General features: G+C 69.5%; 55 protein-coding genes and 1 pseudogene (1 of these 56 running past the window's edge). 30 read left to right on the forward strand and 26 right to left on the reverse strand.

Translation table 11 applies throughout. From position 1 onward, the window contains the following. Positions 1-24 precede the first annotated feature (24 nt). Positions 25-300 carry a DUF808 family protein gene (locus G6039_RS31025; protein ID WP_338148576.1) on the forward strand — a complete coding sequence of 92 codons (276 nt, stop codon included), beginning with the start codon at positions 25-27 and terminating at the stop codon, positions 298-300. Between the two features lie 8 nt (positions 301-308). Here G6039_RS31025 and G6039_RS31580 read toward each other — a convergent pair. After that, positions 309-734: pseudogene (locus G6039_RS31580) on the reverse strand (hypothetical protein); the annotation flags it as partial. A gap of 156 nt (positions 735-890) precedes the next feature. After that, positions 891-2426, reverse strand: coding sequence for a membrane protein (locus G6039_RS09225; RefSeq protein WP_043800059.1), 1536 nt, complete (start codon positions 2424-2426; stop codon positions 891-893). A 123-nt stretch (positions 2427-2549) separates the two neighbouring features. On the opposite strand from G6039_RS09225, the gene G6039_RS09230 reads away from it, so the two are divergent. Together G6039_RS09230 and G6039_RS09235 are read left to right on the forward strand one after the other, a co-directional pair. Further along, positions 2550-3407: a ParA family protein gene (locus tag G6039_RS09230; protein WP_043800061.1), complete on the forward strand. Its 858-nt coding sequence runs from the start codon at positions 2550-2552 to the stop codon at positions 3405-3407. Then, positions 3404-3886: a hypothetical protein gene (locus G6039_RS09235; RefSeq protein ID WP_043800064.1), complete on the forward strand. Its 483-nt coding sequence runs from the start codon at positions 3404-3406 to the stop codon at positions 3884-3886. Before G6039_RS09230 ends, G6039_RS09235 begins: the two co-directional genes overlap by 4 nt. Positions 3887-3916: 30 nt before the next feature. Here G6039_RS09235 and G6039_RS09240 read toward each other — a convergent pair whose 3' ends face one another. Beyond that, a complete protein-coding gene (locus G6039_RS09240) occupies positions 3917-4075 on the reverse strand; it encodes a hypothetical protein (protein ID WP_006944786.1) in 159 nt (52 codons plus the stop codon). A gap of 206 nt (positions 4076-4281) precedes the next feature. Between G6039_RS09240 and G6039_RS09245 the strand changes: the two genes are divergently transcribed. From G6039_RS09245 to G6039_RS09320, 16 genes are all read left to right on the forward strand, one after another. Then, positions 4282-5022, forward strand: a complete 741-nt coding sequence (locus G6039_RS09245; protein ID WP_006944788.1) for a DUF429 domain-containing protein — start codon at positions 4282-4284, stop codon at positions 5020-5022. A gap of 64 nt (positions 5023-5086) precedes the next feature. After that, the gene (locus G6039_RS09250; protein WP_152103791.1) at positions 5087-6004 is read left to right on the forward strand and encodes a pseudouridine-5'-phosphate glycosidase; all 918 of its coding nucleotides are present in this window, start codon (positions 5087-5089) and stop codon (positions 6002-6004) included. Positions 6005-6379: 375 nt separating this feature from the next. After that, complete coding sequence (locus G6039_RS09255) at positions 6380-7663, forward strand: aromatic ring-hydroxylating oxygenase subunit alpha (RefSeq protein WP_006944801.1); 1284 nt, start codon at positions 6380-6382, stop codon at positions 7661-7663. A 13-nt stretch (positions 7664-7676) separates the two neighbouring features. Beyond that, positions 7677-8267 (forward strand): aromatic-ring-hydroxylating dioxygenase subunit beta, encoded by a 591-nt coding sequence (locus G6039_RS09260; protein ID WP_043800069.1) that lies wholly within the window; start codon positions 7677-7679, stop codon positions 8265-8267. A gap of 10 nt (positions 8268-8277) precedes the next feature. Then, the gene (locus tag G6039_RS09265) at positions 8278-8553 is read left to right on the forward strand and encodes a hypothetical protein (protein ID WP_029542639.1); all 276 of its coding nucleotides are present in this window, start codon (positions 8278-8280) and stop codon (positions 8551-8553) included. Beyond that, positions 8550-9257, forward strand: coding sequence for a type 1 glutamine amidotransferase (locus G6039_RS09270; RefSeq protein ID WP_051446071.1), 708 nt, complete (start codon positions 8550-8552; stop codon positions 9255-9257). The genes G6039_RS09265 and G6039_RS09270 overlap by 4 nt, the downstream gene beginning before the upstream one ends. Then, complete coding sequence (locus tag G6039_RS09275; RefSeq protein ID WP_043800071.1) at positions 9247-10230, forward strand: NAD(P)/FAD-dependent oxidoreductase; 984 nt, start codon at positions 9247-9249, stop codon at positions 10228-10230. The genes G6039_RS09270 and G6039_RS09275 overlap by 11 nt, the downstream gene beginning before the upstream one ends. Positions 10231-10250: 20 nt before the next feature. After that, positions 10251-10583 (forward strand): ferredoxin, encoded by a 333-nt coding sequence (gene fdxA / locus G6039_RS09280; protein WP_043800072.1) that lies wholly within the window; start codon positions 10251-10253, stop codon positions 10581-10583. A gap of 31 nt (positions 10584-10614) precedes the next feature. Further along, positions 10615-12108 (forward strand): glutamine synthetase family protein, encoded by a 1494-nt coding sequence (locus tag G6039_RS09285; RefSeq protein ID WP_043800073.1) that lies wholly within the window; start codon positions 10615-10617, stop codon positions 12106-12108. Positions 12109-12144: 36 nt separating this feature from the next. Beyond that, the gene (locus G6039_RS09290; RefSeq protein WP_152103792.1) at positions 12145-13512 is read left to right on the forward strand and encodes a styrene monooxygenase/indole monooxygenase family protein; all 1368 of its coding nucleotides are present in this window, start codon (positions 12145-12147) and stop codon (positions 13510-13512) included. Continuing rightward, positions 13509-14666 (forward strand): M24 family metallopeptidase, encoded by a 1158-nt coding sequence (locus G6039_RS09295; RefSeq protein ID WP_043800076.1) that lies wholly within the window; start codon positions 13509-13511, stop codon positions 14664-14666. Before G6039_RS09290 ends, G6039_RS09295 begins: the two co-directional genes overlap by 4 nt. 16 nt (positions 14667-14682) lie before the next feature. Next, positions 14683-16482 carry a hydantoinase B/oxoprolinase family protein gene (locus G6039_RS09300; RefSeq protein WP_051446073.1) on the forward strand — a complete coding sequence of 600 codons (1800 nt, stop codon included), beginning with the start codon at positions 14683-14685 and terminating at the stop codon, positions 16480-16482. A gap of 2 nt (positions 16483-16484) precedes the next feature. Further along, positions 16485-18569, forward strand: coding sequence for a hydantoinase/oxoprolinase family protein (locus tag G6039_RS09305; protein WP_037200721.1), 2085 nt, complete (start codon positions 16485-16487; stop codon positions 18567-18569). Between the two features lie 68 nt (positions 18570-18637). Continuing rightward, entirely contained in the window at positions 18638-19780 is a 1143-nt protein-coding gene (locus tag G6039_RS09310; RefSeq protein ID WP_139310991.1) for a LuxR C-terminal-related transcriptional regulator, read from the forward strand. Continuing rightward, on the forward strand, positions 19777-20565 hold the full coding sequence (locus G6039_RS09315) for an SDR family oxidoreductase (protein ID WP_043800079.1): 789 nt from the start codon (positions 19777-19779) through the stop codon (positions 20563-20565). The genes G6039_RS09310 and G6039_RS09315 overlap by 4 nt, the downstream gene beginning before the upstream one ends. Positions 20566-20569: 4 nt before the next feature. Continuing rightward, entirely contained in the window at positions 20570-21100 is a 531-nt protein-coding gene (locus G6039_RS09320; protein ID WP_006933107.1) for a flavin reductase family protein, read from the forward strand. 70 nt (positions 21101-21170) lie between these two features. Here G6039_RS09320 and G6039_RS09325 read toward each other — a convergent pair whose 3' ends face one another. The 5 genes from G6039_RS09325 to G6039_RS09345 form a co-directional block, all read right to left on the reverse strand. Then, positions 21171-22583: an MFS transporter gene (locus G6039_RS09325; protein ID WP_029542658.1), complete on the reverse strand. Its 1413-nt coding sequence runs from the start codon at positions 22581-22583 to the stop codon at positions 21171-21173. A gap of 112 nt (positions 22584-22695) precedes the next feature. Then, complete coding sequence (locus tag G6039_RS09330) at positions 22696-24474, reverse strand: glycoside hydrolase family 15 protein (protein WP_029542660.1); 1779 nt, start codon at positions 24472-24474, stop codon at positions 22696-22698. A gap of 95 nt (positions 24475-24569) precedes the next feature. After that, complete coding sequence (locus G6039_RS09335; RefSeq protein ID WP_029542662.1) at positions 24570-24767, reverse strand: DUF4177 domain-containing protein; 198 nt, start codon at positions 24765-24767, stop codon at positions 24570-24572. Between the two features lie 407 nt (positions 24768-25174). After that, entirely contained in the window at positions 25175-26959 is a 1785-nt protein-coding gene (locus tag G6039_RS09340) for an alpha/beta hydrolase (RefSeq protein ID WP_231385878.1), read from the reverse strand. Positions 26960-27075: 116 nt separating this feature from the next. Then, positions 27076-27501 (reverse strand): DUF7144 family membrane protein, encoded by a 426-nt coding sequence (locus tag G6039_RS09345; RefSeq protein ID WP_006933103.1) that lies wholly within the window; start codon positions 27499-27501, stop codon positions 27076-27078. Between the two features lie 248 nt (positions 27502-27749). On the opposite strand from G6039_RS09345, the gene G6039_RS09350 reads away from it, so the two are divergent. Continuing rightward, the gene (locus tag G6039_RS09350; RefSeq protein WP_029542667.1) at positions 27750-28199 is read left to right on the forward strand and encodes a DUF6325 family protein; all 450 of its coding nucleotides are present in this window, start codon (positions 27750-27752) and stop codon (positions 28197-28199) included. A gap of 55 nt (positions 28200-28254) precedes the next feature. Then, positions 28255-28548: an SHOCT domain-containing protein gene (locus G6039_RS09355; protein ID WP_029542669.1), complete on the forward strand. Its 294-nt coding sequence runs from the start codon at positions 28255-28257 to the stop codon at positions 28546-28548. 85 nt (positions 28549-28633) lie between these two features. Here the strand turns inward: G6039_RS09355 and G6039_RS09360 are convergent, their stop codons facing one another. Beyond that, the gene (locus G6039_RS09360) at positions 28634-29050 is read right to left on the reverse strand and encodes a CoA-binding protein (RefSeq protein WP_029542672.1); all 417 of its coding nucleotides are present in this window, start codon (positions 29048-29050) and stop codon (positions 28634-28636) included. 202 nt (positions 29051-29252) lie between these two features. Here G6039_RS09360 and G6039_RS09365 point away from each other — a divergent pair, with 202 nt between their 5' ends. Both G6039_RS09365 and G6039_RS09370 read left to right on the forward strand, forming a co-directional pair. Then, entirely contained in the window at positions 29253-30047 is a 795-nt protein-coding gene (locus G6039_RS09365) for a hypothetical protein (protein ID WP_029542674.1), read from the forward strand. Between the two features lie 132 nt (positions 30048-30179). Further along, positions 30180-31100, forward strand: coding sequence for a phosphodiesterase (locus G6039_RS09370; RefSeq protein WP_043800081.1), 921 nt, complete (start codon positions 30180-30182; stop codon positions 31098-31100). Here the strand turns inward: G6039_RS09370 and dmpG are convergent. Genes dmpG through G6039_RS09385 form a run of 3 tightly spaced genes read right to left on the reverse strand, consistent with a single transcriptional unit; the run spans position 31097 to position 33920 of the window. Then, positions 31097-32119, reverse strand: coding sequence for a 4-hydroxy-2-oxovalerate aldolase (gene dmpG / locus G6039_RS09375; RefSeq protein WP_043800083.1), 1023 nt, complete (start codon positions 32117-32119; stop codon positions 31097-31099). The genes G6039_RS09370 and dmpG overlap by 4 nt on opposite strands. After that, positions 32116-33093, reverse strand: a complete 978-nt coding sequence (locus G6039_RS09380; RefSeq protein ID WP_043800085.1) for an acetaldehyde dehydrogenase (acetylating) — start codon at positions 33091-33093, stop codon at positions 32116-32118. The genes dmpG and G6039_RS09380 overlap by 4 nt, the downstream gene beginning before the upstream one ends. Next, positions 33090-33920, reverse strand: a complete 831-nt coding sequence (locus G6039_RS09385; RefSeq protein ID WP_043800087.1) for a 2-keto-4-pentenoate hydratase — start codon at positions 33918-33920, stop codon at positions 33090-33092. Before G6039_RS09385 ends, G6039_RS09380 begins: the two co-directional genes overlap by 4 nt. A 162-nt stretch (positions 33921-34082) precedes the next feature. Between G6039_RS09385 and G6039_RS09390 the strand changes: the two genes are divergently transcribed. Then, on the forward strand, positions 34083-34874 hold the full coding sequence (locus G6039_RS09390) for an IclR family transcriptional regulator (protein ID WP_006933059.1): 792 nt from the start codon (positions 34083-34085) through the stop codon (positions 34872-34874). Positions 34875-34992: 118 nt separating this feature from the next. Then, positions 34993-35952, forward strand: a complete 960-nt coding sequence (locus G6039_RS09395; RefSeq protein ID WP_043800090.1) for a DUF1214 domain-containing protein — start codon at positions 34993-34995, stop codon at positions 35950-35952. 98 nt (positions 35953-36050) lie between these two features. Here G6039_RS09395 and G6039_RS09400 read toward each other — a convergent pair whose 3' ends face one another. From G6039_RS09400 to G6039_RS09435, 8 genes are all read right to left on the reverse strand, one after another. Further along, complete coding sequence (locus G6039_RS09400) at positions 36051-37541, reverse strand: stealth family protein (RefSeq protein WP_043800092.1); 1491 nt, start codon at positions 37539-37541, stop codon at positions 36051-36053. A 275-nt stretch (positions 37542-37816) separates the two neighbouring features. Further along, the gene (locus tag G6039_RS09405) at positions 37817-38953 is read right to left on the reverse strand and encodes a DUF3322 domain-containing protein (protein ID WP_043800093.1); all 1137 of its coding nucleotides are present in this window, start codon (positions 38951-38953) and stop codon (positions 37817-37819) included. Next, the gene (locus tag G6039_RS09410) at positions 38950-42249 is read right to left on the reverse strand and encodes an ATP-binding protein (RefSeq protein ID WP_043800096.1); all 3300 of its coding nucleotides are present in this window, start codon (positions 42247-42249) and stop codon (positions 38950-38952) included. Before G6039_RS09410 ends, G6039_RS09405 begins: the two co-directional genes overlap by 4 nt. Next, positions 42246-42851 carry a DUF4194 domain-containing protein gene (locus G6039_RS09415; RefSeq protein WP_043800098.1) on the reverse strand — a complete coding sequence of 202 codons (606 nt, stop codon included), beginning with the start codon at positions 42849-42851 and terminating at the stop codon, positions 42246-42248. Before G6039_RS09415 ends, G6039_RS09410 begins: the two co-directional genes overlap by 4 nt. Next, a complete protein-coding gene (locus tag G6039_RS09420; RefSeq protein ID WP_174824743.1) occupies positions 42848-44359 on the reverse strand; it encodes a DUF3375 domain-containing protein in 1512 nt (503 codons plus the stop codon). The genes G6039_RS09415 and G6039_RS09420 overlap by 4 nt, the downstream gene beginning before the upstream one ends. 97 nt (positions 44360-44456) lie before the next feature. Then, positions 44457-45089: a DUF3558 domain-containing protein gene (locus tag G6039_RS09425; protein WP_051446075.1), complete on the reverse strand. Its 633-nt coding sequence runs from the start codon at positions 45087-45089 to the stop codon at positions 44457-44459. After that, positions 45086-45418 (reverse strand): hypothetical protein, encoded by a 333-nt coding sequence (locus G6039_RS09430; protein WP_043800101.1) that lies wholly within the window; start codon positions 45416-45418, stop codon positions 45086-45088. Before G6039_RS09430 ends, G6039_RS09425 begins: the two co-directional genes overlap by 4 nt. Positions 45419-45579: 161 nt before the next feature. Beyond that, positions 45580-45783: a hypothetical protein gene (locus G6039_RS09435; protein ID WP_029542703.1), complete on the reverse strand. Its 204-nt coding sequence runs from the start codon at positions 45781-45783 to the stop codon at positions 45580-45582. A 246-nt stretch (positions 45784-46029) separates the two neighbouring features. Between G6039_RS09435 and G6039_RS09440 the strand changes: the two genes are divergently transcribed. Then, on the forward strand, positions 46030-46167 hold the full coding sequence (locus tag G6039_RS09440) for a DEAD/DEAH box helicase family protein (protein WP_155951769.1): 138 nt from the start codon (positions 46030-46032) through the stop codon (positions 46165-46167). Between the two features lie 123 nt (positions 46168-46290). Here G6039_RS09440 and G6039_RS09445 read toward each other — a convergent pair whose 3' ends face one another. Both G6039_RS09445 and G6039_RS09450 read right to left on the reverse strand, forming a co-directional pair. Continuing rightward, positions 46291-47082, reverse strand: a complete 792-nt coding sequence (locus G6039_RS09445) for an HpcH/HpaI aldolase/citrate lyase family protein (RefSeq protein ID WP_029542705.1) — start codon at positions 47080-47082, stop codon at positions 46291-46293. Further along, the gene (locus G6039_RS09450) at positions 47082-48347 is read right to left on the reverse strand and encodes a CaiB/BaiF CoA transferase family protein (protein ID WP_043800103.1); all 1266 of its coding nucleotides are present in this window, start codon (positions 48345-48347) and stop codon (positions 47082-47084) included. The genes G6039_RS09445 and G6039_RS09450 overlap by 1 nt, the downstream gene beginning before the upstream one ends. A gap of 220 nt (positions 48348-48567) precedes the next feature. Between G6039_RS09450 and G6039_RS09455 the strand changes: the two genes are divergently transcribed. Beyond that, positions 48568-49488, forward strand: a complete 921-nt coding sequence (locus G6039_RS09455) for a LysR family transcriptional regulator (protein WP_029542709.1) — start codon at positions 48568-48570, stop codon at positions 49486-49488. Positions 49489-49517: 29 nt separating this feature from the next. Here G6039_RS09455 and G6039_RS09460 read toward each other — a convergent pair whose 3' ends face one another. The 3 genes from G6039_RS09460 to G6039_RS09470 form a co-directional block, all read right to left on the reverse strand. Beyond that, positions 49518-50363, reverse strand: a complete 846-nt coding sequence (locus G6039_RS09460) for an HpcH/HpaI aldolase/citrate lyase family protein (protein WP_043800105.1) — start codon at positions 50361-50363, stop codon at positions 49518-49520. Positions 50364-50371: 8 nt separating this feature from the next. Further along, positions 50372-51484 carry a PrpF domain-containing protein gene (locus G6039_RS09465; RefSeq protein WP_080688559.1) on the reverse strand — a complete coding sequence of 371 codons (1113 nt, stop codon included), beginning with the start codon at positions 51482-51484 and terminating at the stop codon, positions 50372-50374. Positions 51485-51692: 208 nt separating this feature from the next. Next, positions 51693-53087, reverse strand: a complete 1395-nt coding sequence (locus G6039_RS09470; protein WP_043800107.1) for an SLC13 family permease — start codon at positions 53085-53087, stop codon at positions 51693-51695. A gap of 441 nt (positions 53088-53528) precedes the next feature. Between G6039_RS09470 and G6039_RS31030 the strand changes: the two genes are divergently transcribed. Continuing rightward, positions 53529-53651, forward strand: a complete 123-nt coding sequence (locus G6039_RS31030; protein WP_255326693.1) for a hypothetical protein — start codon at positions 53529-53531, stop codon at positions 53649-53651. A 183-nt stretch (positions 53652-53834) separates the two neighbouring features. Next, the gene (locus G6039_RS30510; protein ID WP_051446076.1) at positions 53835-54365 is read left to right on the forward strand and encodes an HNH endonuclease; all 531 of its coding nucleotides are present in this window, start codon (positions 53835-53837) and stop codon (positions 54363-54365) included. Positions 54366-54373: 8 nt separating this feature from the next. Here G6039_RS30510 and G6039_RS09480 read toward each other — a convergent pair whose 3' ends face one another. Then, entirely contained in the window at positions 54374-56092 is a 1719-nt protein-coding gene (locus G6039_RS09480) for a plasmid pRiA4b ORF-3 family protein (protein WP_235194067.1), read from the reverse strand. Between the two features lie 632 nt (positions 56093-56724). Here G6039_RS09480 and G6039_RS09490 point away from each other — a divergent pair. Beyond that, positions 56725-57671: the 5' portion of an IS200/IS605 family element transposase accessory protein TnpB gene (locus G6039_RS09490; protein WP_051446078.1), read on the forward strand. The gene runs 649 nt beyond the window's last position; only the first 947 of its 1596 coding nucleotides appear in the window; the start codon lies at positions 56725-56727; its stop codon lies beyond the right edge, outside the window.

Below are 57671 nucleotides of genomic sequence, written 5' to 3' on the forward strand. Positions count from 1 at the left end.
ACAGCCGAACTGTGGGAGGTTCCCGTGGCTGGTGGTCTCGTCGCCCTGTTGGACGACGTCGCGGCACTGACAAAGGCGGCCGCGGCGTCCATCGACGATATCGGCGCCGCGGCCGGCAAGGCCGGGGGAGCGGGTGGACCGCTCGGGCAGCCGTCGAGGCCGTTCGCCGGGGTCAGCTCGAAGAACCCGGTGTGTAGACCGGCCGGAAGAGCGGCGGGATCGCACGTCGGGAAGAGCGGGGCGAGCCCCGGTGCCCGATCCGTGCCGACGGCCAGCTCGACCCAGTTCGAATGGGAGTAGAAGTCGGCGAGTGCGTGGGTCAGGCCGCCGAAGGCGCTGCGGGCCGCGAAGCCGTTCGCGGAGGTGCGGAACTCCGGCGGGCCGGTGGGTTGCGCACCGGCGATCACGGCGGGCACGAAGAAGTTCCACGCGTCCCGGGCACGGTCGCAGACGTCCGCCGGTCGCGCGGCGTTGTCGAAGTGCCGGAAGGCGTCGCCCTGGAACAGGTCGCTGCCTTCGTTGCCGGTGCCGGTGAGGAGGCTTCCGGTGATCTCGGCGAGCGCCGGGTCGTCGACACCCCCGTCGAGGGTGGCCGGGGGCAGCGCTGCACGCAGGATCGCGCCGTGGATGTCGGGCGCGAAGGCCAGCGCGTTCGGCGGCATCGACACGGACAGTAGTGCAGCGGCGGCAACCGTCACGATCGTCGACAGACCGGGGCGGGGAAGCAGTGTCATGGGTACTCCGCAGTCGTTGGGTCGTGGCAGTCGTGGCGGTCGTGGCGGTCGTGGGTCGTGAGCACCGCGCTGCTTCCGGCGATGCCGCGTTCGTTACCGGTGGTGGCCTCCTCCGAATATCCCCCTCGGCGGCGATCGTCGCCGGGGAATTCGGGATCATCGCAGAGCCTGCCCGGCCGGCACCCCGAACGGCCGCACGAGTACGGCACCCCAGTCCCGCCACGGCGGGCACGGTGGGGGAGGCCGCCCGTTCAGGAAGCGGATCGCCGCGTCCTCGAACGCCGCCGATTTGGGCAGGTACGGGTGGGCGACGCGGGCCGGGCACCCGTTTCGCTCGACGTCGAGCTGCCAGTCGTCCGGCATCAGGGGCAGATCGGTGGCCGCGGGGAGGCTCGTTGCTCGTACCGTTGCGGGAAGTGGCTGAGCGAGGATGGATTCCGCGGCTCCCGCCGTGCCGAGCAGTTCCCGCGCGGCGGGGGTGTCCGGGTCGAAGTGGAACCGGACCAGGTCGGTGGCCGGAGCGGCGGCACGCAGCAGGTCGCCGAAGACGCGGCCGGGCGCGTTCACGTGCGGTGGGGGATAGCCGGTCGGGGTGCTCGGGAACGGGCCGACCAGCAGTAGCGCATCGACGTCGACCCGTCCGGTGGCGACGGCCTCCCACACCACCCACACGGCGTGCGAATGCGCGGCCACCACCAGCGGACGAGGCAGCGCGGACGCCTGCTCGACGAACAGATCGACCTGCTCGTCGAACGGACGCTGGGTGTCGCTCGGCTCGTAGGGGGCACCCGTGCGGATCGTGCAGGTCGCGTCCCGCTGCGGCTGCCCGTCGCCCGGTCCGGCATACGAGAAGTAGTACACCTGCTCGCAGCGGTAACCGAGGCGGTGCACGTCCGTCGCGTGGATCGCGCCCCGCCCCGACGCCGAGTTGATCCCCGACAGGATCAACAGCGAACCCGGCTGCGGCGGGCCGGGTTCAGGCTCGTCGTACCCGCGGGTCGCGACGAACACGAGCGACGCGGCGGCGAGCACCGCGACGAGCGCGGTCAGGACCGCCCCCGGCCGGCGCAGCGCCGGGCGGCCCATCGCCCGGATCGCCAGGGCGGTCGCGACGGCCGAGACCGGGACGAGCGGCACGGTCAGGACCGGGACCCGTTCGGCCACGGCACCCAGCGCCAGGATCACCGCGCAGTACGGCAGCATCACCTCGACCCGCAGCCCCCGCCGCCAGGTCAGCACGACGGCCGCGCGCAACCGGGATCCGCCCTGCCACGGCACCGGGCCGAGCGTGAGCACCAGCACCCCGATCAGGGCGACGGCGGGCCAGAACAGCCGGGAGTACAGGACCGCGTAGGCGGTGGCGTCGGCGAACGCCGCCAGCAGCACCGGCCCGAACGCGACCGTGTAGAACAGGGCCGCGAAGCGCAGCCGGCGGGCGTCGAGGCCGCCCAGGAGCCACGCCATGAGCGCCACCCGGGCTGCGGCCACCCCGGCGAGCAACACCAGGAACGCCGGCCACGACGATGCCCGCGACAGCAGGATCCGCAGGTCGGTGAATTGATCCAGTGGCGGCAGCGCCACCAGGTGGATGAGCCCCGGCCAGGTCGGGACCGCGTTCGTCGCGGCGAGCAGCACGACGAGCGCCGCGGTGGCCGCGAGCGGCCACCAGCGCCTCCACCGTCCCTCTCGCACTCGCGGGCTCCCGTCGCCGACTGCCTCGAATCTAGGGGGTGCGCCGGTGCCCGGCGCCGGATTCGTCCGGGTCCCGGTGTACTTTGCTGAGCGAACGAGTAGCGAGTGTGCTGGGGGTGTGGTGTGGCGCGGGTGATCGCGACGATCAATCTGAAGGGCGGCGTCGGCAAGACCACGACGACGGCCGCCCTCGCGGAGTTCATGGCCGCCGAGTTCGGGCAGCGGGTGCTGCTGATCGACCTGGACCCGCAGACCAACCTCACCACGATGATGATCGGGGAGGAGCGCTGGCAGGAGCTCAACCAGCTCGACCGCACCCTCGCCACGCTGTTCCGCGGCGCCGTCGATCCCGACGCCCCCGCCTTCGACATCGAGAAGGCGCTCCAGCGCGACGTCTCACCCGTGCGCGCCGTCAAGAACGTCGACCTGCTCGCCTCGTCGCTGGATCTGATGGACATCCAGGAGGGACTGAGCCACCAGCAGTACGCCGACCCGAAGTCCACCCGGCCCCTCGAGGTGCTGCTGCACGCGATCACCCCGATCGCCGACCGGTACGACTACATCCTCGTCGACTGCCCGCCCAACCTCGGCATGCTCACCCAGAACGGCCTGCGGCTGGCGAACGGCTACCTCATTCCGACCATCCCCGACATCCTCTCGACCTACGGCATTCCCCAGCTGCAGACCCGGGTGCGGGCGTTCGCCGAGCGGACGGGACATCCCATCCGCGAGATCGGCCTCGTCATCACCAAGTACCGGAGTGCGTCGAACCTGCACCGCAGCATCATCGAACAGCTGCAGCGCGACGAGCGGATCGCGAACGTCGTGCCGGCGTGGATCCCCGAGGCCAACCAGATCGCGCAGTCCGCGGAGTTCGTCCCGTACGGCACCCTCAAGCGCAAGTACGGCAACTCCGGGCAGTTCGACGCCCTGCGCATGCTGACCGAGGACGTCCTGATGAACGCGCAGGTGCTGCTGTGACCGGCACCGTCGACCGCGACGAGGCCCGCCTCCGAGTGCAGATCGGGGAGGCGAGCGCCGCGCTGCTGCGGCTGCAGGGATCGAGCCCCGCCGCCGCGACCGCCCTGGTGCGGCTGGTGCACGTGATCGCCGACGAGGCCGCCCGCACCCCGCGGTTCGCGCACGCCCTCGCCTCGGCACTCACCGCGCCGGGGGAGGCGCCGTCGCCCGCCCCGGCACCGCGGAAGGCCCCCGCCGCTCGGCGCGGCACACGCGCCCCGGGGCCGTTCGACCCGTTCGCCGCGTTCCGCGACGGCGGCGAGGCCGGCCTGCGCGCGAAGCTGGCGCCGCTGGACGTCGAGCAGCTCAAGGACATCGTCGCCGAGCACGCGATGGACTACGACCGCCTCGCCATGCGCTGGCGCACGCCGAAGAAGTTGCAGGACAGGATCGTCGAGCGGGTCAAGGCACTCACGACGAAGGGCGACGCCTTCCGCTGACGGCGCAACCGGATCGCGGAGCGGCGCCGGTCAGGGTGTCCGTGTCCGTCGATCCACTTCCTTCTCGACGGCGACGGCGAGGTCGTGGACGACCCTGGAGTGCCATTGCTTGTGAGCCGCGAGGTCCGCGGCGAGGGCATGGCAGTCCGGGCATTCCTGTGCGGCGCTGTTCTGCTGGGTGTGCTCCATGGTGTTGCACCTCCTGGAAGAGATATCCGCCTCCACCGTGGCACGGATGCGGAACGTAGTCCACGATTGTGTGCCCGCCGATCGTGTGCGTGCCGGCGGCTTGCCCCCTCCAGGGCGTGCCTGCCCCCGTTGTGGCGGGACCGGGGGTGCACGGTGCACAGTACGAGTGCAGGCTCCGGGGCCGGGCAGCGGATACCGTGACGTCCGTGAAGACGGTAGGGGTCGACCTCGCGGCGGAGCCGGCGAAGACGGCGGTCGCCACCGTCGCCTGGGAGCACGGCACCGCGACGGTGCAGGAGCTACGGCTCGGCGCGACCGACCCGGACGTCGTCAACGCGGTGGCCGCCGCGGACCGGACCGGCATCGACGCGCCGTTCGGGTGGCCCGACGCGTTCGTGGACTTCGTCGGCGCGCACCATCGCCTCGAGTACTCGCGCGAGCGCGCCCTGAGCAGCCGAGCCGGACGGCTCCCGCTGGTGCGGCGGTTGACCGACCGCGTGGTGCATGCCGGGACGGGTATCGTCCCGTTGAGCGTATCCGCGGATCTCATCGCCCATGTGGCGCTGCGGTGTGCGGGTCTGCTCGCGGAACTCGATGCCGTCGGGGTGGATGTCGACCGCGTCGACGGAACGGTGGTCGAGGTGTATCCCGCTGCTGCGCTGCAGGGCTGGGGCCTGCCGTTCAAGGGATACAAGAGCGCGAAGAACCGCGAGGCGCGGGCCGCATCGGTGGCCGCACTGGAACGCGCCCTTCCGGGACTGAGGCTCGGCGGCTTCCGGGACCTCTGTGTGGCCTCCGACGACGCGTTCGATGCGGTGGTCGCCGGCCTCGTCGCCCGAGCGGCAGCGCTCGGAAGAACCGTCCGGCCCGATGCGGCGCAGCGCGCCGTCGCGGTCCGGGAGGGGTGGATCCATCTGCCGCTGTGCGGAATCCGTGAGCTGCTCTGAATTTCCGAGATGATCGGCGACGCTCGCCCTCCGCCGCTACCCTGCACGCAAGGAGAGGAGCCGCATGGACCCGGTGATCCGGATATCGGACGAGGTGCGCGACGCCGTCGCAGCCCGCCGGCCGCTGGTGGCCCTGGAATCGACGATCTTCACCCACGGCCTGCCGCGCCCCCGCAACCTCGAGGTGGCGCTCGAGGCGGAGGCGCGGTTGCGGGAGGCGGACGTCGTCCCCGCCACCGTCGGCGTGCTTCGCGGCGTCCCGACCGTCGGGCTGTCCACCGACGAGATCACCGACCTCGCGACGGCGGAGACGGTGACGAAGCTGAGTGTGCGCGACCTGCCGATCGCCGTGGCGCGACGACTGTCCGGCGGCACCACCGTTGCCGCCACGGCGCTGCTCGCACACCGCGGCGGGGTCGAGGTCTTCGCGACGGGCGGGCTGGGCGGCGTGCACCGCGGCGCGCAGAGCACCTTCGACGAGTCCGCCGACCTGGTCGCCCTGTCCACCGTGCCGATCCTCGTCGTCAGCGCCGGCGTCAAGTCGATCCTCGACATCCCGGCCACGCTGGAGCGGCTCGAGACCCTGAGCATTCCGGTCGTCGGCTACCGCACGACCAGCTTCCCCGGCTTCTACATCCGCGACAGCGGCTGCCCGCTCGAACATTCCGTCGGGTCGCCGGCCGAGGTCGCCGCCCTTGTCCGTGCCCGGGACGCACTCGGCCTGAAAGCCGGTGTCCTGCTTGCGAATCCGGTATCGGAAGACGCCCAGCTCGACCCCGCGCTGCATGCGCGGGTGCTGCACGAGGCCGAGGAGCGGGCCGCGGCGGCCGGAGTGGTCGGCAAGGACACCACGCCGTTCCTGCTCGACCACTTCCACCGCGCGACCGGCGGCCGCAGCCTCGACGTCAATGTCGAGGTCTATCGGGGCAATGTCGCGCTCGGCGGTGCCGTCGCCACGGCGCTCGCCGCCGAACCGGGATAGCCGCCGGTCGGGGGTTCCCGCCCGCCGCCTCAAGGGTGGCCGTGCCCGGTGCGCCACCGCGCGTTGACAGCGACTGTGACCTGGGGCACAATCATGCCCACGTCCGGCGGGTGTCGTAACCCCGCCGTAATCGGCCGTCGTGCCGCGACCCGTCATGGGTCCGTTCTGTAAATCTCTTGTTACACACGGGATTTCTGGTGTCGTTCGACCCTTGCGGGCCGGTGAATACCCCTCCTGGGAGGGATACCGAGCCCCGTGCGGCCCGGCCAGGATTAACCCGACGCGAACGCAATCCGACGCGATCGGAAACCGCCCGAACCTCGGGCGACGACGAACGATCCCGCCACGTGACGCCTCGGCGAAAGGGCAAGAGCCATGACCGTGAGTTCCACCCACTCGTACGACGAGCTGGTGCAGCACGACCGGGTGCACCGCACGCTGTACACCGACCCGTCGATCTTCGACGACGAGATGCGCCGCGTCTTCGGCCGCACCTGGGTGTACCTCGCGCACGAGAGTCAGGTCCCCACTCCCAACAGCTACCGCACCGGCTACCTGGGTCTGCGCCCCATCATCGTCACCCGAGACCGGGCCGGCGAGCTGCACGCCCTGTTCAACCGCTGCACCCACCGGGCCGCCACCGTCTGCCGCGACGAGAGCGGCACCGCCAAGAACTTCCAATGCCCGTATCACGGATGGACTTTCAAGAACACCGGGCAGCTCGTGGGGGTGCCGTGGCCCGACGCGTACGGACCGGACTTCGAGCGCACCGACCTGAACCTCGGCGTGGTGCCGAGGGTGGAGAGCTACCGCGGCTTCGTCTTCGGCACCCTCAACGCCGATGCGCCGCCGCTCGCCGAGCATCTCGGCCCGGTCCGCGAACCTCTCGACTACTGGATCGACCGCGCCCCGGGTGGCGAGGTGTTCCTCCGCAACTCCGCGCACCGCATGGTCTACCGCGGCAACTGGAAGCTGGCGTACGACAACGCCGGCGACGGATACCACCCGGCGTTCTCGCACCGCTCCCTGCTGCAGATGGCCGAACGGCTCGGCGAGTCCAAGGACATGACGTACTTCGGCCGCACCCCCGACCGCGGCCCCATGTACGTGCAGTACCTCGGCAACGGACACACCTTCATCGACCAGCGCCCCAGCTACGACGGTCCCGGCGCGTTCTGGGCCAACCAGCGCCCGCAACCCGGGCGGGAGGTGTTCGAGGAGCTGATCCGCAGCGAGTACCCCGACGACGCGCTGCGCTACCTCGACCTGACCGTCGGCGCCCAGATCAACCTCAACATCTTCCCGAACCTGCTCATCATCGGGAACCAGGTGCAGGTGATCGAGCCGCTCGCCGTGGACCGTACCCAGCTCACCTGGTACGCCACCACCGTCGGCGGTGTCCCGGACGAGGTCAACGTCCTGCGCATGCGCACCCAGGAGGACTTCCCGGCCTTCGGCGAACCCGACGACCAGGCCAACTTCGAGGAGGCCCAGCGCGGCCTGAGCATCCCGGAGGTCGCATGGGTGCAGATGAACCGCGGATTCGGTGTGGAGGGCCGGCAGAAGGTCGACGCCGACGGCGTCGTGACCGGGCCGGTGACCGACGAGCTGCACATGCGCGGCTACTACCAGGAATGGCTCCGGCTGATGAGCCGGTGAAGGGACACGACAGATGACCGTGCAGAGCAACGAACGCCACGACACTTCCCGGTACTCGTACTACCTGGACTCCGCCTACTACGACCACCTGGCCGAGCTGATGGGGGCCTGGCAGGAGGACTGGAGCGAACCCGATCCGCGGGTGCGCTCCGAGGTCGAGAACCTGCTCTACCGGGAGGCGCGCCTGATCGACGACGGCCGCTTCAACGACTGGGTGGAGCTGTTCACCGACGAATGCCTCTACTGGGTGCCCACCACCCCCGGCGGCGGCGACCCCCGGCGCGAGGTGTCCCACGCCTTCGACGACCGTCGCCGGCTGATGGACCGGATCTACTGGCTGCGCACCGGACTCGCGTTCTGCCAGATCCCGTCGTCGCGCACCCGGCGGCTCGTCACCAACGTCGAGGTCCTCGACGCACCCGACCGCCGGCTCGTGCGATCGAACTTCCTGATCACCGAGTTCCGGGCGGGCACGACCAAGACGTACGCCGGCTGGTGCGGGCACGAACTCGTCCGCCGGGACGAGCAGTGGCGGATCGCGGTCAAGCAGGTCAACCTCGTCGACTGCGAACACGGCCACGAGAACCTGACCCTCGTCCTCTGACGGGCCCGCCATGACCGACAACACCGAACTCGACCGCCTGCGCGCCGAGGTGGACCGGCTCACGCGGCGCGTCGACCGCCTCGACCGCGAGCTCGCCGCCCACCGGCAGGTCGCCGACGCGATCCGGCGCGCGCAGTTCTGGGACTTCACCCCCTACGAACTCGTCCCGGACGGCAGCTGGATCGCCGTCGACCGCGCCGACGCCGTCGCCCTGCTGCGCGCCCTCGCCGCCACCGACCACTGGCGACCGTGGACACACACTCTGGAACCCCGAGGTGCCGTATGAAACCCCTGCTCGTCGTCGCCCACGTCGACGACCCCGACCTGACCGTCCTCGGCGACGTCGTGCGCGATCACGGCGTCCCGATCCGGATCGTCCGCCCCTTCCGCGGCGACGTGCTGCCCGCGCCGGACGAGGCCGCCGCGGTGATCTGCCTGGGCGGTAAGGAGTCCGCCGACGACCCGCACGACTACCTGCTGCGCGAACGGGACTTCCTGCGCACCGCCGCGGCCGGCGACGTGCCCACGCTCGGGATCTGCCTCGGCTCCCAACTGCTCGCCCTCGCGCTCGGCGGCACGGCGGTGCGCGGCAGCGACCGTGCCGAGGTCGGCTTCGTCGACGTCACCGCCTGCGGGGCGGGGCTGGATCACCCCGTCGATTTCACCGGCACCCGGTTCTCCTTCCACTGGGACACATTCCAGCTGCCGCCCGACGTGACCGTCCTGGCCCGGTCCCGGGACTTCGTGCAGGCCTTCGCGTTCCGCTCCGCCATCGGGGTGCAGTACCACCCCGAGAGCTCCGTCGACGGCATCGCCGGGCTCATGGCCGGCGAGCCGGACAAGGTCCGCGCCGCCGGCGCCGACCCCGACGAAATCCGTTACAAGGCACTGGAGTTCGCCGATCCCTCCCGTGATCACCTCGCCGACCTCGTCGAGCACCTGCTCGCCCCGGCGCTGTGCCCGAGTCCCGGAGCCGGTCATGAACACTGACACCGACCTGCTCATCCTCGGTGCCGGCCCCACCGGCCTGTACGCCGCCTACTACGCCCGCATCCGCGGCCTGCGCACCGTCGTCGTCGACGCGCTCCCCGAGCTCGGCGGCCAGGTCGCCGCGCTCTACCCGGAGAAGGAGATCTACGACGTCGCCGGCCTGCCCGCGGTGAAGGGCAAGGACCTCGTCCGGCAGCTCGTCGAGCAGGCCGGCGACGACGTCGAGTACTTCCTCGGCCGGCAGGCCGTGGACCTCGATCGCGACGGCGACGTGCTCACCGTCCGCACCGACGACGACGAGCGCATCCGCACCCGCGCCGTCCTCGTCGCCGGTGGCATCGGGTCCTTCCGGCCCCGGCCCCTCGACGCCGCCGACAGGTACGCCGGGCGCGGCGCCGCGTACTTCGTCACCGACCTCGGCGACTACCGCGACCGCGACGTCGTGGTCGTCGGCGGCGGGGACTCGGCCCTCGACTGGGCGCTCGCCCTCCATCCGATCGCCGGGTCCGTCACCCTCGTGCACCGCCGCGACCGCTTCCGCGCGCACGCCGCGTCGGTGGACGAACTACGCCGCCGCGGTGCGACCATCCACACCAACGCCGAGGTCACCGCCGCACACGGCACCGACAGTCTCGAACTCGTCGAGGTCCTGCGCCACGAGCACGGCGACACCGTGCGGCTGCCGGCGCAGAAGCTGATCGCCGCGCTCGGCTTCACCGCCCAGCTCGGGCCGCTGCGCACCTGGGGCCTCGAACTCCACGGTCAGCACATCGTGGTCGGCCGCGACATGGCCACCAACGTCCCCGGCGTCTACGCCGCCGGCGACATCGCCGAGTACCCCGGCAAGGTGCGGCTGATGTCCGTCGGCTTCGGTGAGGCCGCGACCGCCGTCAACCACATCGCGCACCGCATCGACGACGATGCGCCGCTGTTCCCCGGCCACTCCACCGACGCCGGCCCCGTCCCGAGCTGACGCACCCCCCAGGAGGAACCGTGCCGTACTTCATCGGAGAACCCTGCACCGACGTCATGGACAAGTCGTGCATGGAGGAATGCCCCGTCGACGCCATCTACGAGGGCGCCCGCAAGCTCTACATCCACCCGTTCGAATGCGTCGACTGCGGTGCCTGCCAATCGGTCTGCCCGATGGAGGCCATCTCGAACGACCGCCGGGTGGACGAGACCACCCGCATCCATCTCGAGGACAACGCCGTCTTCTTCAGTTCGGTGCTGCCCGGGCGCGACGTCCCGCTCGGCTCCCCGGGCGGGGCGGTGCACACCGGCCCGATCGGGGTCGACACCCCGCTCGTCGCGGCACGCGACTGACCCCACGAACCCACCCCTCACGGAGGACCGCATGTCCACTTCAGCCAAGTTCGTCGCCCGCCACGCCCTGTACGACGCCGCGCAGCAGGAGGCCGCCGACCGCGCCCGGAACCTTCTCGCGGAGAAGGGCATCGAGATGGTCCGCCTGGCCTGGCCGGATCAGCACGGCCTGATCCGCGGCAAGACGATGACCGTCGACAGCTACCTGGCGGCGCTCGAGTCCGGCACCGAGATCACCATGGCGCCGTTCTTCTTCGACACCGCCAACGCCATCGTCTTCAACCCGTTCAGCCCCGGCGGCGGGTTCGACATGCCCGAGCTGTCCGGCAGCCCGAACCTCACCATGGTTCCGGACCCCACCACCTTCCGGGTGCTTCCGTGGGCGCCGGACACCGGCTGGGTGCTGTGCGACCTGTACTTCCGCGACGGCAGCCCCTTCCCGTTCTCCCCCCGCAGCATCCTGCGCAACACCCTCGCCCAGCTCGAAAGCGCCGGCTACCACCTGATCACCGGCCTCGAGGTCGAGTGGTATCTCACCCGCGTCCTCGACGACAAGCTCGTCACCGGCTCCCTCGGTGCCCCCGGGATGCCCGCCGACCCGCCGGAGGTCGCGGCCGTCGCCCGCGGCTACAACTACCTCCTCGAATCGCATCTCGACGAGATCGACGACGTGCTGCGCCCGGTGCGACAGGCCGTCACCGCGCTCGGGCTGCCGCTGCGCTCGATCGACGACGAGTGGGCGCCGAGCCAGGTCGAGACCACCTTCGACGTGCTCGAGGGCATGGCCGCCGCGGATTCGATGCTGCTGTTCCGCTCCGCCGTCAAGCAGATCTGCCGCCGCGGTGGCTACCTCGCCTCCTTCATGTCCACCCCGGGCATCCCCGGCTTCTACGCCAGCGGCTGGCACCTGCACACCTCCCTGGTCGACACCGTCACCGGCGAGAACGTCATGGTGCCGGGGGAGGGGGAGCTGCTGTCCGACATCGGCCGGCACTACGTCGGCGGCACCCTGGCCCACGCCGCCGCCGCGTCGCCGTTCATGACGCCCACGATCAACGGGTACCGCCGCCGTCGCCCGTACTCCCTGGCCCCGGACCGGCTGACGTGGGGCCTGGACAACCGGGCCGCGATGATGCGCGTCATCAGCGCCCCCGGTGACAAGGCCTCACATGTCGAGAACCGCGTCGGCGAGCCCGCCGCCAACCCGTACCTGTACATCGCGGCGCAGGCCGCCGCGGGGCTCGACGGCATCAAGAACAAGACCGAGCCGGGTGCCCCGTCGGTGGATCCGTACGCCGCCGACGTTCCGCACCTGCCCACGAGCCTGAAGGAAGGGCTCGCGGCCCTGGGGGCGAGCCGGTTCTACCGGGAGGCGTTCGGCGACCGGTTCGTCGACTACCTCGTCACCATGAAGTCCAGCGAGGTCTCGCGCTACGAAGCGCACCTGGCCGAGCAGCCCGACCCGCAGGGCTACGCCGAGACCGTCACCGAGTGGGAACACCGCGAGTACTTCGAACTCTTCTGACCACCGCTCCACCCACCGGCACAAGGGATGACCGCCATGAGAAGAATCTCCGTGATCGGGGCCGGCCAGGCCGGAACCCTCCTGTCGATGGCCCTGCAGGCCAACGGCTTCCAAGTAGACCTCTACACCGACAAGACCGCCGAGGAGATCCTGCACGAGACCTCCCCGACCGGCACCGCGGCCCTGTTCCACCGCTCGGTCGCCACCGAGCTGCGGCTCGGCTGCCCCGGCTACGACGACAAGGGCGTGCCGATGGACGCCCTGCACGTGTGCTTCAGTCCGAAGATCGGGCAGGAGCTGGTGCACTTCGGCTCCGCGCTCGGCGACGCCGCCGGCGGTGCCGTGGACGTGCGCCGCAAGTCGTACGACCGGATGGTGCGCCTGGCCGAACTCGGCGGCAACATCGTCGTGACATCGGTGCAGCCCGACGACCTCGACGACATCGCCGCCGGCAGCGACCTGACCGTCGTCTCCACCGGCAAGTACGGATTGTCGTCGCTGTTCGCCCGCGACGCGCGGCGCAGCGTCTACGACACCCCGCAGCGCAACCTCGCCATGGTGCTCGTGCGCGGCATCCCCACCGACGGCACCGCCTTCCCCAACCGTGTCGAGGGCTCGACGGGCGTGTGCTTCAACCTCTTCGGCGACGCCGGGGAGATCTTCTGGGTGCCGTTCCTGCACAAGTCCGGCGAGAACGTCTGGTGCCTGGTGTTCGAGGCCAAGCCCGGCGGCCCGTTCGACTGCTGGGCCGACGTCACCACCGTCGAGCAGGCCTTCGCGACCGCCTCGCGCCTGGCCCGCGACTACGCCCCGTGGGACTGGCCGTCGATGCGGAACATGGAGCCGATGCTCGACGACCCGCACTCGTGGCTCAAGGGCCGGGTCACCCCGTCCGTGCGCTCCGGGCTGGGCACCACCCCGGGCGGCCGGCCGATGATGAGCCTCGGCGACACGTCCGTCGCCTACGACCCCGTCGCCGGTCAGGGCGCCGGCTCCGGCATCCGGCAGGCCGGGCACTACTTCGACGCCCTCCTCGCCCGCGGCGACGGACCCTTCGACGCCGATTGGATCACCCGCACCTTCGAAGGCGTCTACGAGGAGCACATCGCCGGCACCTACCGGTTCACCAACCTGCTCCTCGAACCGCTCGGCAAGACACCGCAGCGGGTGCTCACCGCGTGCTTCGCCGACCAGCGCCTCGCCACCCGCTTCGCGCAGGTCTTCGACGCACCTCCCACCGCCTTCCCGTGGCTCACCGAGCGCGCGGCCGCCGACCGGTGGATCGGCGAGCACACCGGTCGCCGCCCCGGCGCGGTCGCCGCCGCCGGCACCGCGAAGATCCTCGCCGGGCAGGTCCGGAACACGCTGCGCGGCAGCCACTTCCCGCGGGCGGTGAGCGCGTGATCGCCACCCTCGCCGAGCGCGACCGGCGCTGGCGGCTGCTGCACGAGCGGATGGAGCGCGACGGTTACGACGCGTTGCTGTTCGCCGCCGCCGACTACCGCGGCCACAAGGGCGCCCTGCGCTACCTCGCCGACTACAACCTCTCGCACCGCTTCGGCTACGCCGTCCTGCACCCCGGCGCCGCGCCCACCCTCGTGCTGCCGAAGAACCTCGAGGGCGGCCGCCGGCCCCGCACCGGCTGGATCGACGACTACGTCTACGCCGAGAAGCTCTCCGAGGCGCTCGTCAAGACCCTCACCCGGGGTGCGGCACCGGCCCGCGTCGGCATCGTCGGCATGGGGCAGGTCATGAAGGTCGAGGACTACCTGCACCTCACCGAGGAACTGCCCGGCACCGTGTTCGAGGACGCGAGTGCGATGTTCGAGCAGGTCCGCGCCGTGAAGACGGCCGCCGAGATCCGTGGCGCCGAGGAGTCCGCGTACATCTCCGACCGCTGCTTCGAACGGCTGCTCGAGATCGCCCGCCCCGGCACGACCGAACGCGCCGTCGCCGCCGAGATGTACCGCGTCGCCTACTCGCTCGGCGCCGAGGACCCGCTGTTCCTCACCATGTACGCCGACGACGAGCCGACCGGCCCGTGCCCGACGTTCGGGGCCCCCGGCGGCCGGGAACTCACCGCCCACGACGTGTTCATCTTCAGCTACGAACTCGTCGGGCCCGCCGGCTACTGGATGGAACTGTCCCGCATGGTCACCTTCGCCCCGCCCACGCCGGAGGTGCAGCGCCTCGCCGACGCGGTGTGCTCCGGCCTGGCCGCCGGAAGCGCCGCCCTGCGCCCCGGCACCACGATGTCCGGCGTGCAGCGCGACGTCATCGCCGCGATCGAGCAGCACGGGGTCAGGTCGTCCTACTGGTCCGGCCACGGCCTCGGCCTCGACGTGCTCGAGGAGCCGTGGGTGGGCCTGGAGATGGTGCAGGACAACGAGAACCACGAGGCCGTCACCGCCACCGCCGAGGGCATGGTGATCGCCCTGCACCCCATGCTGTGGGACGCCGACTCCGGCGCCATGGGCTACATGGCCGACACCTGCGTCGTCGAGGCCGGGCGCACCCGCACCCTGTCCAAGTTTCCGACCGAGCTGTACCGGGTCTGAGAGAGGTAGAGCAATCATGACCACCCTGGAACGCCCCACCGCCGGCACGGCGGGCGGCACCGCCATCGACCCGATCCTCGCGTCGGTGCTGCAGCGGCGCGTCGACGCCATCGCCAAGGAGATGGCGACGATGCTGATGCGCTCGTCCCGCTCGCCGATCTTCAACGAGATCGGCGACCTGGTGACGGTGCTGTTCGACAAGCACGGCCGCACCCTCGCCCAGGCCGAGTTCGCCGCCATCATCGCCTTCGGCGCCCAGCCGCCACTCGAATACATCATCGACTACTTCGGCGACGACATCGCCGAGGGCGACGTCATCCTCCACAACGACGTCTACACCGGCGGCAACCAGAACGCCGACACCGGCGTCTACCTGCCCATCTTCCACGAGGGCGAACTCGTCGGCTGGGCCGCCGCCAAGGGCCACATGGCCGACATCGGCGGCATGACCATCGGCGGCTACAACCCCAGCGCCACCGAGATCTGGCAGGAGGCCCTGCGCATCCCGCCCGTGAAGATCATGGCCGGGGGAGTGCTGCGCAAGGACGTGTGGGACTTCGTCGGCGCCAACATCCGCATCGACTTCGTCATGGAGGACATCAAGTCCATGGTCGGCGCGTGCACCGTGGGCTCGCGCCGCCTCGTCGAACTGCTCGGCCGCTACGGCCGCGGCACCTTCGACGCCCACATGGACTACATCCTCGACAGCTCCGAGAAGCAGGTCCGTGCCGAGATCGGCCGCTGGCCCGACGGGGTGTACCACGGCGAGAGCTGGATGATCTCCGACGGCCTCGACCCCACTCGCCGCTACGAGGTCGCCTGCGACATCACCGTCTCCGGCGACGAGGTCACCTTCGACTTCTCCCGCACCGACGATCAGGCCCCCGGCATCACCAACATGCCGCCCGCCTCCGCGATGGGCGCCGTGCGCATCGCGTTCCTCATGCTCGTCGCCGCCGGCGGCATCAACATCCCCACCAACGACGGCCTGTTCCGGCCCGTGCACACCGTGTTCCGGCCCGGCTCGCTGCTCAACCCGCACTTCCCGGCCGCGACCATCTTCGGCAACCAGATGTGCGACGAGGTCGTCGACGCCATCATGTCGGCCCTCGCCGACGCCCTGCCGGACCGCGTCACCGCCGGGTGGAACAAATTCATCTGCACCGCCCTCAACGGCACCGACCCGCGCACCGAACAGCCGTTCGTGACCCTCACCGTGTTCCAGCGCAACGGCCCCGGCGCCATGAAGGGCACCGACGGGTGGGACGCGCTCGGCTTCACCGGCACCGCCGGGCAGATGCGCTCCCCGGACCCGGAGATGTTCGAGCTGTCGAGCCCGCACTTCCTCGAATATCACGAGTACCTACCGGATTCGGCCGGCGCCGGCCAGTGGCGCGGCGGCCTCGGCACCCGCTCGGCGTGGCGCTGCTACGGCGACTCCGAAATCGGCGTCACCATCGGCGAATCCGTCGAATCCGAGGGCGGCGCCCCCGGAGCCGGCCTGTTCGGCGGCGGCCCCTCCGGCATGAACCGCATGACCGTCGAATACCCCGACGGCACCACCCACGAGTGGGGGTCGAAGGAACTCGTCGAGCTCCCGTCCGGCTCGGTGGTCCGCTCCGTCAGCGGCGGCGGCGCCGGCTACGGCGACCCGCTGCTGCGGCCCGCCGACCTCGTCGCCGACGAGGTCCGCAACGAACTGCTCTCCGCGGAACAGGCCCGCATCCGCTACGGCGTCGTCGTCGACGCCGCCACCCGCACCCTCGACGCCGAGGCAACCGCTCAGCTGCGCAACACCCGGAAAGGCGGACAGTGACCATGTCGGCAACACCCAGCATCCGCATCGGAGTCGACGTCGGTGGCACCTTCACCGACTTCCTCGTCGTCCACGAGGACGGCACCCGGCTCGTGCACAAGACCAGCTCCATCCCCTCCGACCCGTCCACCGCGGTCGTCAAGGGCCTGACCGAGATCGCCGAGCGGCGCGGGGAGACCCTCACCGGCCTGCTCGCGCAGGTCCACACCATCGTGCACGGCACCACCGTCACCACCAACGCCCTGCTCACCCGCACCGGCGCCAAGACCGGCCTGCTCACCACCGAGGGCTTCCGCGACGTGCTGCAGATGCGCGACGGCACCCGCGAGGACGCCTACGACAACCGGCTCACGCCGCCGGCGCCGCTCGTGCCCCGGGCGCTGCGCCGGCCCGTCGGCGGCCGCCTCGACCACGAGGGCACCGAGGTCACCCCGCTCGCCACCGACGACGTGCGTGCCGCCGCCGAACTGTTCCGGCGCGAGGGCGTCGAGGCCGTGGCGGTGTCGTTCATGCACTCGCACGCCGGCGACGAGCACGAACGACAGGCCGCCGACATCCTCGCCGCCGAGCTGCCCGGCGTGTACCTGACCCGCTCGAGCGAGCTGCTGCCGCAGGTGCGCTACTACGACCGCACCAGCACCGCCGTGCTCAATTCCTATGCGGGACCGATCATCACGCGCTACCTTCGGGTGCTCACCGAGGCGCTCGACGCGGCGGGATTCACCGGCATCCTGCTGCTCATGCAGTCCAACGGCGGCGTCGCCACCCCCGACGAGCTGGCCCGCCGTGCCGCCCTGTCGCTGCTGTCCGGCCCGGCGTCCGGGCCCACCGCCGGCCTGCTCGAGGTCGCCCCGCACGGCTGGGACCGCTGCCTGACCGTCGACATGGGCGGCACCAGCTTCGACGCCGCCGTCGTCAACGACGGCCGGCCGCTCGTGATGACCGACGGGCAGATCGACCGCGGCCGCATCGCCCTGCCCATGGTCGACATCCACACCATCGGCGCCGGCGGCGGCAGCATCGCCTACGTCGACGAGGGCGGCCTGCTGCGCGTCGGCCCCGAGAGCGCCGGCGCCGTCCCCGGACCCGCCTGCTACGGCCGCGGCGGCACCCGCGCTACCGTCACCGACGCCGACGTCGTCCTCGGCTACGTCGACCCCGCGAGCTTCCTCGGCGGCGACATCCCCCTCGACCGGGAGGCCTCGATCGAGGCGATCCGCCGCGACGTCGCCGAACCCCTCGGCATCTCCGTCGAGGAGGCCGCCGCCGGCATCTACGACGTCGTCAACGTCGGCATGGCCGCCGGTGTCCGGGAGATCACCGTCCGCCGCGGTCTCGACGCCCGCGACTTCCCGATCGTCGTCGCCGGGGGAGCCGGGCCCGTCCACGCCGCCGCCATCGCCCGCGAACTCGAGATCCCCGTGCTCGTCACCCCGCGCGAGTCGTCGATCTTCTGCGCCGCCGGCATGCTCGTGTGCGACTTCCAGCACGACTTCGTGCAGAGCCACAAGGCCGAACTCGCCGCCCTCGACACCGGAGAACTCCTCGGGATCTGGCACGACATGGCCATGCGCGGCCGCAAGATCCTCGCCGAGGAAGGTGTCGCCGACACCGAGGTGACCCTGCAACCTTCGCTGGACATGCGCTACCGCGGCCAGTGGTACGAGATCAACGTGCCGCTCGACCCGTCGTCCCTCGACGGCGTCGACCTCGCCGACGTCGCCGAGCGGTTCCACGCCATGCACGACACCCTGTTCGGCTACCGCTCCCCGGACATGCCGATCGACGTGCTCAACATCCGGCTCAGCGTCGTCGGCACCACCCCCAAGCCGCGCCTCGACAGCGCCGTCGTGCCCACCGGCGACGGCACCGGGCGGATCGGCACCCGCCCGATCTGGTCGGTGCTGCACCGGACGATGGTCGAGGCCGCGGTGTACGACGGGCACGGCCTCGGCGTGGGCGCACACTTGGAGGGGCCGGCGATCATCGAACTGGGCACCAGCAGCGTCGTGGTGCCCGACGAGTTCGCCGTCGAGGTCGACGACCGCGGGTCGTTCGTCCTCCGCTACCGGCCGGCGGCGTCCTGAACGCCGGGCGGGTTGCCGATACGAGGGTGGAGGCCGCCGCACGGGCGGCCGAGGAGGTGCAGGGGGCCATGGACATCGAGTTCCCGTTCGACGGTGACGACGACGATCGCACCGTCGCGACCGATCTCGCCGACGTCGCCGAGTCCCTCCTCGCCGTCGACACGGTCGAGGCGATCCAGGACCTGTGCATGGACCTCGTCCCGCGGGTGCTGCCGTCCCGTGCCTTCGGCATCTACCTGTTCGGCGACTCGCCCGGCCGCACCCCGCTGGCCGCCGCGGAGGGCGTCAGCGAACGCTTCCTGACGCTGTACGAGGAACTCGGCCGCCACCAGGACCCCGTGCTGCGCACGCTCGAGCAGCGCCGCCGCCCCACCCACAGCAGCCGGCTGATGAGCGAGAACACGTGGACCGAGTCCCCGTTCTTCCGCGACGTGGCCCGCCTGCACGACATGCGGATGGTGCTCGAGGCGCCCATCATCGAACGCGGCCACGTCGTCGGCACCCTCAACTTCGCCGACAACGACCGGCTCGCGCTGGCGTCGCCCGCGGAGATCGCCGTCGCCGGCGCCCTGGGCCGGCTCGTGGGTGTCGCGGTCACCGAGGTGGCCCGGCGGGAGGCGGCCCGCGCCGTGCAGGACGACCTGTGGGCCGCGCTCGACCTGTCGAGCGAGGCCACGGTCATCCTCGATCTCGCCACCGGGCAACGCCAGGTCAACGCCGCCGCGCGGGCCCTGCTCGGCCGGGTCGGCATCAGCGAGCCCACGCTCTGGCTGACCGGGCTCATCGAAGCCGGCGGGCCCGGCCGCGACGCCGACGCCGGCATGCGACAGACGTTCGTCCTGGACGTGCGCCTCGACGGGGTGTCCCGGCACCTGCAGGTGCAGAGCTGCGTCACCGACCGGGGCGGCGCCCGCCGCGTCGTGGCACTGCTCGAGCTGTTGCCCGCCGCACCGGGCGTCGCCGCGCTGCCCGACCACCTCGCCTCGCAGCTCTCCGCCCGCGAACGCGAGATCGCCGCCCTCGCCGTCGCGGGCCTGCAGGACCAGCAGATCGCCGAGAAGCTCTTCCTCAGCCGCTACACCGTCAAGCAGTACCTCAAGACCACCTACCGCAAGCTCGGGATCCGATCCCGGCTCGAGCTCACCCGCGCCGCCCTCACCGGCGAACCCGCCGACGACGGACCGCGCCCCACGACCCCGGAGCAGCCATGACCACCACCGACCCCACTGCCGTCGTCACCGGCGGCGCCACCATGATCGGCGCGGCCGTCGCCGAAGCCCTCGCCAAGGACGGCTGGTCCGTCGCGATCGTCGACGTCGATCCCGCCGGCGGAGCCGTCGCCGACCGGCTGGGCGAGCAGGCGAGCTTCCACCGCACCGACCTCACCGACGACGAAGCCCTCGCCGGCACCGTCGCCGCGATCGCCGACCGTCACGGCGGCATCGACCACCTCGTCAACCTCGCCTGCGTCTACCGTGACAACGGGCCCGCCTCCACCCGCTCCGACTGGCTCGCCACCCTCGACGTCAACGTCGTCAGCGCCGCCGTCCTCACCGGGCTCGCGCTGCCGTGGCTGCGCCGCTCCGACCGGGCCGCCGTCGTCAACTTCACCTCCACCTCCGCGCGCGTCGCGCAGGCCGGGCGCTGGACGTACCCCGTCAGCAAGGCCGCCATGGTCCAGCTCACCCGCAACATGGCCCTCGACCTCGCCGCCGACGGCATCCGCGTCAACTCCGTCTCGCCCGGCTGGACCTGGTCCAACGCCATCGACCAGCTCTCCGGCGGGGATCGCGTCAAGGCCGACCGGGTGGCCGCGCCGCTGCACCTGCTCGGCCGCACCGGCGACCCGGCGGAGGTGGCCGCCGTGGTGCGGTTCCTGCTCTCGCCCGAGGCGTCGTTCGTCACCGGAGCCGACTACGCCGTCGACGGCGGTTACACCGCCATGGGCCCCGAACGGGCCGATCAGCTCATGGCCGAACTCGCCGGACAGGAGTGACGCCATGACCACCCACGGACTCGATCTCCGCGACCTGCGCAACGCCTTCGGTCAGTTCGCCACCGGCGTCACCGTCATTACCGCGCGCGGTGCCGGCGCCCGGCGGGCCGGCATCACCGCGAACTCGTTGACCTCCCTGTCGCTCGATCCGCCCCTGCTGCTGTTTTGCCTCGCCAACCGGGCGCCCAGCTATGAAACGTTCTGCACCGCTGAGTATTTCGCCGTCCACGTGCTGGGGGTCGAGCAGCAGGGGCTGTCGCAGCGGTTCTCCCGGCCCGCCGAGGACAAGTTCGCCGGGCTGCCGGTCGACGAGGGGCCCGGCGGGGTGCCGCTGCTCGGCGGATGCCTCGCCCGGTTCGTGTGCACCCGCGAAAATGCTTACGTGGAGGGCGATCACACCATCTTCGTCGGCCGGGTGCGGGAGTACGAACGGGGAGAGGACGAGCCGCTGCTGTTCCACGCCGGCAGCTACCGACTCGCGGCACCCCGGGAGGCCGTGCCCGGGTGCGTCGCCCGCTCGCCGGCCGCTCGGTAGGGGCCCAGCCGCGCCGCCTGCCGCACCCGACGGCCGGGCGCGCGTCCATCACTACCCCCACGCCGAACTGTCAATTCGACATGCGAGCATGCCGGTCATGTCCGCCGGTGCCAGGCAGGAACACCGCCACCAGCAACCCCACCAGACCGATGACGGCCAGGACGACCATTGCCAGCGCGTACGCCCGGTCCGGTGAGGTCAAGCCGGCGACGAGCACGGTGCCGGCCACGGCAGTGCCCAGCGACGAGCCGAGGTTCGACACGCACCGCGACAGACCCGAGATCTCCCCTTGCCGGTCCTCGGGGAATGCCGATTGCACGACGTTCACCGACGGAGTCAGCATGGTTCCGAGGCCGACCCCGATGAGCAGCAGTCCCGGCGCGAACGCCCACGCACTGGACGAGGCGCGCACGAGTACGAGGAGAATCACGATTCCTGCCAGAGTGGCGACGAATCCGGCCATGATCAACGTGCGTTGCGAGTATTTGGTTGCCAGCCGCTCGGCTCCCAGGGAGGCGCCCAGGATGCCGGCGGTGGCCGCAGTGAAGATCACGCCGGTCTGGATGGCGTTGTAGCCCCGCACGACCTGGAGGAACGCTGAAACGACGAATGCGGTTCCCATCAGCAGCAACCATTGGACGTTCTGAGTCACCAGGGCGAGGTTGGATGTGCGGTTGCGGAAGAGGGTGAGTGAGAGCAACGGCTCTTTACCGGCTCGCTCACGAGCCCGCACGTACAGCAGGAATGACAGCACCAACAGCACACCGAGAGCGATCAGGATCACCGCCAACCTGGCGTTGTTGTCGGCTTGCAGGATGCCCATCACAAGGCACACGAGGCCGGCGGCCGACAAGACGGTTCCTCCGATGTCGAACGGTCGTGCCGGGTCGGCGGGTACCGGATCGTCTATTCCTCGGCTCAGAAAGATGATGACCCCGACGATCAGCGCCTGGAACACGAAGGCCGCGCGCCAGTCGATACCGGTGGTGATGAGACCACCGATCAACGGACCCGCCGCCGCGCCGATGCCGCCCATCCCGGTGATCACACCGAAGGCGCGTGCCCGAGAGACTGTGTCAGTGAAGAGCATCGTCGTCAGGATGTACACGGGCGGGATCAGCAGTGCGGTGCCGACCCCTTCGAGGATCGAGTTGCCGAGAATCAAGACCCCGAGGGTGGGGGACACTGCGCTGAGCAGAGCCCCGGCTCCGTAGAGGATAAGGCCCAGAACGAAACACCGTTTACGCCCCCATCGGTCCGTCAGCTTGCCGCCCGGAATCATCAACGCGGCCATCACCAACAGGAACAGGGTGATCGCGGTCTGCACGCCCTGCACCGTCGTTCCCAGATCCGTACTGATGTCGTTGATCATCACATTCATGTTCGAGCCGGCAAAGCTACAGATGAACTGAGCCAATGCCAAGGGAATCAGCATTCGTCGCACAGCGGCAGGCGGCCGGGAGGAGCTGAGGCTCTCTGTCATGTCATGCCCCTCGCAGTCGATGGGGAAGCAACAACTCGAGCATTGTTTCGCCGGTGCCTGCCGACACTGCCGCTGATCCTGCGGCTCCCCACGAGCACGCGCGGCGGGCGGATCATCCTCCGGCGGCCTCGGCCTCGGTGGCGGCGATGGCATAAGCGGCGCCGATGAGGGTCAGGTGGCTGAACGCCTGAGGAAAGTTGCCGACCTGGCGATCGCGGCCGACGTCGTACTCCTCGGCGAGCAGACCCAGATCGTTGCTCAATGCGGCGAGCCGCTCGAACAGCGTGCGAGCCTGCCCGACACGGCCGTTCAAGGCCAGCGCACTGACCAACCAGAAGGAGCACGCCAGAAACTGCCCTTCGTCGCCGGGTAGACCGTCGTCTGTCCGGGAGGTCGAATACCGCGAGACGAACCCGTCGCGCCCGAGTTCGCGGGTGACCGCGTCGATTGTGCCGGTCACCCGTTCGTCGGTGCCCGGCAGGAACCCCACGAGCGGAATTGTCAGCACGCTGGCGTCGAGCTCCTCCGATCCGTAGTACTGGGTGAAGGTGTTGCGCCGGGGGTCGAAGCCGCGCTCACACACCTCGTTGTGGATCTGGTCGCGCAGCCGCCTCCACCGTTCGGCCGGTCCGTCGAGGTTGTACCGTTCGACCAGGCGAACCGCGCGATCGAACACCACCCACGCCATGACCTTCGACTGGGTGAAGTGCCGCCGCGGTCCGCGGGTTTCCCAGATCCCGTCGTCGGGCTCGTCCCAGATCGACTCGACGTACTCGATCAGGGTGCGCCAGCGCGGCCACAGATGCGGCTCGACCCGTCCCACGGCCTCGGTACTGAGGAAGGCGACGCCGATCAGTTCACCGTAGACGTCGAGTTGGAACTGTTCCGACGCTGCGTTGCCGACGCGCACCGGAGTGGATCCCTCGTATCCCGGAATCTCGGGTAGTTCGAACTCCGTCAGTCGCCGTTCGCCGCCGATACCGTACATGATCTGGATCTTCGCGGGGTCTCCCGTACCGACCCGCTGGAGGAAATTCCGGAACGAGAACGCTTCTTCGGTGTACCCGCCGGCCAGCAGGGATTCGAGGGCCAGCACCGAGTCACGGATCCAGCAGTAGCGGTAGTCCCAGTTGCGCACCCCACCGATGTCTTCCGGCAGGGAGGTCGTCGGGGCCGCGATCAGCGCGCCGGTCGCCTCGTGGGTCATGGCTTTGAGCACGATGAGGGAGGTCAGCACCTCGTCCCGGTACGGTCCGGCGTAAGCGAGCCGGCCGCTCCACTCGCGCCACCACGCCTGTGTGCGGGCCAGCGCCGAGTCGGCGTCCTCGATCGAGGGAGGGGGACCGAAGGAGTCGTGCCAGCACAGCGTGAACCGCTCGCGTCCGCCCTCGGTGACGACGAAGTCCGCCGTCGCATTACCGTCCCCGAGTTGCAGGGGCACCGGGGTGCTCAGCCGGAACGAGTCCGGACCGGCGATGACGAGTACGCCATCGGCAGCGGGCTCGACCCACGGGGTGATCGTGCCGTAGTCCGGCCGGATCGACAGTTGCATCCGCATCGGAACCCGACCGCGCAAGCCCTCCACGATCCGCATCAGCCGCGGTGGTCCGTCACCGCGACGAGGCATGAAGTCGATGATCCGGACCGCCCCGTCCGTGGTTTCGACGTCGGTTTCGAGTATGAGCGTTCCGGCACGGTATCGGCGCGTGACGTCCGCGATCTCACCGGCCGGACGAAGACTCCAGCGTCCGTGCCGATCGTCGCCGATCAGAGCGGCGAAGCACGACGGAGAATCGAAGCGGGGCAGGCACAGCCAGTCGACGGCGCCGTCACGGCTGACGAGTGCGGCGCTCTGCAGATCTCCGATCAGTCCGTAGTCCTCGATACGCATCGCGTTTTCCCATCCTGTCGGCCGGGTTTCACGTATCGACCGCGTGGCACCCGTTTGTGCGATTCAGCGGTGGTGACGCGCCACGGCACGTCCCCTCAGTCTTCGCGCTCGAACGTTACGAGCAGCCCTTCGACACCACCGGGGCCGAGCCGTCCCTTGATGTCTGCCGAGGTGATCGCCTTCAGTCGCCATCCCTGGCGGGCCTGTTCGTTGAGGAGCCGCTCGAGTTTGTCTCCGGACATCTTGCCGCCGAGCATCTTTTCGCGAACTTCGATCACCCTGTACGTGTACACGCCGTCTCCTCGAGATGGTCGGATGGGTCCGCAGCGCTGTTTCCGGATGCCGCGGCGTGTCGAGCAGCAGACTCCTTCCCGACGAAGCTCAGACCGATCGGAGCGGCCGATGCTTCGGACGTGTTGTTCCATGCGCGCGGCACATCGCAAAGTGGTTCGGGAACTGCGCGTTGGGCTTCGCTCCGAGGAGCGGATCGCCGGAGTAGGCCCTCCATCTACACACCACCTCATTGGACCACACCGATGCAGTTGCCGGTTCGGGAAAGCGGAGGCTGGTCTCATGGCCCAGCCATCCGGAACGCCACGTCCAATCCGGCTCCGCGGGATCGACCGAGCACCAGCTCCATCAAGTGGAAGTCCGCCGGATGCTTACCTGGGGGAGGCGCCACCGGAGCGCCCCTCCTGTCCTACTCGCCGGCTTCGATGATCGTCCGGAGGGTGGTGAGTTGCTCGGGGGTGATCCCCGTCGGTTGCATGACCGCGTTCCACCCGTCGACGTACCCGGAGGTGTATTTGTGGCCGTGGCCGCCCGGGACACCGGTGGAGAACGGCAGGTCCGCGGTGACCTGCCAGAACGTCACGAACGGCATCCAGAACATCTCCTCGAGCACATCCTGTCCGGGTGGCTGACCGATCCAGTCCGGTTCGCCGAGGATCAGATTCGGGCTCCACCAGACGATCGGGTCGGACGGATGCATCAGGTACAGGACCCGACTGCCGTCCCAGGGCGTGTCCGCGGGAGGAATCTCCGTCCGGGGATCGTTGGTGAATCGCACCGTGCGCCCGTTCTGGTAGACCGGCTCGATCTCCGGGCTGCCCGGGGCACGCCGATCGCTGAATTCCCGGAACAGGGTGTTGAAGTTCGGGGGGCCGACGAACAGCGTCCCCGAGGTGCGGTTGCGCAGATCGTATTCGCCGCTGAAGGCGGTCTCGCCGCCGAACGAGCCGAGGCTCTCTCCGGCGACGAACAGCCGGGGGCGGTTGTCCTGTGGCAGTTTCGACCACACGTCGTAGACCGCGTCGAACAGATCGCGACCGGCTTGCCGGGCCTTGGATTGATCGACCAGATAGGAGATCCACGACGGCAGGTACGAGTACTGGAGCGCCACGGTCGCCGCGTCGCCACCGGTGAGATACTCGAACGAATCCACCAGCGCGGGGTCCACCCACCCGCTTCCCGTGGTGGTGATCACCAGCAGGTTCCCCCGCTGGAAACCTCCGGCACGGCTGAGGTCCTCGACCGCCGACGCCGCCCGGGATTCGGAGTCGTCGGCCGACGCCAGTCCGGCATAGGCCCGGATCGGCTCCAGGGCCGGGCGTTGGGCGAACTGTGTGAGCTCCTCCGTGGAGGGGCCGGAGCCGATGAAGCTGCGCCCCTGCCACCCCAACGACTCCCACGGCACCACCGATCCCGGTCCGCCCGAACGCAGGCCGGTCGTGGGCTGCTGTATGCCCTCCGGGGTCATGGTGTCCCGCACCGAGAACGCCGAGTTGGCGACACCGACGAGGCCACCGAGCAGCACACCCGACACGACCGCATAGACGAGCCAGGCGACCGCGAGCCACCCGACCACGGTCGCCGCGCGATGTCCGATCCACCGGTTGAGCAGAGCGGCCAGCCAGCGATACAAGCCCCGGACGCCGCGCCCGACCGCCAGGAGGAGACCGAACATCACTGCAGCCACGACGGGGGAGAGGACCACGAGCGCGACGTTGTACTCGGTGACCCCCATCAACCCGCGGATCTCGTGCTGCCAGTACTGACCGACGGCGAAGGAGCCGACGAACAGCACCGCCGCGGCGACGAGGAAGACCAGCCAGGAGCCGCGCCGCGGACGTCGAGGGCCTCGGTCGGCGAATGCGCGCCACACGAACGCCGCGAACACCCCCAACCCGTAGCCGATCGCGGCAGTGATGCCACAGATCATGCCCTGGAGCAGGCCTCCGCGTGGTAGCAGCGACGGCGTGAACGACAGGCACGCGAAGATCAGTGCGCCCCAGCACCCCGGAAGGGTGACGTACAGCAGCTTCCGGCGGCCCCCGGTCTCGGGCGACCGGCTCTCGTCGTCTCCTTCCGCGGCCTCGACGGTCGCGGCGCGAGCTCCGGAGCCGGGAAGACCTGCACCGGTGTTCGCCGTGTCGGGCGCGCCCGGCGCCGAATCGTCCTGGGCGCCGGTTCCCTGTTGTGTCATCGCTGTCCGCCTATGTGCGACCGGTCCGGGACGAGCGAGAAGCATTCCCGATTTCGCGCCAGGCCGACTTCTCGATCAGCAGGGGAACGAAGGTCCGGATCTCCTCCTCGGCCTGGTCAGTAGTAGTCGGCTCGCGGGTTCCAGGTCGAGATCGCCCAGATCACCACCACGTCGAGCGCGATGATCAGGATCGACCACCACGGGTAGTACGGGAGCCACAGGAAGTTCGCGAGGATCGACAGCGCAGCGATGACAATTGCCGACACTCGTGCCCACGTCGCGCCGCTGATCAGGGCGATGCCCACGACCACCATCACCACACCGAAGACGATATGGACCCACCCCCAGGTGGTCAGGTCGAATTTGAAGGTGTACTCCTGGCCCTGGACGAACACCTCGTCCTCGGCCACCGCCGCAATCCCTTGGAAGAACTGCAGGATGCCGATCGTGGCCATGATGACCGCGGCCCCGATCGACGTCCCCGCGGCGATGCCCTGTTTGACGGACATGCCTTCCTGATCGGCACGCACGTTCTGAGACATGATGCTCCCCTTCCGAGGCGGGATTGGTCTCGCCCAGTGTGCGCTTCGGCTCTGTTTCTCTGCAGTGGCTTCGGGCCTTTTTCCCGTTTCGAAGCGGTCACGAGACCGGCATGCGCCGGGGGCGGGTCGGTGTCCCGATGCCGCATGTGCAAAAACCGATGCGGGTTGCCGCGCGCGGACTATCGTCGAACAGGTGGTGGGTGGTGCGCCCGCCGAACACTGGTTCCGTCGCTGAAACGAGGCTCCTGGTGACCGATTCCGATATCGACGAGATGGGTCCGGTCGACTATCTCGTCATCGAGTTTCCTGCCGATCGCCCTCCCGACGGGTCGGCGCTACCGCTCCTGCGCGACCTCGTCGAGCGCGGCATCATCCGGGTGCTGGACCTGGCGTTCGTCCGCAAGGACCCCGACGGCTCCGTCGCCGGGATCGACATCGCCGAGGTCGGGCTCGAGGGCGAGTTCGACGTGACCCTGTTCGCGGAGGCCGCCTCGGGTCTGCTCGACGACACTGATTTCGCCGAAGCCGGAGCCGCGCTCGAGCCGGGCTGCTCGGCAGCCGTCCTGGTCTACGAGAACACCTGGGCCGCGCCCTTCGCGCGGGCACTGCGTCGCAACGGCGCCCAGCTCGTCGCGTCGGGCCGCATCCCGGTGCAGAGCATCCTGTCGTCTCTGGACGCCCTTGGATCTGAAAGCTGAAGTAGAGCAAAGTAATTCGAATCGACATGCCATTCGAGTACCCGAGGAGTGCACCATGCCCGGACTGCTTCGCGGAGTCGCCCGTACCGCCGTGGTGGCCGGAACCGCCACCGCCGTGTCCAACCGGGTGTCCCGGCGGCAGGGCCGGCGCTGGGCGGCGCAGGAGCAGGCTCCATACGACCGCGATGCGCAGTACCCGCCCGAACCTGCCCCGACGCCGGCCGCCCCGGCGGCGCCGGGAGGGACGGACCGGATCGCCGCATTGAAGGACCTCGCCGAGCTGAAAACACAAGGCGTGCTCACCGAGGCCGAGTTCGAGGCCGAGAAGGCCCGGATCCTGGCGTCCTGATCCCTCCGCTCGATCGGCACGGCGGCCGGCCGTCGCCGGCGGGTCGGCCGGTCAGCGAGGGCGACGCCGCGGCGCAGCAGCGGGCTCAGCCGCGCCGCCTGCCCCACTCGATCGCCGGGCACGCGTCCATCACCATCGCCACGCCCTGCTCGGTGGTGCGCCGGAACGCGTCCTCGTCGATCACGCCGAGCTGGAACCACACGCCCTTCGCGCCGATCGCGACGGCCTGGTCGGCGAACTCGCCCGCCGACTCCGACCGGCGGAACACGTCGACCACCTCGACGGGGAACGGGACGTCGGCGAGGGACGCGTAGCCCTGCTCGCCGAGCACCGTCGGCGCGTTCGGATGAATGGGGACGATCCGCTTGCCGCGCTCCTGCAACAGGCGCGCGATCCGATACGCGGTCCGGCCGGGATTGCCGGACAGCCCGACCACCGCCCAGGTGTCGCAGTCGTCGAGCATCAGGTTCACAGCCTTCGGGTCCTGCCAGGACGTGCTCATGGCAGCAAAATTACCCCTCGTCGGCGCGGGGCGGACATCGTCGCGGCACCCGGTCCGACCCACCGAAGGCCGACTCGTCCGGCCACCGCCGAACCCCTGCCCGTACTCTGGAGTACAGAAACTCGAGTCGTGCCGCGTTGGACCCGTCGCAACACAGCTCACCGATGTGTACGGGGCGCAGCACAGAAATGGACGCAGTCGAGTGCAAGATACGGCCGGTCGAGGCATCCAAGCCTTCATTTCCGAGGTCATCCAGCGCGGGGGCCGCGCCGAGCGGCTCGAGCACCTGCCGCGCAACCCGGTCCAGGTGTGGGGCGTCGACGGGGACAGCTGCATCGTGCGCGTCCGCGCCAAGATCGACGGGGACTGGCAGGCGCGACGGCAGGACGCCCTGCCGGACGCCGACGACACGGGCTCGCAGTTCTGGGTCTTCGTGGACCTGGGGAGCACCCCGGTGACGTACTTCGTGCTTCCGTCCGACGAGGTCGCGGCGGGGATCGCCGCCGAGGTCGACATCTGGATGGCCGATGCGCGCGGCCGGACCCGCACCGGAAGCCACGCCATCCCGCTCAGCAGCGTCGCCCACGGCAAGGACCGCTGGGACCTGCTCGGCCTGACGCCGGCCAAGGACACCACCCGCTACACCGACGACGACGCGGCCGAGGCCGAGCAGGAGCGGCTCGCCCGCAACCGCGCGCGCAAGGCGAGCGCCTCGGGCAAGGCACGCGGGGCGGCCGAACCCGAGGTCGCCGAGGACCCGCGGCTGCCGGTGCTCGCCGACTGGGACGGCTACCGGGTCAAGGGGCGGTTCGACCCCGCCACCGGCGTCCTCGAGATCACGGCCGGTCCGATGGAGGGCCGGCGGTTTCCCGATCCGACCACCGCCGCCGTCGCCGTCGCCAGCTACCTCAGCGGTGACGTCGAATCGTGCGACGGCGGCATGTTCTGGCGCCTCGACCAGCCGGAATCCACGCCGTTGGGGGCGCACCTCGCCTGACGGCACCCGAGGTTTCCGCCCTGTTCGCCGTCGCGTCGACTCCGGGGTGCCCAAGGGCAACCCGAACCCGTTCGACTATGGTCATACTCGACGTGTGCCCCTGAGCACGTCGGCGAACGGAAGTGAGAGATCATGGGCAGCCCTCGTGGGGCCGAGCGAATAGCCGAATACCCGAGGCCCTCGCACACCCTGCTGCACATCACCGACACCCACCTGGTCGGCGGAGACGAACTGCTCTACGGGACGGTCGACGCCGACGCCCGGGTGCGGCAGATTCTCGCCGATATCCGCGCGTCCCAGGTACAGCCGGACGCGCTCGTGTTCACCGGCGACCTCGCCGACCGCGGCCAGCCCGACGCCTACTCGAAGCTGCGCGGCCTCGTCGAGCCCGTCGCGCAGGCACTCGGCGCGCAGATCGTGTGGGCCATGGGCAACCACGACGACCGCGCCACCTTCCGCGAACTGCTGCTGGATCAGGCGCCGTCCACCGGCCCGATCGACCGCGTATACGACGTCAACGGCCTGCGCATCATCACCCTCGACACCTCGGTGCCCGGGTTCCACCACGGCGAGATCTCGCAGGAGCAGCTGAACTGGCTGGCGCAGGAACTCGAGACGTCGGCGCGCTTCGGCACCATCCTCGCCATGCACCACCCGCCGGTGCCCAGCGTGTTCGACCAGGCCGTGCTCGTCGAGCTGCGCGACCAGGCCTGCCTCGCCGAGGTGCTGCGCGGCACCGACGTGCGCACCATCCTCGCCGGGCACCTGCACTACACCACGACCGCGACCTTCGCCGACATCCCCGTCTCCGTGGCCTCCTCGACGTGCTACACCCAGGACCTCAACGTTCCGGCCGGGTGCCAGCGCGGCCACGACGGTGCCCAGGGCTTCAACCTCGTGCACGTCTACCCGGACACCATCGTCCACTCCGTGGTGCCGACCGGCAGCTACATCACCACCGGCCGGCCGTCCACCGCGGAGGACGCGGCCCAGCGTCTCGCCGAGGCCGGAATCCGCATCCCCGAGAACCCGGACGTCACCGTCCGCGTCTAGGCTCGCGCCGCACGTTCGCCCAGCAGGTCGAGGGCGATGTCGACGATCATGTCCTCCTGCCCGCCGACGAGCGCGCGTCGCCCGACCTCGAGCAGGAGGGTGCGCACGTCGATGCCGTAACGCTCGGACGCTGCCTCCGCGTGGCGGAGGAACGAGGAGTACACGCCGGCGTAGCCGAGGGTGAGGGTCTCGCGGTCCACCCGGACCGGCCGATCCTGAAGCGGCCGGACCAGGTCGTCGGCGGCGTCCTGCAGCGCGAACAGGTCGCTGCCGTGGGTCCAGCCCTGCAGGTCGGCGACGGCGACGAACGCCTCGAGCGGGCAGTTGCCGGCCCCGCCGCCGTGGCCGGCCAGGGAGGCATCGACGCGAGTCACCCCTTCCTCGACGGCGACCACGGAGTTCGCCACCGACAACGACAGATTCTCGTGGGCGTGGATACCGATCTCGGTGCCCGGGTCGAGCACGTTCCGGTAGGCCCGAACCCGTTCGCGTACCCCGTCCATGGTCAGCCGACCGCCGGAGTCGGTCACGTAGACGCAGTGCGCGCCGTAGGACTCCATCAACTTCGCCTGTCGCGCCAGCTCGGCGGGCGGTGCCATGTGGCTCATCATGAGGAATCCGGAGACGTCCATGCCCAGCTCGCGGGCCGTGGCGATGTGCTGGGCCGAGACGTCCGCCTCGGTGCAGTGCGTGGCCACGCGCACCGAGCGGACCCCGAGCCGGTAGGCGTGCTCGAGTTCGCGGATCGTGCCGATCCCGGGCAGGAGCAGCGTGGTGAGGCGCGCCCGGGACACGTTCGCGGCCGCGGCCTCGATCCACTCCCAGTCGGTGTGGCTGCCCGGTCCGTAGTTGAGGCTGCCCCCGGCCAGTCCGTCGCCGTGGGCGACCTCGATGGCGTCGACACCGGCCGCGTCCAGCGCGGCCACGATACGGCCCACGTCGTCCGGGGTGATGCGGTGCCGAACGGCGTGCATCCCGTCCCGGAGCGTGACGTCCTGGATGAACAGTTCGGTCGTCATCGGGTGGTCTCCAGTTCTGCCGCGCGTGCGGTGTCCGTCTCGGCGGCGGCCTCCGCGAACCGCAGGGCGGCCGAGGTCATGATGTCGAGGTTGCCCGCGTACGCGGGCAGATAATGCGCGGCACCCTCGACCTCGAGGAATACCGACACCTGGTGGGTGGGTGTGGCCGGGGCGCCGTCGGCGAGCAGGGTATGCACCGGTTGCCCCTCCGGAACCGGGGTGATCTGCACCCGCTGCTTGAGCCGGTAGCCCGGCACGTAGGCGGCGACGTCGGCGACCATCCGCTCGATCGACTCCCGGACGGCGTCGTGCACGACTGCGCTCGGCTCGGAGATCAGGCAGAACACGGTGTCCCGCATGATCAGCGGCGGCTCGGCAGGGTTCAGGACGATCACCGCCTTGCCCCGGGCCGCGCCGCCGACCGACTCGATCGCGTGCGCCGTCGTCTCGGTGAACTCGTCGATGTTCGCGCGGGTGCCGGGTCCGGCGGACTTCGACGCGATGGACGCGACGATCTCGGCGTAGGCGACGGGCGTGACGCGCGAGACCGCCGCCACGACGGGGATGGTTGCCTGCCCACCGCAGGTGACCATGTTGACGTTCGGGGCGTGCCGGTGTGCGTCGAGGTTGACGGCCGGAACGACGAAGGGGCCGATCGCTGCGGGCGTGAGGTCGATCAGCCGCTTGCCGTAGGGTTCGAGCGCCCGGGCGTTGGCCCGGTGCGCCTGTGCCGACGTCGCGTCGAACACGAAGCCGATCTCGTCGAAGTTCGGCAGGCCGATCAGGCCCGCCACGCCGTCGGCGGTGGTGGGGACACCCAGCCGGCGGGCGCGGGCCAGGCCGTCCGAGTCGGGATCGATGCCGACCATGGCGCCCATCTCGAGATTGGTCGAGTTCCGGATCACCTTGATCATCAGGTCGGTGCCGATGTTGCCGGAGCCGATGACGGCCACCTGTGTTCTGCGGGTGCTCATGTGTGGTCCTCCTCGGTGAAGGTCGCGGTCACCGAACCGAGTCCGGTGATGTCCGCGGTGACGGTGGAGCCGGGGTGGACGGGCGCCATCGGCCCGAGGGCCCCGGACAGGACGATCTGCCCGGCGCGGAGCGGTTCACCGAACCGGCGGGCGGTGTCGGCGAGCCACGCCAGGGCCCGCAGCGGGTCGCCCAGGCAGGCCGCGCCGTTCCCGGTGGACACCGCCGCGCCGTCGACACGCATCGCCATCTCGGTGTCGACCGGTTCGAACTCGTCGAGCCCGCGGCGCCGGGTGCCGAGGACGAACAGCCCGGACGAGGCATTGTCGGCGACCGTGTCCCCGAAGGTGATGTCCCACCCTGCGATCCGGCTGTCGACGATCTCGAGGGCGGCGACGGCGTAGTCGACGCTGTCGCGGATGCGCCGGGCGTCGAGCGGGCCGTCGGCGAGGTCCTGCCCGAGCACGAAGGCGATCTCCGCCTCGACCTTCGGTTGCAGCAGGCGGTGGAAGGGCACGGGTTCGTCCTCGGTGTACTGCATGTCGTCGAACAGAACACCGAAGTCGGGCCGGTCCACGCCGAGTTGCCGCTGGACCGCCGGTGACGTGAGCCCGATCTTGCGACCGACCACACGAGCGCCGGCGGCCGTGCGTGCCGCGTTCAGTTTCGTCTGGACCGCGTAGGCGCGCTCGATATCGGAGCTGCCGATGAGGTCACGCACCGGCGGGCACGGTGAGTGGGTGCGCACCGCGTGGTCGATCCGGACGAAGGCCGCGTGTACAGCCGGATCGTCCGTCGCGGCGCCGCCGGCGGAGGGCGGAGCCGGCATGCGGTCGGTTCCTGGGGAGGGGGTCATGGCGGTCCCGGAAGGTCGAAGGGAATTGGTCTGCCCACTGTCGCCGGGCGAGCCGGCATCCGGCCAGGACAATGTTCGACTCAGTGGAACGTACAGTGGTGGGTGACCCGAATCGCCAGGTCACCGGACGAAAGGGTGAATGCGGTGCACACTCCCAGCGACGTGCAGATCGACCCGAACACCGTGCTCGGCAAGGTCGTCACCGTGCTGTATGCGTTCACCGTCGACGACCACGGGCTCAGCCTCGCGGAACTCGGCCGGCGCACCGGCATCCCCAAGGGCACCCTGCACCGGCTGGTCTCCGACCTCGTCAAGGTGCGCCTTCTCGACCGCACCCAGGCCGGCTACCGGCTGAGCGGGCAACTGTTCGAACTCGGAATGCGGGCGTCCACCGAACGCAGCCTGATCGAGGTCGCAACCCCGTTCATGGAGGACCTGTACGAGCGGACGCACGAGACGGTGCACCTCGGCATCCTCGAGGGCACCGAAGTGGTCTACATCTCCAAGATCGGGGGACACCGGCAGGCCCGCTCCCCGTCCCGTCTCGGCGGCCGAATGCCGCTGCACTGCACGGCCATCGGAAAGGCCCTCCTCGCATACTCCGATCCGGAGATCCTCGAGAGGGTGCTCGCCGAGCCACTCGAACGGCGCACCCCGAAGACGCTGTCCGGGCCCGGACTGCTGCGCGCACAGCTCGAACGCATCGTCGACGAGGGGGTCGCGTACGAACGCGAGGAATCCGCGATGGGCATCACCTGCGTCGCGGCGCCGGTACTCGACCCGGACGACCGGCCGATCGCGGCCCTCAGCGTCACCGGTCCCGTGGCCCGCTTCCATCCCGAGCGGCACGCCACGTCGGTGCGCGCGGCCGCAGCCGGCGTCGCCGCCACCCTCGCGCGCCGCGCGCGGATGTCGGAGCCGGAATGAGACGGTGCCGCACCGTGCTCGGCGGCCGGCCCGGCAGTTCCGGCAGGGAACACCGGACCGTCGCGGAGGCGGACGAATCGGACAGCGCGTGGGGTGTTCGTCGTCTAGGCTGCCGCGCATGACATCGATTCCGGTGAATGTGGACAACTTCGTTCGCGCGGAGACGGATCGGATGTTTCTCGACCTTCAGCGGGACGCCGGGGGCATCAATGTGCTCCGGCACAACCGGGAGCCCGCCTCGGTCGAGCAGCAGACGGTGATCCGGATGAACCGCGACACCCTGTACAGCCTCGCGATCGTCGACACCTCGGAGGGAGCGACGCTCACCATCCCCGACGGCGGTCGGCGGTACATGTCCGTGATGGTGGTCGACCAGGACCACCATGTCGATCGGATCCTCCACGACCCGGGAGAGCACAGGTTCACGGCCGACGAGTTCCCGACACCGTACGTCGCCGTCGCGGTGCGGATCCTCGTCGATCCCTCCGATCCGGACGACGTCCGCACCGTGGCCTCGCTCCAGGACCGGTTCCGTCTCGAAGTCGGCTCGTCGACGCCGTTCGCGGCGCCCGACTACGACCGTGCGAGCCTCGACGCGACGCGGGAGGCGCTGCTGGCGCTGGCACGAGGACTGACCGGCTTCGATCGGATGTTCGGTGCCCGGAACACCGTCGACCCGGTCCGGCACCTGATCGGTACCGCCGCCGGCTGGGGCGGCCTTCCGACCGAGGAGGCCGTGTACATCGGCGTCGATCCGGGACTGCCGGTCGGAGAGTACGAGTTGACCGTCGGCGATGTGCCCGTCGACGGCTTCTGGTCCGTCTCGGTCTACAACGCCGAGGGCTTCTTCGAACCGAACGAGCGCCACGCCTACAGCATCAACAACCTCACAGGCGTTCCCAACGCCGACGGCTCGATCACCGTCCGTTTCGGTGGGGGCGACGATGCGGACCGCGCCAATCACCTTCCCGTCACGGAGGGGTGGAACTATCTCGTTCGCCTGTATCGCCCGCGTGCGGAGGTCCTCGACGGACGCTGGGTGTTTCCCGCCCTCGCCTCGTCACCGAACGGGCGGTGAGCGTCGACGCCGGCCCGGCGTCGTCCCCGAGTTCGCGTTCACCCGGCCGGGCCGCCCCGCGGATAAGCGGGGCGGCCCGGTGCGTCCGAGAGCGCAGGTCACGCCCGCCTCGGGTGGTCCGTCTCCCACGGCGCCGGGATCGGGTAGTACCGCTCCAGGAACTGCGTGACCTTGGCCGTCCGCAGCTCGAGGTCGACCTCGGGCACGCTGCCGTCGTTGAGGCAGAAGAAGTCCATCTTCCGCGTCGCCAGCAGCGTGTCCAGCTCGCGCAGACCCGAATTCATCGTCGTGTCGACGTACCGCATGCGGGCCGTCGTCTGCTGCACCGCCCGGCCGGTCATCAGCGCGTAGTAGTGGTAGAACGAGTTCGTCACCGAGATGTTCTCCGCGGCCCGGAACGTGCTCGCCGCCGTCGCGGCGAACTCCTCCGCGAACTCCCGCTCCATCTCCACCATGATGCTCTTGCGCAGGGGCACCGGCGTGTGTTCGAGGTGCCGGGTGATCGTCACCCCGAACCGGTCCTCGAGCAGCCGGCGATTCACGCGTGCCGCGTTCTCGAAACCGCTGCGCTTCTTGTGGTTCCGGCCCAACCCGATCCGGGTGTCCGCCTCGATGAACTTCGTGACCCCGCCGGCGGAGAAGAACATCTGCGGATTCACCGCGCGGCCGAAGAACATGTCGTCGTTCGAGTACAGGAAGTGCTCGGACAGACCCGGGATGTGATGCAGCTGGCACTCGACGGCCTGCGAATTGTGGGTGGGCAGCACCGACGGGTCGGCGAAGAACTCCTCGCTGCGCACGAACGTGACCCGGCCGTCGTCGGCCAGCCAGTCCGGTCGCTCCGAGTCGGTTGCGACGAAGATCCGCCGGATCCACGGCGCATACATGTGTACGGAGCGCAGCGCGTACTTCAGCTCGTTGATCTGCCGGAAGCGCGCGGGGGAGTCGTCGCCCTCGCCCACCACGTAGTTCTGCATGCGCTTGGCGCGTTCGGCCTGCCACTCCTTCGACGAGCCGTCCACCCACGAGAACACCAGGTCGATCTCGAACGGGACGTCCGACGGATGGGTCGCGAACATCCCCTCGATCGTCGGCCACGTCTGCCCGTAGCGCTCCACGGTGGTGCGGGTGATCTCCTCCCGCGGCACGCTGCGCCGGGTCAGAGCGTTCTCCTTCGGCAGGAGGATTTCGTCGTCGGTGTGCGACCACAGCTCGATCTGCACCCCGTTCGACGCCCCGTACCGCAGCCCGCTGGTCAGCTCGACTCGCGGCCGGAACAGTCGGAACACCCGGTCCTTGGAACTGTGGGAAAGCCGGCCGTCGGCGACGAGCACCGGTCGGCGCCGCTTGGCGCCGACCGTCTTGGAGTAGAACGGTTCGTCGGTGCACGCGGCGACCAGTACGGCGCGCAGTTCCTTGCGGTCGGCCCAGTCCACCGCCAGCACCGGGCGCGCGCCGTCGCCGCGGACCAGCAGATAGTCGATGCCGGCGTCCTTGAGGACCCGGCGCACGAAGTGCAGATCCTCGAGCATCGCCTCGTGCGGCGTGGTCGTCGAGATGGGAATCGCATAGCGATCCCGGAACCACACAATGTCCGGGTGACCGTGCAGCCGGGGCCGCTCGGACGCGAGCGGGGGAGCCTCCCCGACGCTGTGGGGCAGGGAGACGAGATGAACGGTGTGGGGGGCCGGCGTGTGCGTCGGAGTGCTCCTTTCCTGTGAAGGGATTTCCCGCGAAAGATCCCGGGAACGAGAAGTTTGATTCTAGTTCACTATTGCAACTTCAGGCACATCGTGAAGGCGCAGGCGGGAAGACGACCCCGGAACCGGCGGCCCGGGCGGGGCGGCAGGCTCGACGCCCGCGTCTACAGCGCCTCGAGATGGGCGACGACGTACGGCCACGGGATCCGCTCCTGTTCGAGCCGCAGACCCTCGGTGCGCACCACCGCGAGCGCGTCGCGTTCCGGTCCGGTCAGGTGTGCGGGCGTGTGCGGGGCGGGTGACGTCTCGGGCACGGCGAGGTCGCGCCACAGCTCGACGGTGCCGCGGTCCATGAGCAGGCTGCGCATGTGCGGGAGGCGGCCGCGGAGCCGGTCGAGGATCGCGAAACCGTGCGTGTCCAGGTCACCCCAGTACACGACGTCGGAGGCGGCGAGCCACGGCACGTCCGCCAGCTCGTGCACCGCGTAGCCGCCGCCGTGCACCGCCACCGTCGCCGGCAGCTCCGGCAGCGCGTGCAGGCCCTCCTTGTTCTCCAGGATCAGGGTGCGGGCCGGCTTCACCGGCAGTGCCGCCAGCTCGTCGAGCGACGTCGCGAAGATCCGGGGCGCCCCCGCCAGCAGCGCCCGGTCGCACACGGCCACCTCGCACATCCGCGGCAGCGACCGCACCCCCAGGTCACGATCGCCCCGCACGCCGTCGAGCAGCGTCTCGACCAGGCCGCGGTGCCGCGACACCCATTTGGTGTCGACGCCGGGCACCGGCAGCTGGCGGACGAACAGCCCCGACGACGGATGCTCGGCCAGCCAGCGCACCGCTGCGACGAGCCGCGCGAAGTCCGGCTCGTCCAGCTCCAGCCAGCGGGCATGCGTCGCGGCGATCGCTGTCGCGAGCGTCGCGGTGCCGGGGCCGAGTCCGTCGAGCAGCCGCGCCTGCCGTTCGGTGAGGGTGCGCCACTCGGGTGCTCGTGCGGCCGCGGCGGCGATCTCGGTCGCGCCCGAAAGCAGCAGGCGCATCGGCACTTCCTGCGTGCCGAAGCTCGGCCAGCGCCGCGTCTCCCACTCGACCCGCCCGGCACCCGGGTAGCGGTGCCAGGCACGCACCCACGCGACGACGGCGTCGGGATCCTGCGCGACCCGCCGCTCGGACGGCGGATGCAGCCCGATCGACAGCGAATCCGATTCGGCCGCAGTGGGATCGGTGATCCATCGGGTGCGGCGGCTGCGGTAGGCAACCTGGGCCTTGCCGGCGACCGCGGACGGCGGCACGCACAGTGCGCTCACGTGCCGTCCCCGCGGATCGGCAACAGTGCGATCTGCGAGTAGCGCTTGTCGCGGATGCTCACCGCGGCCACGCCGTCGATGTAGTCGTCGAGGGTCTGCAGCAGCTTGAGCGGGGTGGCGAGCACCATGTGGAACCCGAACTGGGTGAACACGTCCAGCGCCCGTCGCGTGTACGCGGGGTCGGCGCGATCGAACGCCTCGTCGAGGATCACCGTGCCGTAGCGCGGCAGCTCCTCCCCGGCGGCGGCCAGCTGATAGCGCAGCGCCGCCGCGAGGCAGAAGAACACCAGCTTCTGCGCCTGTCCACCCGACAGGCCGGAGCTCGAGTCGTGATAGTTGGCGTCGTTGCCCTCCGGGTCGACCTCCACCCCGATGAATCCGACGTGCAGGCGGGTGTCGAGCACGAGGCGCTTCCACCGCAGGTCGGCGGGCTCGCCGGAGTCGAGCCGTTCGAGCACCGCCGCCATCTGTTCGAACCGCCGCTCCGCCGCGGCCCGGTCCTCCTCCTTCCACGCGCCGCTCGTGATCTGCAGCAGCTCCGCCAGGAACTCCGACGCGGCGGGGGAGCGCCGGTCCTTGACGTCGATGCGCAGGATCCGGTCGGTGTCGAACGGCGAGCGGCGCAGCGATTCGTTCACCGGCTCGATGCGCGAGCGGATCTCGCCCGGAGCCTTACGGATCGCGCGCGCCAGCTCCCCGATGTTGCGGTGCGACTGCTCGCGCAGCAGCCGGAAGAACTCGTCCTCGTAGGCGGGCAGGCCGTCGCTGCGCAGCCGGGCGAGCACCGCGAGCGCATCGTCGACGTACTCGGCCTCGGAGCGCATCTCGGCGCGCCGCGCCTCCCACTCGGCGAGGTAGCCGGTGAGGATGGCGGTGATGCGGCGCTCGGCGTCCGCGGTGTCGTGCTGCGCGGACCGCATCTCCTCGTTGATCGCGCGACCCACCGTGCTCAGGGCCCGGTCGATGTTGTCGACGGTGACGCGGCGGACCGCCGCGGCGAACCGGGTGCGGATGCGCGCGGCGATCGGGTCGGGCACCGCCGTGCCGGCGTGGGCCTGCGCCTCGTCGAGCCGCGCCTGCACCCGGGTCAGCTCGTCCCGGTGCTGTTCGAGCTTGGCCAGCGCCGCGGTGTGCGCCTGCCGGGCGGCGCGTTCCTCGCTCTCGGCGCGAGCCAGATCCGCGGTGAGCGTGGCGTATTCGGTGTTGCCCTGCATCCACTCGCGCAGCCGTTCCTCGATCGCGTCCACCGCGTTTTCCGCCGCCGCGACGTCGACGTCGGACCACGCGGACTCGCGGATCACCGCGGCGGCCTGCCGGCGCTGCTGGATCGCGGACTCGGCGCGTTCGAGCGCCTCCTGCCGCCGTTGCAGCGCGTCGACGTCGGTCTCGGCGTCGCCGATGCGCCGGCGCAGGTCGGCGAGCTTGGCCTCGTTGTCGAAGCCGAGGACCCAGCGGCTGCGGTCGTCGATGCGCCGCCGGTCGTCCTTCTCGTGCCGGTCGCCACCGTGCTTGACCTGACCGGCCCGGGTCACGCCCCGCGGGACGCGGCGCAGGTCGTCGGCGGTGTCGACGCACGTGTAGTCGAAGCGGTCCGCCAGGTGGTGCTGCAGCCACGCGGCGAGCGGGCCGGGACGCACCTCGAGCTTGCGGACGAGCGAGCCGTCGGCGGTGGTGGGTGCGTCCGGCGCGCCGACGCCCGTGCGGACCCGCCGGTACACGAGGCGGGCACCGAGATGGTGTGCGTCGACGGCGGCGGCCACCCGCGGATACAGCTCGTCGGGCACCAGCAGGGTGCGCCCGAACCCGGCCAGGACACGCTCGATCGGACCCGTCCACTCGGCGTGCTCGGCGCGCACCGCGATCAGCTCGCCCGCGAAGTGCAGGGCGTCCTCACCGAGTCCGGCCGCCGAGCACACCAGTTCCCGGGCGCGCAGCAGGTCGGGATCGAGGTTCGAGCGGCGCCGGGCCAGGACCTCCCGGTCGGCGATCAGTTCGCGGATCGTCTTCCGGCGTTCGGCGAGCGCACCGGCCACCTCGTACAGTTCGGCCCTGCGCGTGTCGGCGGTCGCGTCGAGCTCGCGTAGTTCCCTCTCGAGCTGGGCCTGTAGATGCGCGAAGTCGTCCGCGGTGGCCGGTGTCTCCGCCTCCCAGTGCGCGAGGGCAATGTCGAACCGTTTGCGTTGCTGGGTGATTCGTTCGAGTGCGGTCTCGGCGGTCTCCTTGTGCACGCGGAGGGTCGCGAGCCGGCCGTCGCCGGCGCTCTCGGCGCGCACTCGCAGATCGAGGGTGCGTTCGCCGGCGCGGTCGGCCTCGTCGGCGGTCTTGTCCGCGGCGGCCTGCAGCAGACCCGTTTGCGCTCGTGTCTCGTCGAGCCTGTCGCTGAGCAGGTCCACCGTCATCCGGGTGTGCACCGCGTCGAGGTGGTCGGTCTCGTCCTGCAGGTCGCGCTGTGACTGCAGGCCGCTGCGACGGGTGTCGGCCAGCGCGACGAGCGGCTCGAGCGTCTCGACCTGACGACGGGCGTCGACGACGACGCGATGCGCCTCGCGCAGCTCGCGGAACTGCGTGGTGGCCCGCTCGGCCATCGCGAACGTCGGCGGCTCGTCGAGCATGTAGTCGCGCAACAGCTGGTCGAGGCTGTTCAGGCTCTTCGCGGACAGCGTGCGGTGCAGCAGCCGCTGCGCGGCCTCCGACGAGATGCCGAGCTTGGACCGGAACGCGCGGGCGAACGGCGCGTAGCTGGGGTTCACGACCGCATCAGGCCAGCGCTTGCGGATGCCCCGGGTGTCGATTCCCCGCGTGACGAACGGTTCGAGGTCGGTCAGCTCCACGTCGGTGTCGAGGAGCAGGTGCAGGTGCGAGATCTCGTTGTTGGCGTTGGCGCCCCGGCGCAGGTGCATGAGCTTGACCAGGGTCACCGGGGCCGTGCCGTCGGCGGCGTTGTACGTCAGTGCGACCGCGCTCCACGTGGCGCCGGTGCGCAGATACGAGGCGGTGAGCGCGTCGGTGTCGGCGTCGGCCTCGCGCCGCCACGCGCCACGGATGTAGCTGACGAAGTTGCGGCCCGACCCGGCCGCCGACTCCTGCGCGGCCGCGTTGAACCGCACGCTGCCGCCCGGCATGAGCACCGTCGAGATCGCATCGATGAGCGTCGACTTGCCCGAGCCGGACGCGCCCGTGATGAGAAAACCCTTGCGGGCCACGGGAATGTCGTGATGCCCGTGCAGGGTGCCCCAGTTGACCACCTGCACCCGCGCAAGCCGGAACTGGCCGGGGTGGATGGGGGCGGCGCTCACGGCGCGTCCTCCTCGACGATGCGCCGGAACTCGGCCTCGACGGCGGCGACCTGATCGGCGTCGAACAACTGCCGCAACACCGGGGAGACCTCCATCCGGCCTTCCGTGGACGTCGCCGCCAGCAGCGTGTACTTCTTCAGCTTCTCCCACGACGCGTTGACCCGTTTGCGGAAGCCGGCCGGATCGGTGCTCGTCGCCGCGCGGTACATCTCCAGCTGCCCGGCCACCTCGTCGAAGTCGACGATCACCCGCTCGCCCGGCTGGGCGCGCAGCAGCCGGTGCCGCAACGCCAGCAGCATCACGGTGTCCATGAACGTGAGCCGCTCGGTGCGCAGCACCGTCGGGGCCTTGTGGTCGCCCGTGTCGGCGGGGCGGGTGAACGCGAGCTGATCGTCCTCGTCGACGACGAGATCGAGAAACACGTCCGCGAGCCGGGACCGCAGCACCCGCTCGTCGCGGATCACCGTCCGCCACACCTCCGGGTGCTTGTCGGCGGTGACGAGCGGTCCCTTGAGCAGCTGCACCAGCGCGCGGCGGGTGTCGAGGTCGAGTTCGCCGGTGTCGCCCGGATACAGCCCGGTGCGTGTGGTCGATTCGGTCATGACGCGTCCTCGGTGATGCGGGCGGTGAACTCGGTGTCGGTGGGGTCGAACAGGTGCCGCCGCACCGTCGCGACGCGGGTCGCGCCCGACGGGGACGTCCACGCGATCTCCTCGGTGCCGTCGACGCGGTGACCGTGCTCCGCGGCGAGCACCAGCAGACCCACCGCGCTGGCCAGACCTTGCGTGGCGGGATGGTCGCGCAATACGTCGCCGATCGTGGCGCTGCCGCGGGAACGTAGCGTGGCGGCGACGTTGCCGGCCAGCTCGTCCATGTCGATCTCCGATTCGCGGACGATGCGGCGCAGCTCCGCCAGATCCACCTCGCCGACCGGTTGCGTCACCACCGGCTCGGCCACCAGGTCGTCGGCCGGGTTGTGCAGCCGCAGCGCCGCCACCGAGTCGATGCCCATGCCTACCCGCACCAGTTCGAGGTCCAGCAGGTCGTATGGTTTGCGGCGCTGCGCCACCTGCAGGGCCTGCTGCTGGGCCGAGCGCAACAGCCGCTGCAGGCGCCGGTGCTCCTCGTAGTGGCGGGACTGCACGAAGTGTCGCAGCGAACGCGACAGCGACGTCATCGTCACGTGGACCTCGCCGCCCGCGTCCTCCATCTCGGTGAGCAGGGTGCGGAACCGGTTGCGTTGCTCGGTGGTGAGCTGCTGCGCGAACGGGCGTTGCAGCACTGCCTCGATCCAGTCGTCGAGCTGCGACGACCGCTCCGGATCGATGATCATGTCGTAGAAGCCGGCGAAGCTGCGGCCGGCGTCGGAGCTGCCGATCAGATCGACCCCGCGGAACACCTCGCCGAGAGTGTCGCCGCGGTCGCCCTCGTCGTCGAGGATCCGGGCCCGCAGTTCCCGGTTGAGCGCCTCCAACTCGGCGCGCACCCGCGCGAAGTCACCCGGGATCTCCCCGGCCAGCGCCAGGATCTCCGCGGACCGTTCCACCGCGCGGTTCCCGTCCAGCACGGGAAAATCCCCGGACTCGACGGCGGCGATCTGCCGGTCCAGCTCGTCGCGCTCGGCCCGCAACGCCGCCAGGCGGCTCTCGCTGCGTGGGTCCGAGTCCCGCGCCAGCGCCTGGAGCTGGCTCGACAGGGTGGTCAGCCGCGACTCGGTGACCGAGCTGGTGGCGGTCGTCAGGCCCGCGACGAACGTGAGTGCGGCGAACGTCGCCTCGGTCGGCTCGAGTGTCTCCTCCCGGGCGTCGGCGCTCGCGCGGCGCAGCAGGTAACCCGCGCGCACCCAGTCCGCACAATAGGCCTGACCGGTGCGCGGCAGCTCGAAGCCCTCGTCGCGCAGCTCCTGCAGGTCCGCATCGAGGCGGGCGAACAGCTCCGGGGCCGGCAGCCGTCGCGTCCCGCGGTCGAAGTGCCGGCCCAGCAGCGCCAGCACAGCGGCCGCGTTGTCCGACCGCAGCAGCGCCCACGCTGGGTGCTCCTGACGCAGACGCGCCAGGCGGTGCAGGTCGGCGGTGGACACGACGCTCCCTCCGGTGTCGGGTTCGACCATGCTGACACACGACGCCGACAGCGTCGCGGGCGTGGGCTGGCGAACTCGGGCGGGTTCGAGTTCGGCTTCCGGGGGCGAATCCAGACGGGATGCTGGCTCAGCGGGTGCGCGACTCGAAGTCGTCGAGGACGGCGACGATGCGCTCGGCCGTGTCTTCAAGTCCGGTGCACCATTGCGCTTCGGGTACGCGAGTGCCGCCCTTGCCGAAAAGAACCTGAGCGAAAATGAGCACGCCGTAGGACGTCTCGACGCTCATGCCGCAACGTTCGGGGAGGGACAGGTTGGTCTTCAGCAGTGCGCGTCGGCCCGCGATCTCAGATGGAATGACGTCGTCGCCGTTGTCGGCGGTCTTCTGGAGTTCGATTGCCCAGTCGAAGTTGGCCGATCTCACCGTCAGGGCGTAGGCGGCAACGCCGGGAAACTTCAAGACGCCGTCGTAGGAACAGCCGAGCATCGTGTAGTGCGTCGCCGCGAAATCCGTGTTGTCTTCGGAGTTCGGGTCGTAGCCTGCCGCGGCAAGAACGTCGTCGGGGATGTCGAGGCACGGGTCGAAGGCGACGAGAGGTCGGTCGGACTCGTCCACCAGGCGCGGTACTCGTGTCGTTGCTGTTGGGGTACTCGGGGCCTCGTCTGTGGATTCCGAGTTGGGGGACGAGGCAGTGCACGCTGAGAGCGATGCAAGCACAATAAGTGTCCCTGTGATTGCGGCACCGGTACGGCCCGCGGTCACAGCTCGTCCTGGTTCAGGGCGTGCAGACGGGCGGTCCAGTTGTTTTCGGCCGCGAGAAACCCCTCACCGCCTGCGGCGAACGCTTCTCGCATGCCGCTGAGCACCGCCTCGAATTGTTCCAGTCGTTCGTAGAGCGATTCGGGTGTGCCGCGGGCTTTGCGAACGAAGCCGGCGCGGAGGTCTTCGGCCGACTTGAAGCCCCCGAAACTTGGTGCATCGGTCAGGTCGCTTGCATGGCGTGCTGCGTTGCGAAGTGTCGTCAGCATGGTGTCGCAGATGGCGACGATCTCCTCGATCGTCCGCGGTTCCAAACGAAGTCTCTCTGCCATGAATCCCCCCGGTATCAGTTGGCCCGGGAACTGTAACGCATTCGTTTGCAGGTCACGCGGGATTCTCTTTCGAGAATGGGGGGTTGAGACGCCTGCGCCCCGACCGAGCTCGCGTGCGATTCGGTCGGGACGATTCGGTTCTCGTCGGCGGGGTCGGTGTCTCACAGCGCCAGTGTCAGGCCTGCTTCTGCGAGAGTGTGTGCGGTCAGGCCGGAGGCGAGCATCCAGGCGGAGTGCTTGTCGAAGGTCGGCGCTCCCCGGTCGCCCACCACGGCGAGAATCGGTGCGATCACTCCGCAGATGCCGACGACGACAAAGATCGTCAGCGCCAGGCCGTCGAAGCCAGGGCCGATGGGCGACGTCAAGCCCAAAGCGGATGCACAGATGTGCGGGGCGCATCGAACCTCCGTGGGTAAACCACGATGGCGGGTCAGATCGCGAACAGCAGCGCGCCGGTACCGATTGCGACGGCGACGCAGTAACCGAAGAATCCCCCGGCGTCACCTTGGACAGCGAGGCCCAGACTTCGTGCGCGAGACGGTCGGGAAGTTCGACGCGTTCTGGTGGCTGCTCCTCATCGCGGGAACGCCCCCCAGTACGGAGTCACCACGGTGTCGAAGCGGCTGCCGCCATCCCTGCTCGCGGTGCTCGACGAGGCCGCCAACGTTCGCAGGCTGGGGGAGTTGCCGAACCGGTACTTGCACTCCGGCAGCCGCGGAACCGTGATCACCACCACCTTGCTGTCCTAGGTCTACTCTCGGTAGCCAACAGCCGGCGTATCGGGAGGTGATGCGTCGGCCGAAGCATCTGCTCATGGCAGGTGGCACGCGTTCGTGCACTACATGGTGTAGACGGTGCGGAGCATGACGGCATCACGTTCGCGCCGCGTCCAAGATCTTTTGTGCCCGCTCTGCGACGGGGAGATCCACGAATTCACCTCCGGGTAGCCGGACCGCCGCTCCGCCGGCCTTCTCGAATGCGTCGACCACTTCGCGGGCCCAGTCGATGTCGTCCTGTCCCGAAGTGAAGGTGGCATGGATGGCCGTCAGCTGGGCGGGGTGAATTGCGGACTTGCCGAACAGGCCGAGGCTGCGACTGTGGGCGGCCTGCTGGATGAGTCCGTCATTGTCATCGAGGTGGGGGTAGACGCTGTCGATCGGTGGGGCGATGCCGGCGGCGCGCGCGGCGACGACGAGGTGGGATCGCACGTACTGCATCGGTATGTCCCCGTCTCCCGTGCCGAGGTCCTTCTGCAGGTCGATACCGCCGAGTGCGAGATGCGTTACCGCCGGGTGGCCGGCGATATCGAAGGCATTGGCGACCCCTTTCGCGGTTTCGATGGCGCAGATCAGGGGTTTTTCCGGGGCCCGGGCTGCGACCCAGTGAACGTCGTCGAGTGTTTCGACCTTGGGGATGCGGATGCCGTGTGCCGATGCAGCGACGGCATGCAGATCAGCGGCGGCGAGTCCGGTTCCGGGGGCGTTGATTCGCACCCATGCGGTCCTGGTGGTGACGACGGATGCGACGTTTGCCCTGGCGGTCCGCTTCTCGGAGGGCGGCACCGCGTCCTCGAGATCGAGGATGACGGCGTCGGCGCCGGCGTGGAACACCTTTCCGAGCAGATTCAGGTTGTGGCCAGGCGCGAAGAGGTAGCTGCGGTTCATCAAAGGACGCCCTTCTCGGTGAGTTCGGTCATTCGTTCCTGGTCGATGCCGAGGGTGTCCCGGTAGAACTCCTGGTTGTCCTGCCCGAGGCGGCGGCCGGGGAACTTGATCGCGCCCGGAGTCCCGAGCATGCGAAGCATGACGTTCTGCATCTTGATCGGGCCGAGGTCTTCGTCGTCGACGGTCGTGATGCAGTCACGGGCGAGGACCTGCGGATCACTCATGAGTTGCGCGACGTCGTAGATGGGTGCGAGCGCGGCGCCGACCCGTTCGAACTCGGCCGTGACCTCGCGCAGGGGTCTGTCTGCGATCCACTTCGCAACCGCGTCGTCGAGCAGTTCGCCGTTGCGGCTGCGTTCGCCGGCAGAGTCGAACCAGGATTGCTCGACGATGTCAGGTCGGCCGACCAGGCGCATGACCCGCGCGGCGACAGAGGTGGCGCTCGCGGAGACGGCAACCCACCGGCCGTCCTTGGTGAGGTAGGTGTTGCGTGGGGCGTTATTGGGGGAGCGGTTGCCGTTGCGGCCGGCGATGGTGCCGAGTTGGTCGTAGGCGGTGGGCCCGGGGCCGAGAATTCCCAGGAGTGGTTCGAGTAGTGACATGTCGATGACCTGTCCGCGGCCGGCCGAGCCGTTGCGGTGGAGGAGTGCGGTCACCACGCCGAATGCGCCGGCAAGTCCGGCAACGCCGTCGGCGAGTCCGAAGGGCGGCAGCGTCGGTGGACCGTCCTCCGTCCCGGTTTGGTGGGCAAAGCCACTCATCGCCTCGGCCAGGGTGCCGAATGCGCGGCGCTCGGCGTAGGGTCCGGATTGGCCGAACCCGGTGACGCGGAGCAGGACCAGTCCCGGATTGACGGCATGGAGTCGGTCCGGACCCAGCCCCCACTTCTCGAGTACGCCGGGGCGGAAGTTCTCCACCAGCACGTCGGCATCGATCACGAGGTCGCGGAGTATCTGCTGGCCTTCGTCGGTGCTGAGATCGAGAGTGATGCACTTCTTGTTACGGGCGATGACCTTCCACCACAGTCCGTGGCCGTCCTTCCGGGCTCCGTGTGAGCGGGCGGGATCGCCCGAGGGGTGCTCGATCTTGATTACGTCCGCGCCGAAATCACCGAGGAGCATGGCGGTGATCGGTGCGGCGTAGACGGTACTGATGTCGAGGACGCGGAGGCCGTGCAACGGGCCACGTGTCGGAGGAGGGCTGTCGGCTGTGCTCGTGCCAGGGTGGTCGTGGGTCGAGTAACTGTCGCTCGGGTGTGCAGTCATAAGCTGTCCTCGGATGGTGGGGAAGGTCGATACAGGTGCGGCGCTCGACAGCGGCCGGGGTGCACGAGCGCGGACCGACAGGTCATGCCGGCAGGGTCATGGCGCGACCGAAAAGTCCGTGGCGCCGGGGCCGCCACCTCGAGATTGCCATCCCTCCGGTTCAACTACAATCACGGGCATATCGACAGCAGTTAACTTTGTCTAAAGTCAGGGGTGGCGCGTGCTGGATACGGCCAGGATGTTCACACTGCGCACGGTCGCCGCGCACGGGTCGATCACCGCGGCGGCGTCCGCGCTCGGGTATACCACTTCGGCTGTGTCCCAACAGATCGCGAAGCTGGAGAAGGAGGCGGGGCAGCCGCTTCTGGAACGGCACGCGCGAGGCATCGTGCTGACCGAGGCCGGAAGCTCGGTGGTTCGGCACACCGAACGTATCCTGGTCGAGCTGGAGGCCGCCGAGGCCGAACTCGCGGAGATCAAGGGGCTGCGGGCCGGTGTGCTGGCGATCGGCACCTTTCCCACGGCCGGATCGTCACTGCTGCCGCTGGTGGTCAAGGAGTTCAAGACGCGGCACCCGGGCGTCGATCTGAAGGTGCTCAGCGGCCGGTTCGCGCAACTGGTCGACGCCCTGCGCCGGCGGGAGACCGAATTGTCGTTGCTGTGGGACTACGAATGGAACCGGATCGACGACCCCACGTTGACCTACCACCACCTGATGAACGATCCGACCGTGTTGCTGGTGTCGGAACGGCACCGTCTGGCCGACCGCGACTCGATCCGGATCACCGAACTGCGCGACGAGTCGTGGGTGGTGCGCGCCGACGATCACCCGGTTGCCCAGACACTCGAAAAGCTCTGTCAACAAGGTGGTTTCATGCCTCGGACGAGCGTGTTCGCGCACGACTACGGTGAAGTACAGGCGATGGTGGCCGTCGAGCTCGGTGTGGCCATCGCGCCGCGCCTGGCCGTGCTCAACCTCCGGCCCGACGTCCGGTCGATTCCCCTCGCGACCCGCCCGCCGCAGCGGCGCATCCTGGTCGCGCATCTGACCGAGCGGCGGCTGAGCCCGGCCGCGCAGGAAGGAATCGCGGTGTGCACTGCCGCCGCCCGCCTACTGCAGGAGGGATTCGAGGCCGGATAGGGGCCCGACCCTCCCCGGAAGGATGCCTGTCAGTTCCGGCAGATGCCGAACGCGTCGGCGAGGCGAGTGATCTGCTCGGCCCGCCCGAGGCGGGGTAGGTCGCTGCCGTCGCGGATGATGCGGCCGCGGGCTTCGAAATCGGCCAGGAACTGCCGCGCCCAGGTGACATCCGACGGTGTAGGGCTGATGGCCTCGTTGATCACCTGCGGCTGATCGGTGTCCAGGCACAGCTTTCCGGTAAGGCCGAGGGAGACGGTCACTGCGGACTGTTCGCGCAACACGGTGTGGCCGTTGCTGACGGTGGGGCCGTCGATCGGTCCGGGTAGCCGGCCGACCCGGCTGGCGACCACCAGTCGGGAGCGAGGGTACGCCATGGCGAGGTCGTCGGCGCTCGTGCCGGTGTCCCGGCGATAGTCACCGCTGCCGAAGGCGAGCCGGAACACGCCGCGGGCGCGGGCGATAGCGCCGGCCTGCTCGATGCCGAGGGCGGATTCGACCAGGGCAAGGACTGGGGTGCCTCCGCCGAGTCGGTCGAAAGTTTCGGTGATATGTTCTGCCGTTTCGGTTTTCGCGAGCATTACGCCCGCCAGTCCGGGAAGGCCGGCGAGTCGATCGACGTCGTCGCTCCAGTACTTCGAGGACCGGTCGTTGATCCGGACCCAGGCCGAGGAGTGTTCGAGCCAGACGGCAACGTCCTCGCGTGCTGAGGACTTCCGTTGCGGATCGACTGCGTCCTCGATGTCGAGGACGATCTGATCGGCGCATGAACGTTCGGCCTGGTCGAACAAGTCGATCCGGCCGCCGTTGACCAGCAGCCAGGAGCGGGCGATCCGCGCGTCGATTGTCCGGGGTGCGATCGTGGCGTTCTCGGGCATTCGGACCTTCACCGTGCCAACCCGACCAGTGCAGGCGCCGGGCCGGTGACGAAGAGTTCCGCCACTGCGATGCGTCGGGCCGCCCGGTGCAAGGTGACCGATTCGAGGATACCGTCGGGCGAGGTGGTGAGGTCGACGTCGAGGACCCCGGCGGGCGTCCCTATCCGTAGCGATCCGGGCCACCGGACCCGTGTGTTGTGGGTGACGACGCCACCGGTCACGGTGGACGCCGCGGCGACGGCGACAGCGGACGTCAGTCCGATTGCGGGGTGCGGGGCAAGCATCGACAGCATCCGGACGGAGATGTCGTAGTCGTCTTCGTCGATGTCGACGCCCGCGCTGGTGCGGTAGTCCACCGGCGGGCCGACGACGCCGACCTTGGGGATCGCGTGTGTGATCGGGTCTCCCGGTTTGCTCAGTCCCATCCGCAGCGATGATTCCCGTCGCAGTCGGAGAAGCAGCGGCAGGTGTTCGGCGATGGTCCGATTGTCTTCTGCGCCGGTCAGGCCGAGGTCGGCGGCGTCGAACAACGCCGCCGGAGCGCCAGCGGCGACCATCGTGGCGCGGTACGTGTGGTTCTCGATCGAAATCTGTTCGGCGGGTGCGCCGGTGGGCAGCAGTGTGGCTGTATCGGCAGCGAGACCGGCGAAGGTGAGGCCAACCGGGACGCCCAGCGCGCTGGTGCCTGGCACGGCCGCGTCACCCTCGGTGGGGATCATTCCGCCCGGGGTCGCGATCTCGGCAGTGAGGATTGCGCCGGTGTTCTGGTTGCGCATCCGCACGGTCGTCACCGCGGAGTCGACCGGAACGAAGCCGGATTGCAGCGCATACAGCCCGATCGCGGTGGCGCAGTTCCCACAGTTGCTGCCCCATTCCACCTGCCGGTCACCGATCGCGACCTGGGCGAACAGGTAGTCGACGTCGATGCCGGACTCGCTGGAGCGGCGCACGATCGCCGCTTTCGACGTGGTCGAGCTGCCGCCGCCGACACCATCGAGCTGGCGCGGGTCGCCGGAGCCGAACGCGGAGGTCAAGATGGCGTCCAGCCCCCCTGCCTGGGGGATGAGGGGATCGACGTCCACGGCGTTGAACAGCCAGCACTTGCTGGTGCCTCCCCGCATCCAGGTTCCACGGAGTGTGAACACGGTCGGCCCACCTTTCGGGTTGGAAGAGTGTGTGAGGCACCGCTGGAGGCTCCGATCGGATAGGGAGCGTAGGTGCCAGCGGTGTCCCACTACCCACCCTGACCGAGATCAGGGTGGAGAACAATGGCGGATTTCTCGATGAGGGTTAACTCGAGCTAAACCCTCAGGGGGTGGCGTCGACGCGTCAGGCCAGGGCCGGGATGGCCACCAGCAGCAGCCAGCACAGCATCGGCGCGATCGCGACCACGATGCCCGCGTTCAGCAGCAGCTGGCGGTAGAACCGGGGTCGTTCGATGTTCTGGGCGTTGGCGAGGACGAGCGCGCCGTTGGTCGAGAACGGGGATACGTCGACCACGGTGGCCGAGATGGCGAGGGCCGCCACGACGCCGACGACCGGGAGTGCTCCGGTCTGCAGCAGCGGAAGCGCGAGCGGGATGACAGCGGTGAGCAGTGCGGTCGACGACGCGAACGCCGAGGTGACGCCGATGACATAGCAGAGGACGACGGCGACCAGCAGAGGGGCCCCGATGGTGATCGCCATTTCGGCGAGATGGTCGAGCGTGCCGATCTCCTCCATGAGGGAGACATAGGTGACCATGCCCGCCACGAGCAGCACCGTGGACCAGCTGATACCGGCGATGGCCTCACTCTGCTTGGACAGGTCGGTGAAGGCGAGGATCGCACCGGCGGCGATGGCGACGAAGCTGATCGGCATGTGCAGCACCAGCACCAGCACCAGCACCGCGGCGATCAGGACGAGGGTGAGCTTCTGGACGGCGGTGACCGGCTGTCGTGCGGGTTCGGTGACGATCTCGGTGCGCGGGGTCCGGATGAGTACCTGGGTGCCGGTTCCCCCGGCCGAGCTGCCGGACGGGGCCGCGCCGGGTCCCTCGACGGGAGTGCGGTGAGGACTCCCACCGCCGTCGGAGTCGAACTCGTCACTCGAGCCGGTAGCGGTGAATTCGAGGTTCCGCATCCGGGCGAGCACGGCGTAGCCGATCACGGTCAGGACCGAGAGCAGCAGGTTGATGCCGTAGCTGGCGAAGAACAGGGTCCACGGGGCGATCGTCAACCCACTCGATTCGACGATGTCACGGACGAGGACGCCCGAGACCGAGATCGGCGAGAATGCTCCGGCGTGTGCGCCGTTGATGGTCATGATACCCATCACCAGCGGGCTCATCCGGGTGCGAGCGGCGAACGACATCGCCGCCGGCGTGATCAAGGCGACGGCCGCCGGGCTGAACGTGCCCAAGGCCGTGAGTACCGAGGCGCAGAAGAAGAACACCCAGGGAACGATCGTCACTCGTCCGCGGACGCTGCGTATGCAGGTGTTGACGAGGAGATCGATGGTCCCGTTCTTCTTCGCCATGCCGAAGAAGTAGGTGACGCCGATGATCGTCAACACGATCGAACTGGGGAACTCGGCGAGGATCTCCTTGTCGTCGTAGCCGAGGAGGAACGCCCCCACGACGAACGCGCCGATGAACCCCAATATGCCGATGTTGATGGGGAAGAAGGTGGCGATCACGAACATCGCCACCAATGCGATCAGTGGCAGTATCTCGATGGAAGTCATGAGCGTTCTTTCGGTTCACCGCGAGGCGGATCGAACGGCGCCCGATCGGCAGTTGCGAACGGGCGGGTCAAGCGAGGCGGAACGTGTCTTGCTGTCGCAGTCCACGTCGCACGAGGCGTTCCCGCAGGGTGCCGGAAGAGTGACTATTTGCATGTCACATCCTTCGCTTGACCATTACCTACATCACATTAGAAGCGGCCCGTGTTCATGACAATGTCGAATCGCTATGGTGGGCTTTAGCTGAACTGAAGGCTCACCCGGAGGGGTGAGGCGTAATCCGTTCGATGTGGTGACCCTGTTCCTGCTTCTCGGCATCGCTGAGGCCGGATCCGTGGAGACCGCGCCGGCCGTGACGGCATGTGAATGACGAAAGCGCTTCTCGTAGTGAGAGAATCGAGATTCTTGACGTCACGTTTACCCATATACGTAGAGGCACTTTCAGTGCAATCATCGGACACCTTCACGGCTGGGTCCGGGGTGTTCGACGAACACAATCTCGTGTCCGCGGCCGGGCTGGTCCCGGTCCTCGACCTGGCCGAACAGGTCGAGGACAGCGGCAGGTGAACTTCGTCCAGAACGAGGTCGTCCTGTCGCTGTGTGCCTCGTGCTCGTCGACCACAGTCGGTCCGGCAGCAGCGCACATCGAGCCGGCTTTCCAGTCCAGCACCTTCCCAGCCTCTACGAGCGGCCGCTGTCGAGCGAGAACTCGAGGGAATTGTCGAGAAGTGGGCGCGTGAGCGGCAGGATGTGCCGGTCGAGATCACGCAGCGTTTGCTCACCTCGACCGTTCGTATCGGTCAGCACCGCTTCGCCAAGGCAGTGCTGACCAACCACGGCAACCGGTGCGTGTTCTGCGGCATGGGGAGCGTAATCGGAGGACGTCGCTGGCCGCGACTGCTCACTGCGAGCCACATCAAGCCGTGGCGAGACAGCACCAACAAGGAACGCCTCGACCACCTGAACGGACTGACGGCCTGCCCCACACACGATGTCGCATTCGACACGGGCCTCCTCACCATGTCCGAGGACCTCTCCATCACGTACGCAACCGACCTGGAACGCGCACTGCCGAGTGACGAACCACTGCGTCGTGCCTTCGGCAAGCCGCCGCTGGCGGACCGGTTGATTCTTCCGGCGGGCGCGGATCGGCCCGACACGGCGTGCCTCGGGTGGCGCCGAACCCAGGTTTTCGTGTCGTCACCTACCGCTGCCGAGGGTGTACGGCGGACCGGGGAGAAGGATTGCTCGCTCGATGCGAGATTCGCGCAAACCGTTTGACCGCAGCGCTATCCGAACAGTGAGCGCAACTGGTCGTTGACCTCGTCCACCTCGAACCACTCCGAGTCGACGCGCTCACCCGGCCGCAGTCCGAGCCACTGCCGGATCTCGTCGTGTCGATCGTGGGCCGGGTCGTCGGCCGCGGCGAGCATGTCCGTCCAGCCCCACGTCCCGCCGGAGTCCTCGGCCGGCGCCAGGCCCTGCCCGTCGACACACGCGGCGCGCGGTGCCTCGGCGTCGAAGTCGGCGACGGACTCGACGACGATGTCGTGCGTCCACCGGTCGCCGTAGTCGTACAAGTACGTCAGCGATGCCCCGACCTCGGGCAGCGCCGTCCCGATGGTCACCATTCCCTCGTCGACGACCTCGTCCTGACCGTTCGCGAGCTCGTCGTCGAGCTGATCGTCGGGCACGTACACGCAACCACCGGTGAACGGCCCGCCCTCGGTGAACTGGTGCAGGTGGTAGTCCTCCCAGGCGAAGCAGCTCTGGATGACGAAGTGCAGATGCAGCAGACTCAGGGAATTGTCGACCACCACCCGTCGCCACACCGCAGGCTCGCTGTCGCGCAACGTGATTCGCAGGGTACACCGCGCGGGCGGGTGGATGGCGACGGGTGTCGCGTCGCCGAGGAGGATGCGCACGGCGGCCCGCACGGCAGGACGGAGAGGCGTCGGCACGCGGTAGCCGTCCGCGTCGTCGAGGATGCCGTCGGCGACGAGGTCGTCGAGGCGGTCGACGAGCATGCTGCCGAGAAGACTCGGTCCGACCGGCATGCCGGGGAACAGCACGGACAGTGCGTGCAGGCGTTCCTCGGGGCCGGACGGCAGGGGGTGCTCACCGAGACCGGCGGACAGGACGGCAGCGGTCGCCTCGTCGAGGACGGAATGAAATGCTACGAGCCGCCCCTCGCCGCGCCTGCCGAGGGCCACGACGAGGGAATGTGTCACCGCGTCCCGGCACAGGGTGAGGTACTCGCCGGGATTACGGTCCGGATCCCGCCACACCGGCGCGGCAGGACCGGGCTTGACGACGGTCTTTCCGATCGAGATCAGGTCCAGCATGGCTGCAACGACCCAGGTCTGTGCCAGTACGGGAATATCCCACATCGACTGGACCTTGCGCGGTGCCAGATCCTCGCGCTTGCCGCCGACAGCGTCGAAGGCCTCCATGACCAGGGCACGCTTCAGCGCTCCGGTCGCGGTCACAGGCCGGCGTTCGCCGATCCAGCCGAGCAGGGCGTCCAGCCGTGCGACGACCGGCAGGGCCGTCAACGCGGCACGCTCGGCCTCGGGCTCGACCGGCGACTCGTCGACCGGTGGGAGGGACGCGAGCTTCGATTCGATGTAGGACACGAGCGTGGACAGGCCGTATCCGAGGTCGTCGTCGGTGCCGGTCCACCGGTTCGTCGCCTCGAGGAACCGCAGGAAGGCGGTGACATCCCCGGCGATGTGCGCCCGCGTCTCGTCGTCGTCCTCGACAAGGTCGCTGGTCAGCACACGTTCGAGCAAGTGGTCCACGTCGCGGCTGCGCCAGTGTGTGGCCGCGAATCCCGTACTCGACTGGGACAGTGCGTCGATCGAATTCGCGACGCTCACCACGAGCGGCTCCAGCCGATTCGGCGGACAGACGGCGTTCTCCACGAGCCACCCGGCGAACTCGGGAACCAGTGCGCCGTACTGCTCGCTCGGTGTGCCCGCCGGGCGGCGACGCTCGGCCAACGACACGACATTGTCGGGCAGCGGCTGAGAGGAAGATCCGCGACTCGACCCTGAGCGCTTGCGGGACATGGGCCTCCGACCTCGGTGGTCACGGAACAGTTCCCGCAGATGCTACCGGCTCGCCGCCGACGGATGCTCACGCGGCGAGCGGGTGGTCGGGTGCGTCGACGCGGCGGCACGGGCACCGCACGGCGCGGCCGTGCGGGTCGTCGGGCAACCAGCCGTACTCGTCGCACCGGCCGCATCGGGGCGGCAGGGGAGAAGAGCGCCAGGCTCGCTCGGTGGGTTGGGCAGGCAGGTCACCGTGTGGTGCGGGTGGAGGCCGAGGTGGGTCGGGACTCAACGGGGGCGCGCACGACGGCGCGACGATTGTTGTCGTACCCAGCGGTTAGGGTCGTGGTCGTGGGGAACCGTGACCGGTTGGAGCGCAGGAACGCCGAACTGGTCGACGCTGCGTTTTTCGCGTCCGGAGGGTGCCTGGACGTTCTTGACGGCGGGGCGGTCGCCGAGGATCTCGTTCGTGCCATGACCGAGGTGCCGACCTCGTTGTGCACCCCGGTGTACGGGCGCCGGTCGGCGAAGAACCGGACGACACGAGCGCGGGAGTGCGCTGCTGGCCCCCGGGATGGGGAGAGGGCATGAGCACAGATGCGCGCACCGCGTCGGGGCTGCGGAAGATCGAGGCTGCCTTCGTCGTCCCGCCCCCGACAGGGGTGCGCATCCGCACCCGCCTGCATCCGTCCACCGCCGAAGAAGCCGCGCTCGAACGCATCGCGGTGTTCCTCGGTGGCCTGTATCGGCAAGCCTTGGCCTCACGCATCCGCCTGGGCCGGGTCGATGCAAAGGACCAGTCGACGTGGCGGACCGACGAGAAGCGGCGTCTGACCGCGCTGTCGTCATCGCGGTGGGCCGGTGCGCTCACCCGGACCGCGCTTGACTCTTACCACCAGGGCATACGCAACCTGGCCGCCGAAGCGCAGTCGTTGCGGGCGGCGATCGAGACGATCGGGGCGCGGATGCACGCTCCTGTCGCCGGACGCGCCCCAGAACCCGATGTGCGTCCGAAGGCCAAGCGGGTACGTGGGTATGCCACCGAAGCCGAGCGGTTCGCCAAGTCTCGCCGCGCAGCTGTGCTGGCTCATCGCCGCGCTGTGGTGACCGCGCGACTCGAGGAAGGGCACCCCCGCATCGTCGCCGGCGGTGGGCGCCTGTGGCGCACCCGGCAGCATCTGGACCGGGCCGGGATGAGCGTGCCCGAGTGGGAGCAGCGCTGGACCGGGGAGCGGATGTTTCTCACCGCCGACGGCGAAAGCGGCAAACGGTGCGGCAACGAAACCATCCGCGTCACCCCCGAGGGTGTGCTTACCGTCAAGGTGCCCGCCGCTGTGGTGGCCGAGGTGGGTATCGGACGCCTGACGATTACCGCCCCGGTCTCGCTGAGCACCCACCGCGGTGACGAGTGGGCCGACCGGATCGTGCAGAACCGTGCGGTCCGGTACGACCTGCACCGCGACGGGCGCGGCCGCTGGTACCTCGACGCGTCCTGGGGTTATCCCGATGCCCCGACGGTCCCGCTCGCCGCCCT

Source organism: Rhodococcus aetherivorans (genome assembly GCF_011058165.1).
GTDB lineage: Bacteria > Actinomycetota > Actinomycetes > Mycobacteriales > Mycobacteriaceae > Rhodococcus > Rhodococcus aetherivorans.

Bases quoted from the DNA above. Each gene is read 5' to 3' on its own strand.
- G6039_RS09380 (WP_043800085.1), bottom strand. From the start codon at position 33,093: ATGAGCACCCGCAGAACACAGGTGGCCGTCATCGGCTCCGGCAACATC.
- G6039_RS09345 (WP_006933103.1), bottom strand. From the start codon at position 27,501: ATGTCTCAGAACGTGCGTGCCGATCAGGAAGGCATGTCCGTCAAACAG.
- G6039_RS09470 (WP_043800107.1), bottom strand. From the start codon at position 53,087: ATGACTTCCATCGAGATACTGCCACTGATCGCATTGGTGGCGATGTTC.
- G6039_RS09450 (WP_043800103.1), bottom strand. From the start codon at position 48,347: ATGACTGCACACCCGAGCGACAGTTACTCGACCCACGACCACCCTGGC.
- G6039_RS09290 (WP_152103792.1), top strand. From the start codon at position 12,145: ATGAGAAGAATCTCCGTGATCGGGGCCGGCCAGGCCGGAACCCTCCTG.
- G6039_RS09460 (WP_043800105.1), bottom strand. From the start codon at position 50,363: ATGCCCGAGAACGCCACGATCGCACCCCGGACAATCGACGCGCGGATC.
- G6039_RS09255 (WP_006944801.1), top strand. From the start codon at position 6,380: ATGACCGTGAGTTCCACCCACTCGTACGACGAGCTGGTGCAGCACGAC.
- G6039_RS09240 (WP_006944786.1), bottom strand. From the start codon at position 4,075: ATGGAGCACACCCAGCAGAACAGCGCCGCACAGGAATGCCCGGACTGC.
- G6039_RS09260 (WP_043800069.1), top strand. From the start codon at position 7,677: ATGACCGTGCAGAGCAACGAACGCCACGACACTTCCCGGTACTCGTAC.
- G6039_RS09330 (WP_029542660.1), bottom strand. From the start codon at position 24,474: ATGCGTATCGAGGACTACGGACTGATCGGAGATCTGCAGAGCGCCGCA.
- G6039_RS09320 (WP_006933107.1), top strand. From the start codon at position 20,570: ATGACCACCCACGGACTCGATCTCCGCGACCTGCGCAACGCCTTCGGT.
- G6039_RS09420 (WP_174824743.1), bottom strand. From the start codon at position 44,359: ATGGTCGAACCCGACACCGGAGGGAGCGTCGTGTCCACCGCCGACCTG.
- G6039_RS09250 (WP_152103791.1), top strand. From the start codon at position 5,087: ATGGACCCGGTGATCCGGATATCGGACGAGGTGCGCGACGCCGTCGCA.
- G6039_RS09465 (WP_080688559.1), bottom strand. From the start codon at position 51,484: ATGCGGGGAGGCACCAGCAAGTGCTGGCTGTTCAACGCCGTGGACGTC.
- G6039_RS09340 (WP_231385878.1), bottom strand. From the start codon at position 26,959: ATGACACAACAGGGAACCGGCGCCCAGGACGATTCGGCGCCGGGCGCG.
- G6039_RS09270 (WP_051446071.1), top strand. From the start codon at position 8,550: ATGAAACCCCTGCTCGTCGTCGCCCACGTCGACGACCCCGACCTGACC.
- dmpG (WP_043800083.1), bottom strand. From the start codon at position 32,119: ATGACGACCGAACTGTTCATCCAGGACGTCACGCTCCGGGACGGGATG.
- G6039_RS09370 (WP_043800081.1), top strand. From the start codon at position 30,180: ATGGGCAGCCCTCGTGGGGCCGAGCGAATAGCCGAATACCCGAGGCCC.
- G6039_RS09360 (WP_029542672.1), bottom strand. From the start codon at position 29,050: ATGAGCACGTCCTGGCAGGACCCGAAGGCTGTGAACCTGATGCTCGAC.
- G6039_RS09385 (WP_043800087.1), bottom strand. From the start codon at position 33,920: ATGCCGGCTCCGCCCTCCGCCGGCGGCGCCGCGACGGACGATCCGGCT.
- G6039_RS09305 (WP_037200721.1), top strand. From the start codon at position 16,485: ATGTCGGCAACACCCAGCATCCGCATCGGAGTCGACGTCGGTGGCACC.
- G6039_RS09285 (WP_043800073.1), top strand. From the start codon at position 10,615: ATGTCCACTTCAGCCAAGTTCGTCGCCCGCCACGCCCTGTACGACGCC.
- G6039_RS09275 (WP_043800071.1), top strand. From the start codon at position 9,247: ATGAACACTGACACCGACCTGCTCATCCTCGGTGCCGGCCCCACCGGC.
- G6039_RS09415 (WP_043800098.1), bottom strand. From the start codon at position 42,851: ATGACCGAATCGACCACACGCACCGGGCTGTATCCGGGCGACACCGGC.
- G6039_RS09325 (WP_029542658.1), bottom strand. From the start codon at position 22,583: ATGACAGAGAGCCTCAGCTCCTCCCGGCCGCCTGCCGCTGTGCGACGA.
- G6039_RS09265 (WP_029542639.1), top strand. From the start codon at position 8,278: ATGACCGACAACACCGAACTCGACCGCCTGCGCGCCGAGGTGGACCGG.
- G6039_RS09300 (WP_051446073.1), top strand. From the start codon at position 14,683: ATGACCACCCTGGAACGCCCCACCGCCGGCACGGCGGGCGGCACCGCC.
- G6039_RS09445 (WP_029542705.1), bottom strand. From the start codon at position 47,082: ATGAACCGCAGCTACCTCTTCGCGCCTGGCCACAACCTGAATCTGCTC.
- G6039_RS09315 (WP_043800079.1), top strand. From the start codon at position 19,777: ATGACCACCACCGACCCCACTGCCGTCGTCACCGGCGGCGCCACCATG.
- G6039_RS09310 (WP_139310991.1), top strand. From the start codon at position 18,638: ATGGACATCGAGTTCCCGTTCGACGGTGACGACGACGATCGCACCGTC.
- G6039_RS09430 (WP_043800101.1), bottom strand. From the start codon at position 45,418: ATGGCAGAGAGACTTCGTTTGGAACCGCGGACGATCGAGGAGATCGTC.
- G6039_RS09355 (WP_029542669.1), top strand. From the start codon at position 28,255: ATGCCCGGACTGCTTCGCGGAGTCGCCCGTACCGCCGTGGTGGCCGGA.
- G6039_RS09395 (WP_043800090.1), top strand. From the start codon at position 34,993: ATGACATCGATTCCGGTGAATGTGGACAACTTCGTTCGCGCGGAGACG.